At 49.7% G+C, this 55,484-nt stretch carries 55 protein-coding genes, 1 tRNA gene and 1 pseudogene; 15 read left to right on the forward strand and 42 right to left on the reverse strand.

From position 1 onward, the window contains the following. Positions 1-955, forward strand: a 955-nt coding sequence (locus FE784_RS41245; RefSeq protein WP_176706673.1) for a helix-turn-helix domain-containing protein, incomplete at its 5' end; no start/stop codon positions are given. Between the two features lie 6 nt (positions 956-961). On the opposite strand, the gene FE784_RS32485 is transcribed toward FE784_RS41245, so the two are convergent. The 5 genes from FE784_RS32485 to FE784_RS32505 all read right to left on the reverse strand — a co-directional run bounded on the left by FE784_RS32485 (position 962) and on the right by FE784_RS32505 (position 5,163). Further along, positions 962-1,243, reverse strand: a complete 282-nt coding sequence (locus tag FE784_RS32485) for an RNA-dependent RNA polymerase family protein (protein WP_139606415.1) — start codon at positions 1,241-1,243, stop codon at positions 962-964. A gap of 543 nt (positions 1,244-1,786) precedes the next feature. Further along, positions 1,787-2,701, reverse strand: a complete 915-nt coding sequence (locus FE784_RS32490; RefSeq protein ID WP_139606416.1) for an NmrA/HSCARG family protein — start codon at positions 2,699-2,701, stop codon at positions 1,787-1,789. Positions 2,702-2,868: 167 nt separating this feature from the next. Next, positions 2,869-3,432, reverse strand: coding sequence for a TetR/AcrR family transcriptional regulator (locus tag FE784_RS32495; protein ID WP_139606417.1), 564 nt, complete (start codon positions 3,430-3,432; stop codon positions 2,869-2,871). Positions 3,433-3,606: 174 nt separating this feature from the next. After that, the gene (locus FE784_RS32500) at positions 3,607-3,891 is read right to left on the reverse strand and encodes a hypothetical protein (RefSeq protein ID WP_176706674.1); all 285 of its coding nucleotides are present in this window, start codon (positions 3,889-3,891) and stop codon (positions 3,607-3,609) included. A gap of 558 nt (positions 3,892-4,449) precedes the next feature. Then, complete coding sequence (locus FE784_RS32505) at positions 4,450-5,163, reverse strand: NAD(P)/FAD-dependent oxidoreductase (protein ID WP_246132297.1); 714 nt, start codon at positions 5,161-5,163, stop codon at positions 4,450-4,452. 376 nt (positions 5,164-5,539) lie between these two features. Between FE784_RS32505 and FE784_RS32510 the strand changes: the two genes are divergently transcribed. Then, positions 5,540-5,761 (forward strand): hypothetical protein, encoded by a 222-nt coding sequence (locus FE784_RS32510; RefSeq protein ID WP_139606419.1) that lies wholly within the window; start codon positions 5,540-5,542, stop codon positions 5,759-5,761. 230 nt (positions 5,762-5,991) lie between these two features. Here FE784_RS32510 and FE784_RS32515 read toward each other — a convergent pair whose 3' ends face one another. The 5 genes and pseudogenes from FE784_RS32515 to FE784_RS32530 all read right to left on the reverse strand — a co-directional run bounded on the left by FE784_RS32515 (position 5,992) and on the right by FE784_RS32530 (position 10,533). Beyond that, positions 5,992-7,578: a leucine-rich repeat domain-containing protein gene (locus tag FE784_RS32515; protein WP_139606420.1), complete on the reverse strand. Its 1,587-nt coding sequence runs from the start codon at positions 7,576-7,578 to the stop codon at positions 5,992-5,994. Between the two features lie 197 nt (positions 7,579-7,775). Then, positions 7,776-7,952, reverse strand: a pseudogene (locus FE784_RS42995) (hypothetical protein); the annotation flags it as partial. A 630-nt stretch (positions 7,953-8,582) separates the two neighbouring features. Next, entirely contained in the window at positions 8,583-9,062 is a 480-nt protein-coding gene (rlmH, locus tag FE784_RS32525) for a 23S rRNA (pseudouridine(1915)-N(3))-methyltransferase RlmH (RefSeq protein WP_139606422.1), read from the reverse strand. 91 nt (positions 9,063-9,153) lie between these two features. Further along, positions 9,154-9,321, reverse strand: coding sequence for a CxxH/CxxC protein (locus FE784_RS41250; RefSeq protein ID WP_176706675.1), 168 nt, complete (start codon positions 9,319-9,321; stop codon positions 9,154-9,156). Between the two features lie 3 nt (positions 9,322-9,324). Further along, on the reverse strand, positions 9,325-10,533 hold the full coding sequence (locus FE784_RS32530) for a S1C family serine protease (RefSeq protein WP_176706676.1): 1,209 nt from the start codon (positions 10,531-10,533) through the stop codon (positions 9,325-9,327). A 178-nt stretch (positions 10,534-10,711) separates the two neighbouring features. Here FE784_RS32530 and FE784_RS32535 point away from each other — a divergent pair, with 178 nt between their 5' ends. After that, positions 10,712-10,921, forward strand: a complete 210-nt coding sequence (locus tag FE784_RS32535; RefSeq protein ID WP_139606423.1) for a nitrile hydratase subunit beta — start codon at positions 10,712-10,714, stop codon at positions 10,919-10,921. Here FE784_RS32535 and FE784_RS32540 read toward each other — a convergent pair. The 12 genes from FE784_RS32540 to FE784_RS32595 all read right to left on the reverse strand — a co-directional run bounded on the left by FE784_RS32540 (position 10,887) and on the right by FE784_RS32595 (position 25,336). Then, positions 10,887-11,696, reverse strand: a complete 810-nt coding sequence (locus tag FE784_RS32540) for an MBL fold metallo-hydrolase (protein WP_139606424.1) — start codon at positions 11,694-11,696, stop codon at positions 10,887-10,889. The genes FE784_RS32535 and FE784_RS32540 overlap by 35 nt on opposite strands. Before the next feature lie 79 nt (positions 11,697-11,775). After that, complete coding sequence (gene yycI / locus FE784_RS32545; protein WP_139606425.1) at positions 11,776-12,534, reverse strand: two-component system regulatory protein YycI; 759 nt, start codon at positions 12,532-12,534, stop codon at positions 11,776-11,778. Between the two features lie 31 nt (positions 12,535-12,565). Next, entirely contained in the window at positions 12,566-13,840 is a 1,275-nt protein-coding gene (locus FE784_RS32550; RefSeq protein WP_139606426.1) for a YycH family regulatory protein, read from the reverse strand. Further along, positions 13,837-15,678: a cell wall metabolism sensor histidine kinase WalK gene (gene walK / locus FE784_RS32555; RefSeq protein ID WP_139606427.1), complete on the reverse strand. Its 1,842-nt coding sequence runs from the start codon at positions 15,676-15,678 to the stop codon at positions 13,837-13,839. The genes FE784_RS32550 and walK overlap by 4 nt, the downstream gene beginning before the upstream one ends. Before the next feature lies 1 nt (position 15,679). Then, positions 15,680-16,396, reverse strand: coding sequence for a response regulator YycF (yycF, locus tag FE784_RS32560; protein WP_139606428.1), 717 nt, complete (start codon positions 16,394-16,396; stop codon positions 15,680-15,682). Between the two features lie 202 nt (positions 16,397-16,598). Then, positions 16,599-18,140 carry a M23 family metallopeptidase gene (locus FE784_RS32565; protein WP_139606429.1) on the reverse strand — a complete coding sequence of 514 codons (1,542 nt, stop codon included), beginning with the start codon at positions 18,138-18,140 and terminating at the stop codon, positions 16,599-16,601. A gap of 197 nt (positions 18,141-18,337) precedes the next feature. Beyond that, positions 18,338-18,907 carry a hypothetical protein gene (locus FE784_RS32570; RefSeq protein ID WP_139606430.1) on the reverse strand — a complete coding sequence of 190 codons (570 nt, stop codon included), beginning with the start codon at positions 18,905-18,907 and terminating at the stop codon, positions 18,338-18,340. A 185-nt stretch (positions 18,908-19,092) separates the two neighbouring features. Further along, complete coding sequence (locus FE784_RS32575; protein WP_139606431.1) at positions 19,093-20,379, reverse strand: adenylosuccinate synthase; 1,287 nt, start codon at positions 20,377-20,379, stop codon at positions 19,093-19,095. Between the two features lie 204 nt (positions 20,380-20,583). Further along, complete coding sequence (gene dnaB / locus FE784_RS32580) at positions 20,584-21,951, reverse strand: replicative DNA helicase (protein ID WP_139606432.1); 1,368 nt, start codon at positions 21,949-21,951, stop codon at positions 20,584-20,586. Between the two features lie 28 nt (positions 21,952-21,979). Continuing rightward, a complete protein-coding gene (gene rplI / locus FE784_RS32585; protein ID WP_139606433.1) occupies positions 21,980-22,423 on the reverse strand; it encodes a 50S ribosomal protein L9 in 444 nt (147 codons plus the stop codon). After that, complete coding sequence (locus tag FE784_RS32590) at positions 22,420-24,381, reverse strand: DHH family phosphoesterase (protein WP_139606434.1); 1,962 nt, start codon at positions 24,379-24,381, stop codon at positions 22,420-22,422. Before FE784_RS32590 ends, rplI begins: the two co-directional genes overlap by 4 nt. A gap of 19 nt (positions 24,382-24,400) precedes the next feature. After that, the gene (locus tag FE784_RS32595; RefSeq protein ID WP_139606435.1) at positions 24,401-25,336 is read right to left on the reverse strand and encodes a DUF2232 domain-containing protein; all 936 of its coding nucleotides are present in this window, start codon (positions 25,334-25,336) and stop codon (positions 24,401-24,403) included. Between the two features lie 231 nt (positions 25,337-25,567). Between FE784_RS32595 and FE784_RS32600 the strand changes: the two genes are divergently transcribed. Beyond that, the gene (locus tag FE784_RS32600) at positions 25,568-26,800 is read left to right on the forward strand and encodes an SGNH/GDSL hydrolase family protein (RefSeq protein ID WP_139606436.1); all 1,233 of its coding nucleotides are present in this window, start codon (positions 25,568-25,570) and stop codon (positions 26,798-26,800) included. A gap of 52 nt (positions 26,801-26,852) precedes the next feature. Here the strand turns inward: FE784_RS32600 and FE784_RS32605 are convergent, their stop codons facing one another. The 4 genes from FE784_RS32605 to rpsF all read right to left on the reverse strand — a co-directional run bounded on the left by FE784_RS32605 (position 26,853) and on the right by rpsF (position 28,673). After that, entirely contained in the window at positions 26,853-27,350 is a 498-nt protein-coding gene (locus FE784_RS32605) for an RNA polymerase sigma factor (RefSeq protein WP_139606437.1), read from the reverse strand. 185 nt (positions 27,351-27,535) lie between these two features. Then, positions 27,536-27,811, reverse strand: a complete 276-nt coding sequence (gene rpsR / locus FE784_RS32610; protein ID WP_138880904.1) for a 30S ribosomal protein S18 — start codon at positions 27,809-27,811, stop codon at positions 27,536-27,538. 21 nt (positions 27,812-27,832) lie between these two features. Continuing rightward, positions 27,833-28,342: a single-stranded DNA-binding protein gene (gene ssb, locus FE784_RS32615; RefSeq protein ID WP_139606438.1), complete on the reverse strand. Its 510-nt coding sequence runs from the start codon at positions 28,340-28,342 to the stop codon at positions 27,833-27,835. 46 nt (positions 28,343-28,388) lie between these two features. After that, positions 28,389-28,673 carry a 30S ribosomal protein S6 gene (rpsF, locus tag FE784_RS32620; RefSeq protein ID WP_139606439.1) on the reverse strand — a complete coding sequence of 95 codons (285 nt, stop codon included), beginning with the start codon at positions 28,671-28,673 and terminating at the stop codon, positions 28,389-28,391. 246 nt (positions 28,674-28,919) lie between these two features. On the opposite strand from rpsF, the gene FE784_RS32625 reads away from it, so the two are divergent. Together FE784_RS32625 and FE784_RS32630 are read left to right on the forward strand one after the other, a co-directional pair. Next, complete coding sequence (locus FE784_RS32625; RefSeq protein ID WP_139606440.1) at positions 28,920-29,105, forward strand: YjzC family protein; 186 nt, start codon at positions 28,920-28,922, stop codon at positions 29,103-29,105. Positions 29,106-29,599: 494 nt separating this feature from the next. Further along, positions 29,600-29,869 (forward strand): helix-turn-helix domain-containing protein, encoded by a 270-nt coding sequence (locus FE784_RS32630; protein WP_342779154.1) that lies wholly within the window; start codon positions 29,600-29,602, stop codon positions 29,867-29,869. A gap of 1,000 nt (positions 29,870-30,869) precedes the next feature. On the opposite strand, the gene FE784_RS32635 is transcribed toward FE784_RS32630, so the two are convergent. The 4 genes from FE784_RS32635 to FE784_RS32650 all read right to left on the reverse strand — a co-directional run bounded on the left by FE784_RS32635 (position 30,870) and on the right by FE784_RS32650 (position 32,448). Next, positions 30,870-30,960 (reverse strand) — tRNA-Ser (locus FE784_RS32635). A gap of 94 nt (positions 30,961-31,054) precedes the next feature. Next, positions 31,055-31,282, reverse strand: coding sequence for a DUF951 domain-containing protein (locus FE784_RS32640; protein ID WP_139606441.1), 228 nt, complete (start codon positions 31,280-31,282; stop codon positions 31,055-31,057). Positions 31,283-31,310: 28 nt separating this feature from the next. After that, a complete protein-coding gene (locus FE784_RS32645; RefSeq protein ID WP_246132295.1) occupies positions 31,311-32,177 on the reverse strand; it encodes a mechanosensitive ion channel family protein in 867 nt (288 codons plus the stop codon). Positions 32,178-32,196: 19 nt separating this feature from the next. After that, on the reverse strand, positions 32,197-32,448 hold the full coding sequence (locus FE784_RS32650) for a putative Se/S carrier protein (RefSeq protein WP_246132296.1): 252 nt from the start codon (positions 32,446-32,448) through the stop codon (positions 32,197-32,199). Positions 32,449-32,619: 171 nt separating this feature from the next. Here FE784_RS32650 and yyaC point away from each other — a divergent pair, with 171 nt between their 5' ends. Then, complete coding sequence (yyaC, locus tag FE784_RS32655; RefSeq protein ID WP_139606442.1) at positions 32,620-33,228, forward strand: spore protease YyaC; 609 nt, start codon at positions 32,620-32,622, stop codon at positions 33,226-33,228. On the opposite strand, the gene FE784_RS32660 is transcribed toward yyaC, so the two are convergent. The 12 genes from FE784_RS32660 to rpmH all read right to left on the reverse strand — a co-directional run bounded on the left by FE784_RS32660 (position 33,197) and on the right by rpmH (position 44,781). Next, positions 33,197-33,697, reverse strand: coding sequence for a DUF4446 family protein (locus FE784_RS32660; RefSeq protein ID WP_139606443.1), 501 nt, complete (start codon positions 33,695-33,697; stop codon positions 33,197-33,199). The genes yyaC and FE784_RS32660 overlap by 32 nt on opposite strands. Positions 33,698-33,742: 45 nt before the next feature. Then, the gene (locus FE784_RS32665; protein WP_139606444.1) at positions 33,743-34,903 is read right to left on the reverse strand and encodes an aminotransferase class V-fold PLP-dependent enzyme; all 1,161 of its coding nucleotides are present in this window, start codon (positions 34,901-34,903) and stop codon (positions 33,743-33,745) included. A 148-nt stretch (positions 34,904-35,051) separates the two neighbouring features. Then, positions 35,052-35,906, reverse strand: a complete 855-nt coding sequence (locus tag FE784_RS32670; protein ID WP_139606445.1) for a ParB/RepB/Spo0J family partition protein — start codon at positions 35,904-35,906, stop codon at positions 35,052-35,054. Beyond that, complete coding sequence (locus FE784_RS32675) at positions 35,899-36,660, reverse strand: ParA family protein (RefSeq protein WP_139606464.1); 762 nt, start codon at positions 36,658-36,660, stop codon at positions 35,899-35,901. Before FE784_RS32675 ends, FE784_RS32670 begins: the two co-directional genes overlap by 8 nt. 479 nt (positions 36,661-37,139) lie before the next feature. Then, entirely contained in the window at positions 37,140-37,958 is an 819-nt protein-coding gene (gene noc / locus FE784_RS32680) for a nucleoid occlusion protein (RefSeq protein ID WP_139606446.1), read from the reverse strand. Between the two features lie 332 nt (positions 37,959-38,290). Further along, positions 38,291-39,013 carry a 16S rRNA (guanine(527)-N(7))-methyltransferase RsmG gene (gene rsmG, locus FE784_RS32685; RefSeq protein ID WP_139606447.1) on the reverse strand — a complete coding sequence of 241 codons (723 nt, stop codon included), beginning with the start codon at positions 39,011-39,013 and terminating at the stop codon, positions 38,291-38,293. 4 nt (positions 39,014-39,017) lie between these two features. Next, complete coding sequence (mnmG, locus tag FE784_RS32690) at positions 39,018-40,907, reverse strand: tRNA uridine-5-carboxymethylaminomethyl(34) synthesis enzyme MnmG (RefSeq protein ID WP_139606448.1); 1,890 nt, start codon at positions 40,905-40,907, stop codon at positions 39,018-39,020. 52 nt (positions 40,908-40,959) lie between these two features. Continuing rightward, positions 40,960-42,333, reverse strand: coding sequence for a tRNA uridine-5-carboxymethylaminomethyl(34) synthesis GTPase MnmE (gene mnmE / locus FE784_RS32695; protein WP_139606449.1), 1,374 nt, complete (start codon positions 42,331-42,333; stop codon positions 40,960-40,962). Positions 42,334-42,526: 193 nt separating this feature from the next. Continuing rightward, a complete protein-coding gene (jag, locus tag FE784_RS32700; RefSeq protein WP_139606450.1) occupies positions 42,527-43,144 on the reverse strand; it encodes an RNA-binding cell elongation regulator Jag/EloR in 618 nt (205 codons plus the stop codon). Beyond that, positions 43,141-43,887 (reverse strand): membrane protein insertase YidC, encoded by a 747-nt coding sequence (gene yidC, locus FE784_RS32705; RefSeq protein WP_139606451.1) that lies wholly within the window; start codon positions 43,885-43,887, stop codon positions 43,141-43,143. The genes jag and yidC overlap by 4 nt, the downstream gene beginning before the upstream one ends. A 173-nt stretch (positions 43,888-44,060) precedes the next feature. Then, complete coding sequence (rnpA, locus tag FE784_RS32710; RefSeq protein ID WP_139606452.1) at positions 44,061-44,408, reverse strand: ribonuclease P protein component; 348 nt, start codon at positions 44,406-44,408, stop codon at positions 44,061-44,063. 238 nt (positions 44,409-44,646) lie between these two features. Then, the gene (gene rpmH / locus FE784_RS32715) at positions 44,647-44,781 is read right to left on the reverse strand and encodes a 50S ribosomal protein L34 (protein WP_110841751.1); all 135 of its coding nucleotides are present in this window, start codon (positions 44,779-44,781) and stop codon (positions 44,647-44,649) included. A 529-nt stretch (positions 44,782-45,310) separates the two neighbouring features. Between rpmH and dnaA the strand changes: the two genes are divergently transcribed. From dnaA to FE784_RS32755, 8 genes are all read left to right on the forward strand, one after another. Beyond that, positions 45,311-46,678 carry a chromosomal replication initiator protein DnaA gene (gene dnaA, locus FE784_RS32720; protein ID WP_139606453.1) on the forward strand — a complete coding sequence of 456 codons (1,368 nt, stop codon included), beginning with the start codon at positions 45,311-45,313 and terminating at the stop codon, positions 46,676-46,678. A gap of 240 nt (positions 46,679-46,918) precedes the next feature. Continuing rightward, complete coding sequence (gene dnaN / locus FE784_RS32725; RefSeq protein WP_139606454.1) at positions 46,919-48,061, forward strand: DNA polymerase III subunit beta; 1,143 nt, start codon at positions 46,919-46,921, stop codon at positions 48,059-48,061. Between the two features lie 25 nt (positions 48,062-48,086). Beyond that, entirely contained in the window at positions 48,087-48,302 is a 216-nt protein-coding gene (yaaA, locus tag FE784_RS32730) for a S4 domain-containing protein YaaA (RefSeq protein ID WP_139606455.1), read from the forward strand. Positions 48,303-48,317: 15 nt separating this feature from the next. Continuing rightward, entirely contained in the window at positions 48,318-49,433 is a 1,116-nt protein-coding gene (recF, locus tag FE784_RS32735; protein ID WP_139606456.1) for a DNA replication/repair protein RecF, read from the forward strand. Between the two features lie 36 nt (positions 49,434-49,469). Continuing rightward, on the forward strand, positions 49,470-49,751 hold the full coding sequence (gene remB / locus FE784_RS32740) for an extracellular matrix regulator RemB (RefSeq protein ID WP_139606457.1): 282 nt from the start codon (positions 49,470-49,472) through the stop codon (positions 49,749-49,751). 8 nt (positions 49,752-49,759) lie between these two features. After that, positions 49,760-51,670 (forward strand): DNA topoisomerase (ATP-hydrolyzing) subunit B, encoded by a 1,911-nt coding sequence (gyrB, locus tag FE784_RS32745; protein ID WP_139606458.1) that lies wholly within the window; start codon positions 49,760-49,762, stop codon positions 51,668-51,670. A gap of 51 nt (positions 51,671-51,721) precedes the next feature. After that, positions 51,722-54,178 carry a DNA gyrase subunit A gene (gyrA, locus tag FE784_RS32750; protein WP_139606459.1) on the forward strand — a complete coding sequence of 819 codons (2,457 nt, stop codon included), beginning with the start codon at positions 51,722-51,724 and terminating at the stop codon, positions 54,176-54,178. Positions 54,179-54,224: 46 nt separating this feature from the next. Continuing rightward, the gene (locus FE784_RS32755) at positions 54,225-55,283 is read left to right on the forward strand and encodes an HD-GYP domain-containing protein (protein ID WP_139606460.1); all 1,059 of its coding nucleotides are present in this window, start codon (positions 54,225-54,227) and stop codon (positions 55,281-55,283) included. The last annotated feature ends 201 nt before the right edge of the window (positions 55,284-55,484 follow it).

A 55,484-nucleotide genomic window follows, 5' to 3' on the forward strand; every position in this document is an offset into this window, starting at 1 on the left:
CGAGATCATCGGCGTACCTAACCAGTTTTCCAAGATGAGAGCTATTTCTGAACGGGTGCTTCAGGCCATGCAGCCTGCACAGCTAGAGCTGGCTTTGCAGGTAATGGACAAGCTCGTAAACAAAGAGGATCACGCAGACAAAGGATGGAAGCTGCTTCTAGAGCGGACTACATACGAAGCAGATCGCGCCGAACGACAGTACCAGCAGGTTGAGCCAGAGAACAGACTCGTAGCCAGAAGCCTTGAAGCCAAGTGGAACGAAAAGCTACTAGAGCTGGAACGTGTCCAAACCGAATACGCGCAGTACCGTGCGAGACTCAGTTGGAGGCCCTCCGATGAGGATCGTGCTGAAATCTTAGAGTTAGCCAACACTCTGCCTCGAATCTGGAGTGCTGCTACTACGGTTTCCAAAGATCGAAAGCGCATCATCCGTCTGCTGATTGGGGACGTTACTGTCTTTGCTGAAGCCAGAAATCCAGAAGTTCGGTTAGGGCTTCGTTGGCGTAACCATTGCTCTGAAGAGCTGGTAGCAAAGAAACCTTTGCCTAAAGGCATGGAACGAAAACATACGACGGAAACGGCAGACCTTGTTCGTGAGCTTGCCGTAACTCTGACAGATGACCAGATTGCAATGGTTTTCAATGAACAAGGCCGTCGCACACCCGAGGGCAGAGCTTTCACCACGGCTTCAATTAGGTGGCTGCGTTACCTGCATAAGATACCAGCCTATTTTGTGCCGCGGCGCGGGCTAACGGTAAAGGAGGTTGCTGAGAAGCTTGCTGTCTCAGCACATGTTGTCTACTACTGGATAGAACGAAGCATGTTGAAAGCTCATAAGCAAGGTCCAGGCCATCCCTGGGATATCTTGTTGGATGATGAACAAGAAGCAGCACTCCGGCAACGTGTCCTTGAATCTGGACACCACAACCATGGTAAGAAACAAGAACATGTTTAAGTATGATTACAATTCCAAAACCAAACTGGGAGGCGTGCAGTATGAATACACGATGGGTACGCTCAGGAGTCGCTTTTTCCCATCTTTCTTTGGAATTTCTACTCCTTTGACTGCTATTGGCATGTAACTGCCCGATGACATCCTGTCTATTTTATAGAGGTTGTTTTTCAAATCCTTCTCACATGCTATAAAGCCCGTCTTATCCATTCCGGGAGCACCTCGATTCGCTTTGACACGTTTTCTACTTTCCCCCTCGACGTTTTGGCGCTCGGGCTTTTCGATTTCCATTAAGGCTCAGACTTCTCCTGTTCCTTGCTTGAGCCTGTGCCATGCTCCTGTAACCTCTACGCCGATGATCATCTAGCCAGTAATCAGGTTTCCGCTAGACTATATCCCAGTGACCGCTCAAAATCTCTGGTTTCGATCGCACATCATCTTAACGACGTTTCATCCGTTCTTCACTTTCGTTCAGCTTCATGACACGTACCTGACCGATTTTTTTCCGGCCTTTTCCAATTGCGCTCAGCACCACAACTTTTAATTGCAGCACCCAATGGCGGTTTAGAATCTACAAATGAATGTCGATTCTGAGGGGCCTTCCCTCATCTCATGCAAAGCACGAAAAGCTGCTTGTTTCCCTCCTTTCTTTGCCGCTTTTCTTCAGGACACACTAAGCGTCAAATCATTCATCTCTTTGGAAAATTTGATGCTCTGATTTCAGAGCTTGCTACAAAATATTCCATTCAGGATCGTGATTGGGAGGCTGTTATGCTCCACCAGCAAGCGCAAAAAAGAAGCCATAAAATCAGGCCTCTTGAGTTTTTCCCTATTTTAGTTAATTTCAAACCTATGCCTGTTCTCCTCAACCCATTCCGCAAAAGATTTAAGCTCAACGCCATACTCTCTTGTTTCCTGAATATCGAAGCCGTAACCGGGTACTTCTTCTAACCACTCCATAAAATAAACCGTTCCTTCCAACATTCCGCGTTTCCGGGTTTCCTCATCGCTTGCAATTTCGAAGACGACTTTTTTATCGAGAACGCGACTCAGCGTTTGCGCAATCTCCGTCATGGAAAGTTCGTCGCTTGCGACATTAATATCCTTTCCATGAAACTTCTGCGGATTCTCAAAAGCTGCGCGCGCAAATTTGGCCGTATCCTCCCCAGAATTTAATTTTAGAGGAGTATCTCTCTTCAACGTGCCAAACAAAACCCCGTTTTTCAATTCCGGCGCCATAATGGCCGAGTTGGGCTCTACAAAATTTTCCATAAACCAACAAGGATGCAAAATCGTCCAAGCTTGGAAACCTCCATTACGGATGAGTTCTTCGATTTCGTATTTATTCTCCCAAGTCTGAGACAGATACTTGTATTTATCCCACCGTGGAAACACATTGCTGCCGGCGACCGAGGTATGCACGACTTGTTCGATTCCGGCTTTTCTTGCCGCCTCCACCATATTTGCGGCATTTCGCGGTTCAACTGTCTGATCGTAGGGATCGGCGTACTGCACTGAGAAGATTGCCGATACATTGTCCATGGCAGGTTCGAGCGATGCCGCATCGGCCAAGTCTCCCTGGATCAACTCCGCACCTTTAGCCGCTATCGCTTGAGCAGCAGCCGACTCTAGGTTCCGGGTCAGGATCCGTACGCGATGACCGTGCTTCAACAACTCGCGAGCTACGTTGCCGCCTTGTGTTCCTGTACCACCTATAACCAGTATCAATCTTGCTTTGTTGGGCTCCATATCTAACCTCTCCAATCCGAAGGAATAATCGAATTATATTACAAAGGTAAATAAAAGTAAATACCGTGGTAAAGTTTTATTGAACTTAAATTCAAAAATGAAATCAAAATACTAAAAAACGCTCCCTCTTTTGAGCGAAGCGTTACCTTTTACAACCCCTATTCGCCTTACACGACCAGCAAAATTTCAAACTGCTTCCTGGTTTCTTCCAGAATATCGAAACTGCCGCCCATAATGGCCCAATTCAGAATGACTCCATTGGCTATAATACACATCGAGTCAAGCAAATCCTCTGCGCTCGCCGGATTTTTGATTTGTCCCGCGTCTTTGGCCCGTTGAACCAGCGTGGGAATAACGCTGCTCAATAGTGATGACTTGCCTTTATCGAGCGGAAGGGTCTGGTTCCGAAGGTGGACCCTGTAATTTTCCTTCGTCATTTCGACTCCCAAACGAACCATGTGCTTCACGTAAATCTCCATTCCTTTTATCGCCTGATCGGCATAATCGGTGACGGACAGAATGTCCAGTACATCATTGTTGGAGATCATATTGTCAAACGAAAAAACCTCGGAAATCAACTCATCCTTGGATTTAAAATGGTAGTAAAACGCGGTTTTGGTCACATTGATCTCTTTGCAAATTTGATTGATCGTGACTTGATCGAATCCATATTTATTAAATAACTGGATGCTTGCGGTCAAAATAGCTTCTTTGGTTGCCCCTCTACTCATTTCTTCCCCCCAACTCCTTTGCCATTATTATAAATCATTTTACTAAGAATTAATATTACATTACTTCGGTAATGTTCTTTGTTATTTTAGTATTTACTTTGATTTGTCTTGGTAATATCACGATGCGCTCTCCCACGGATGGTCATTTACACAGCTCTAGGCACTTTACCATTCCTATCCGTGAGAACCCTTTCGTTTATTTGCTGATGCAATAAGTTGTACGGATGCTGCTTTACGTAATCTCGAACTTTCTAATGCTTCCTTTGTTTCAGCAGCAGTCAATAATTCTTCAGGGGCAAAACTAATAACTTGTCCATCCATGCTCCAACATTCAATTTCAGACCTGGTTTTACTCATGACACTTAAAGTCTTTGCAGAAGAATTGTCTGATTCGATTTTTCGAATGACAATATCCCCTTTATTGAATTTATTTACATTTAGATTTTCAGGATGTTGCAATTCATAGTTTTCCTTCTTCAAGGCTTTATTTCATTTTAAATTTTGAACTATAACAAGTGCCAGTATTATTAGCAGAGATATTGCACCGATAACCACTGGTAAGTTAAATGTTAATAAAAGGTACAGAAGCGGTTGCTAAACTGATGATTACAGTCTTGACGTTGTCTTTTTAACAAATCCCATACACTTTCTTTGAGCAACTTAACTACATTTTCCATCCGCACCACCCCAACATTTACATATCCTCACCATCAATTTCCGATATATTATATTTGTTCAAAGTTGACATTAAAAATCCCCCTGAACCAATACAGTCCAGAGGGAATTTTGTATAACTATTGGATTCAATATCAGGAAGTCATTCCACACTGTCCTCATTTGTTGGGAACACGAACAAAAGCCCAGACCATTTGAAATTGGGCTTCAACTTGCAGGTAAATGTGGCTCCAATAATCTTTCCCAAATAAGCAATACACAGCACTCAACATGTGTGGGATACGTAAAATGGACAAACCTCATGTAATAGGTTGAGACACGGGAAAGTGAAAAACAAACAAATTAAAATCTGGATAGTCGACAACTTTCTAATTCTTTCATCTGCACGTTGTCTATAATCTCATTTGCAGCCAAGCGGCTAACAATAGGAGCTAGCGTAATAGCTGAATGCATAACTGCTAGATAAAGACCCTTTATCTGATCATGAAATCCAACAATGGGGTAACCGTCTTCAGGCATGGGTCTCATTCCTACCTTGATACTTTCCAGCTCCAAATTCTCCCCTCCTTTTAAATTGTGACGAAGTATTTCAAATGCTCGTTTTCCAATTGCCTCTGGCCCATTTTCTTCAGACTCATCAATATAATCTTCCGCGGCTATTAAAGTATCATTTGTTAGTTGTCTTGCTTCAAATCTTGAATTGGAAATTAAAGTATGGATTAACTTTTCTTTTGATTTCATGCGAATTATAATTGAAGGCGAAGGAGCAACAGGAACATCGAAGCCTACTGGCTTACAGAGCTCGGGTAAAGCTGTACCAGTTGCTAATACAATAACATCTGATTCTATAAAACCATTTGAGGTGTATACACCAACAGCCTCAGAGCCCTCTTTTTTTATTTGCATAACTTTTGTATCAAAAAGTATATTCGCTCCATTTTCTTCTGCTTTTTTCACCAAAAGATTTGTTGTTAAAATAGGATCTACTGCGCCTTCTTCATAAGCAAAAATAGCTTCCTCTGGATATTCCTTCAAATTAGGTTCATTGCGAACCATCAATATTAGACACTCCACATGCATCGAATGTGTGTACTTAAATACCTACATGGATATTTAACATCCACGCCTCTATCCTTAACACGTACCTCTGCTTTACCACTACTTATGGTACGGTTCAGCTTAACGGGGCTATCGGCGAAAAATCCACCGTGGTGCTTAACTGCCACCGTTCTTGACTCATTACATTAGCACTCGTCCCGAGCCAAACAAAATATTGCGATACGATAAGCAAATTAAGTAATCGTCCAATTTTTTAATCGTTACTCCAGCAACGCCTCAAAAAATTCGGGCTTTCCCATTTGGCCAACGTTCCGTATGATTTAGAAACCTCAAGTTGAGACTTCTTAAACTTAAATATACGGAGGCCAAGAAAATGTTGACATGGGAAGATATTCAAAAACAATACGATGTTCTATTCGTTGCCAATCTTAACGAAATGGTATCAAATGGTCGCTCTGCCGGCAGTATTATTGACACATATCAAGAAGGCTTACTTAGCCTCTATGACCGCTGGAACGAAGCTAAGTATCTACATATAGACGAATTTATGTACGAGTTCATATCATTTTCAGTCCGCGTTTACCGCTACGCTTAGTAAAGTGAGGAGAACTTCCCTAGTGGGCTTGTCACCCCCTCAGAATACGTGCCCATAGGTGTAGCCCGTATATAATTGTCGCTAGAGAAGCGTAAATCAAAGAAGGCTTAATCCCAGTGCTAGGAGCAAGCTTCCATAATATACACACAAGGCCGTCGAAGTACTCGGCGGCCGTTCTGATAGTTCAACTATCGTATCCGTTAGTTTAACGTTAGTGTACTGGTACATGCTTACCTTTTGCGGTTCGAGTCATTAAATAACTTCGCCAATCCATCTGGCTGTGTCCAAGACACTACAAATTTTTTGCTCTTAATGATGTCCTCCATACTCTTTCTGGAGATATCTGTCATACCCTCATGCGAGATCGATAAGTATTCTAACTTCGGAAATCCCGATAGCAGGAATCTCCAATCCTCGGTTTGGATGCCGTCGATATATAAATAACGGAGTTTCGGTAGGTGCAGTTCGTGTATATTCTTTACCGGGTTATTTCTCAGGATAACACAGTCTAACTCAGATAATCGGTTGAGAGGAAGGATATCTTCGATTTGGTTGTTTACTACGTCGATCCGCGTTAGCGATGGAATAAAAGTCAACGGTAACAAATCAGTAAGAGAGTTGTCCGAAAAACATATAGAGCTTAAATTTGGAAGTTTGAGGTCATACATGATCTCAATGTTTGTTAACCCGCATTTGATCACGGCCAATGAATGGAGACTATCCGGGAGATGTTTTAGCTCGTTTTCATCGAACTCCGAATTGTTACTGATCATGAATTCGAGCAGATTCTTGGCATACTCCATTCCGCTTAGAGAGGCCACAAGGCCGTCGTCATACTTCGGAAATATATGGCGCAATTTAAGCATATTGATGTCCGTGAGATTATCCTTAAACAACTTAAGGTGTGCGCGGACCATACGCTCTAGGTTCTTATCCTTAAAAATAATGATGTTGCCCTTTGGTCCATTCACTTCATGAGATAACTCCGCAAAATACTCCTGAACAACCAACTCGCTTTCGGAGTTTTCATAAACATACCACTGCCGTTCAAAAAACAATGGTGGAATATACATCGGATCTATCCACCGCACGGTTTCATCATCAAAGATCTCACCTATCACTAGACTTCCATTTTCTTTCTTCAAAATACTGTTACTCTCGCGAACAAATTTACTCAAACTCAATAAGTCCATTGCATTCTGGTAGGAAACCTTGTCGCGGGTTGCAAGGCGTTTGTAGTAAGGATCAAATCGTTTAAGCCGCTCTTTCCGTGCCTCCTCTGAGTTCTCTGTATCCCAAAGCTTGATAAACTGGAATGTCTTCAGTTTATGGGCTTCAACTGCATCTTTAAAATCATCTGTAACGTAAATACGCGTAGTCAAGTGCTGCGGCAAACGGAACATATGGACTTCCGGTTCTATCTTCTCGGCACAAATATGTACGAACTCCGAGAAAAAACCGTAACCAATCTTACGCTCCATTGGATTGGTCATGTCGACAAAGTTTTGCACACGATTAACCTTCACCGCAAATAACTCATGCTCCTCATGAAGCAAGGGAAGGAATTCAACATCGCTGCCTATAAGCGGCGTGAGGACCTTCTTTGCTCTTACCGTAAGGACAGGAAAACCCATCATAAAATCGATGTAGTCGCTCTTATTGCCCTTTCGCTTGGTAACGACTTTTAGCGGCTCCCACAAGTGGCCTTCCTCTTTGTAGTAAGACCTGATCCGGTCACCATCTTGTTCATATGACTCCAGTTCAATACGCATAGACTTTTCTGACGCAACCAGCAACCAAATTTTTATTTTTCTCAACTCCGATCACTCTATTTTCACAAATTCAAATCTTAGTTCATTCTAGGATTTTTGCCGCATGAATCAAAGATAGCGGCACTACCACCATAATAAATAATAATCTAATATTCTCCCATATTGTTGTACTATCCTACCCGTTAGCGCAACGGCTAATAAAGCATAAGAACTTCCATTAATTATATATTTTAGACACATTTCTAACGATACATTTGTACATACCACATTTTGAACCCGTGCCGCTTATAAAAACCGACAATACGTTGCCACTCCAGATTCGATGAACCTACAAGTGCATGAGTTACACCGTTTGATTCAGCTTCGGCAATGATGCGATCGACCAATTGATGACCGACACCATCTGCCCTGGAATCGGGGTGAACATAAACTTCCTAAATTTCCAGAAAATGAGAGTTTGATGGAAATATAGGATATTGGGAAGTTTGAATCACCCCGTGCGTATATCCGATTATCCGACCTTTCTGTTCGGCAACCCAAAAGTAATCCCCTAAACGCTTAGAAATCTTTTCATCATTAGATGCAGGATATGCGAACGTAACAGCCTCATCCGCCCATAACCGAGACAATTCAGCTATTTGGGGAACATCATTCAATGTGCATTTCCTTATCGTTACCATACTTGACCTCCATTGGAGTAACCCAACAAAACCATAGTTTACCTAAATTGGAGATTCTATATTTACCCCAAAATATCCTCTTTGTTATCGAACAATCCTGCCCGTTAGTTCAACAGGCTACGGTATTAATATTTCAAACAAGAATTATGACATTTTAGAGATATTTAAATTTGAAGAGTCCATTAAAGACTTTTTGCTGGCCCCGTCGGAATCCGAAGGAACTTGAGGGGCCAGCAGCTCTGGCACGTCGAAACAGCCCGCACGAGCCCGCCTGCCAAGCGATCTTTCCCCAGGGTGGCATCACCCCCACCCTCCCTCTCCGGGGCGACTTTCCGCGCCCAGCAAGCGATTAATGCCAAAAATTTCGGATCATTTGTGATATGGTTCCCCCCGAATAATCCGAAAAGCCCGATAAACCTGCTCCACCAGCACCAACCGTATCAGCTGATGCGGAAACGTAATCCTGCCAAAAGACAGCTTGGCGTCGGCCCGCTTCAGCACGTCGTCCGACAAGCCGTTCGAGCCGCCGATGAGGAAGGCGATGTGGCTTTTGCCGTACGTGCCGAGGCGGTCGATCTGGTCGGCGAGCTCCTCCGAGGTCCACATGTGGCCGCCGATAGCCATGGCGATGACGTGCGTGTCCGGCTTGAGCGCCGCCAGGATGCGCTCGCCCTCCCTTTGCTTCACCTGCTGCTCCTCGGCTTCGCTCATGCGCTCGGGGGCCTTCTCCTCCGCCACCTCCGTGATGGTGAGCTTGGTGTACGGCGTCAGCCGCTTCGCGTATTCCGCGATGCCGTCCGTCCAATATTTCTCCTTCAGCTTGCCTACCGCGATAATTTGAATGTGCATGCCTCATCCCGCTCCCAATCAAGGTTATATTCGTTCTTATTCTCTCCCATAACGAAAGAAAGGGAGCCCTCGCAGGCCCCCGTGTCCGTATTCATATGACCAAAAATTGCGGCTTGTTCGCGCACCGCTCGCATGTCGCCGGCGGCTCCCAGGCGCTGAAGCGCACTTCCTTCAAATCGTAAATGTCCGGCGCTTCCTCGTATTCGTCGACAAATTGGTCGATCGCGATCTCTATGTGCTCCTTGCATACGACAAACATCGATTAGTCCTCTTTCTCGCCCAATTCGACCGTGGCGGTCGCTTTTTTACCTGCCCGGTAATACGTCACCTTGATGCTGTCGCCGATTTTTTTGGATCCGTACAAATATTGGCGCAGCGTAATATTATCGTAGACCGGCTTGCCGTCGAGCTCGGTAATGACGTCATTGGTCGCGAGTCCCGCGGCCTTCGACGGGCCGATCGCATCGATGACGATAAGACCATTCTTGACCGAATCGGGAAGTTTTAAAACTTCCGTCCCTTTATAAGCCCGAAGCGGCTCGGTAGTCAGCCCCAAGTACGGACGCTTCACCTTGCCGTACTTCAGCAGACTCTCGATCGTCTCTCTGGCCGAATTGATCGGAATGGCGAAGCCCAGCCCTTCCACGCCCTTCTCGGCCACCTTCATGCTGTTAATCCCGATCAGTTTGCCTTCGAGATTGACGAGGGCGCCTCCGCTGTTGCCTTGGTTGATCGCCGCATCCGTCTGGATGACATCCATCTCCCAATCGTAATTCCCGTCTCCGGCAAACGAAATCGGCACCTTCTGGTGCGGCGAGCTGATAACCCCTACGGTCGTCGTCTGCGCGAACCGCAGTCCGAGCGGGCTTCCGATCGCGATCGCCGTCTGACCGGCCTTCAGCTTCTCCGAATCGCCGAATTCGGCGTACGATTGAATGCCGGACGAATCGATCTCGACAACGGCCAAGTCCGTGATCATGTCTCGGCCTTTCAGCTTTCCTTTGCGGTGTTCCCCATTCGCCAATATGACTTCGATCTGCGAAGCCGATTGCACTACGTGGTTGTTGGTCACGATATACGCCTTATCCCCGTCCTTGCGGAACAACACGCCCGAGCCGATGCCCAGACTCTGCGCATTGCCGGCGCCTTCTTCCTTAATGGCGCTCAGAATGCTGACCACCGCGGGCTTCACTTGCTCCACCGCGCGTACGACCTGGTCTTCCATGAACTGATAGCTGTTGCCGGTGGACATCACTGGAACGGCCGCTTGCTTATCCGGATTATCCCGGTGCGATCCAATCCCGATCAGGAGGGTTCCCAGCATAAGCGCAGCAGCGGCTCCCGCGATCGTTACGACCGCGGCCTTGCCGTTCTTGCTCCGTCTGACGGATGGAAACTCCGATCCATCGTGCGTCCAGCGGGTCCTACGGGGCAGCTTCGTCGTGTAGAAATCGTCATCAAACAAGCTCATGCCCGCTTCTCCTCTCGGGTGACTTCACTCTATTTCCACTCGATTTCCAACCGGAAAAAAGAGGAATGTTTTCGCTTCTAGCGGCCTATACTAAGAATACGAGAACCGCTCCCCTTATTTTACTAGATTTGCACGGAAAGTACGAGCCAGTTTCACTGGAAAAGGAGAGAAAAAGTCAATGAATCGTATCCACTCTCATATGCAGGAAGTCAACTGGATCGGCAAGCTCGCCGATCTGAAAGAAGAGCATTACCGCAATACGCTCCTCGTAACCGCTCTTATGGATTTGTTGATCGAGAAAGGCGTCATGACGCGCGGCGAGCTCGAGACGAGAATGACCGAGCTGGATCGGATCATGACTCCCGACCCAACCTATCCCATCTCGTAGGACGGTCGAAATACGTATCCTTGAGCTCTACCTTGCGCCCGTCCGCTTCGATCCCGCGGTCCTCTAATATATTATTCACGGTCAGTTTGGCCAAATCCATCAAGTTATGGTCGCGGCTCAAATGAGCCAAGTATACCGTCTCTGTCTGGCCGGACAAAATGTCGCACAGCGCTTCGCCCGCGGCCTCGTTGGACAGATGGCCCGTATCGCCCAGTATGCGCCTCTTGATATTCCAAGGGTATTTGCCCATCCGGAGCATCTCGATGTCGTGGTTCGACTCCAGAATAACCGCGTCGGAATCGATAATTTTCTCCTTCACTTTGCCGCTGACGTAGCCGAGATCGGTAGCCAGGCTAAGCTTGTGCTCCCCGTCGTAGAAGCAGTAGCCTACCGGCTCGGCCGCGTCATGCGAGATCGGGTAAGATTCGACCTGAAGCGCCCCGAATTCGACGACGCTCCCGGTCTCCATCACCTTGATCTTCTCTTCCGCCAGCTCTCCCAGATGCTTGTTCAACGCTTCCCAAGTTTTCTCGTTGGCGTATACGGGCAAATCGTGCTTTCTCGCCAACGCGCCGACCCCTTTAATATGGTCGGAATGCTCGTGGGTGATCAGGATCGCGTCCAGCTCCGCCCCTTTCACGCCCCGCTCCTCCATCAGCTGCTCGATTTTTTTGGCGCTCAGTCCCGCATCCACGAGCACCCTCGTCTCGTCGTTCTCCACGAGCAGCGAGTTCCCCGTCGAGCCGCTTGCCAAAATCGTGTACCGCATGGTCATCCGAAATCCCCTCTTGTCCCATCTTCTTGTCGCCACAGCCGGATCATCGCAGCCCGCAACTCGGCTCGGCACCAACCGTTTACGGCTTCTTCGTCGTGCGCTCCGCCGTCTCCACGTCTCCCCGGAACCCTTGCACGTAATAAATATCCCCGTTCTCGAGCGCCACGCGCCATGTAGGGAACGTCGGAAGCGTAGACCACTGCTCCGTCTCGAAAAACTGGCCGTGATAGCCGAGCCGGATATCCGTCACGACGGCGCCGTTCTGCAAATATTTTTCCGCCAGCGTCCGGAGCACGGTTTGGGCCGAGATCACCTTCTTCTCTTCCTTGCCCTCCGAACCCGTGTCGACCTCCACGTAGGACTGCCGGTAGCCGGTCACTTCCCCGTTGGTCACGAACAACTCCAGATTGACGTCGAACAATGGATATTCTCCGACGAGCTGATTCATCATAAACGAGCCGTCCTTGCTCGTAACCCGATCATACGCGTACGAATCGATTTTCGGTATGGCCTTGTTCCCCAAATCCTTCAACGAGCCTTTGCTTAAAAACAAGTTATAGCGGATCGGCTCGGCCAGATTGATTCGCTGCCCGTAATTTTCGCCGTCCACCCATTTTACCGTAATTTCCCGCATCTTCGGAGTTTCCTTCGGCACGGCCGCCGTCACCTTGATCCCCCGACTGATCAAGATCCGGTCCAGCTCCTGGGCAATATCCGCCGACGCTTGCTTCGAGTCTCCGATGACGTTCCATTTCCCGATCCACAGCTCGTAGCCGAGCAGCAAATTCAGCCCCAGGAAAGACAGTATGAATATCGATTTCGCTTTGCTCCAGTCCATCGCACCCTCACTCCGCCTTTCCCGGCTTCGGTCATCTCAAAATATCGTACGTCCCGTCGCGGAGCTCTACGGCCCAGACCGGGTTCAGCTCCATAAATTTGTCCCGCACGACCGGCTGATAAGCCGGCGTCACCGATACGATCAAATTTTTGCGCGAATACGCGTTCAACATATCGTCCAGCGTCTTGCCGCCTTCGATCGTTTTAAGCGAACGCTCCACATTCGTGTTGTCCAGCATCATCATCGAACGCTCATAATTGGCTACGACCCGGTTCTGCAACACCGTTCGGATCAAGCCGAAATTATCGCTCCGGTCGCTTATGATCGGAAACGAGTCATAATATTGACGGAACGTAAACTGCTGCCGCCCGATCAGCTGCGACTGCGTGAGCGACTTGGCCATGAAGCTGCCGTTCCAGCCCCCGTTCTGGTTAATGAACTGCACGGCGGCGTTCAGGTTCTCCCTTACGTCATTGCGGCTGTCGACCACCGGAATCGGATCCGTGTAGCTCATCCACAGCTGATCGGGCCTTACCTGCAATCCCCTTTTGCCGTCCGTATATATTTCCGAGCCGTCATTTTTGCGGTAATTGCGCATATTGCGCGGGTCCACGAACAGCGTCTTCTGGAGCTGATCGATCGGCATCGTATTGACCGCGATTTTGTACTTCGCCACCTCGAGCGGCTGATCGGGCAAATAATAGTCGTCCTTCATATGGAACGTGACGAGAAGCTCCCCGAACCCGACCATTTGCTCGATATTTTTGTTGTTCAGATCGGCGCGGGCTTCGTAATTATTGTAATCGGTCTGGAAAAAAGTCCGTACCTCTTCGATGTCCCGGTTCACGTATATCCAGATCCGGTTGACCCCCTCCGTATCGAGCGGGAGATCGCCCCTTAGCTGAAATACGCTCTTCAAAATGCTGAACGGAACGCCTCCGCGCTGGAAGCGCACCTCCACGCCCGCCTGCTTGTTGCGAATTTCCTCCCAGTCCAACCCGGTTTGAAGAGGCCCGGTCCGCCGGAAATTATCGAACGTCCGTCCCTTGAGCATCTTCATAATTTCTTTAAAATGCAGATGGTTCGGATACAGCGCCATATGCGTTTGCTTGCCCGTATGAAGCACGATCTGCTCCGGGAATATGAGCTCCTCGGTTGTCACCTGGGTTCCGATCCGGTCGGTTTGAACGTACTCCGCCTGATTGGTCGGCATTTGGCGCGGCGAGCTGAAGATGAGCATATAGCTTTGCAGCAAGCTGGCCAGTACCAGGAAAGCGAGAATCGCGGATTTGAATTTCTCGATCATACCGCCTCACCTTCCATTCTGTGGACCGGCAGCGCGAACGTGACGCGGGTTCCCTGGTTCAGCTCGGAATCGAGCGAGATCGTTCCGCCGTGAGCCTTTACTATTTCCCGGGCAATGGATAGCCCGAGGCCGGTTCCGCCCATATTGCGGGAACGGGCTTTATCTACCCGGTAAAACCGGTCGAAAATGCGCGCCAAATCTTTTCTCGGAATGCCGATCCCGTTATCCTGCACGACGATTTCCAACCATTCCTTCTCCGTCTTGCGGGCCCGGATCGCAATCGATCCCTCTTCCGGGGTATATTTGATCGCATTCGATACGAGATTGTCCAGCACTTGGTCGATTTGATCGCGGTCCAGCATCACTTCCTGAATGCCGGAAGCGACCTCGATCTCTATCGAGATTTCCTTCTGATCGAGCTGGAACGAGAACCGGTCGGCCACCTCTTCCAGCATATCCGGCACGTGCGTCGGCACTCGGCTGATGAGAGCTTTGCGCGAATCGAGCCTCGACAAATGCAGCAGATCGTTGACGAGACGGATCATCCGCTCCGTTTCGTTGCGCATGACGCCTACAAACCGGTGAGCGAGCGCCGGGTCCTCGATCGCTCCGTCGTCCAACGCCTCCAGGTAGCTCTTCATCGTCGTAAGCGGCGTGCGCAGCTCGTGCGACACATTGGCCACGAATTCGCGCCGGGCATCCTCCAGCTGTTCCTGCTCGGTAATGTCGTGGAGCATGGCGATCGTACCCGAAATCCCTTCCCCTCTTCGGTGAATCGGAGTAAAGACGACTCTTAGCGTTACGAAATCCCCCTCTTCCTCATTGCCCACCTGAATCGTTGCGGTTTGATGCTCGCCCTGCACGTATTGCCCGATTTTCTCCTGCGCGATGCCGAGCGCTTCCGATATGTTGCGGTCCGTTATGTCCTCGTTGCCGATACGGAGCATCTGCTTCGCCTGACGGTTCACCACGATGATCGTGCCTTGATCGTCCGTAGCAATGACGCCGTCGTTCATGTTCGCCAAGACGGAAGCCAGCTTCTCCCTCTCTTCTTCGTTCAGCGACAGCGCTTCCTTCAGCCGGTTCGTCATATGGTTGAACGCGTTGCCGAGCTGTCCGATCTCGTCCGGCCCCTTCACCGAAACCTTCTGATTAAAGTTGCCGTCGGCCATTGCCGTCGCTTGTCTCGTAATCTCCTTGATCGGATTCGTAATCGTATGCGAAATAATGACCCCGAGGAACACGGTCAACGCAAGAGCAATTCCGGTTCCGGACAAAAATATTTTGTTGATCCGGTTCATCGTTCCGTATAACGACTCCATGGACGCCACGATATAAACGGCGCCGAGCACCTTGGCCCCTTCGCTGACCGGCTGCGCCACCACTTTGCGCCGATGGCCGTCGATGTCGATCGTCTCGGACTGGATATCCTTGATCCCTTGCAGCGCGGAGATGACTTCGGCCTGCAAATTTTTTTGTCCGATCAGCGAAGCTTTGTTTTGCGCCGAAGTCGTCAGCACGATACCGTTGGCATCGATAATTTGGATTTCCGCGTCGCTGATATTGAACAGACTGGTAACAATTTCGTTAAGGTCGGCGTAAGACTTCTTCCCTTCCGCCGTCGGACCCGCCTCTTGACTGGCCACCAGAGACAGCTCCGCGAAGCCCGCGAGCAAATACGCCTGCTTGTTCAGCGAATCGGTAAAATTATCGATAAACGACCGCTCCATCGTGCGGACGAAGTATACGCCGATCAATTGCATCGCCATCAAAATAAGCAGCACATAGATGATGACGATTTTGCTTTGAATCGTTTGGAACAGACGCATTTCCTTCAATTCAAGCGCCTCCCGCCTTCGGGTTGCGCATCGTATACCCCAGCCCGCGGCGAGTCATGATATATTCCGGGCGGCTCGGGTCGTCCTCGATCTTCTCCCGCAGCCGGCGGATCGTCACGTCGACCGTGCGGACGTCCCCCAAATATTCGAAGCCCCAAACCGCTTGCAGCAGATGCTCTCGCGTCATCACCCTGCCGCAGTTTTTGGCCATATAGTAGACCAGCTCGTACTCGCGGTGCGTCAAATCTAGCGTCAGACCGTCCTTGTACACCAAATACATATCCGTATCGATCGTGAGCCTGTGAAGGCGCAATCCGGCCGGCTCCGTCGCCTCCTGCTGGTTTTGGGCGGCCTTGCTCTGCCGGCGCAAATGCGCCTTCACCCGCGCGAGCAGCTCTCTCGTCCCGAACGGCTTCGTCACGTAATCGTCGGCGCCCAGCTCCAGCCCCAGCACCTTGTCCACTTCGGAGTCTTTGGCCGTCAGCATGATGATCGGAGTATCCTTCTTGGCGCGCACTTCGCGGCACACGTCCATGCCGTCCTTCACCGGGAGCATAATGTCGAGCAGAATGAGATCCGGATCCTCGGAGAAGGCGAGCTCCACCGCCGCACCGCCGTCAAACGCGCATACGACCTGGTAGCCTTCTTTCTCCAGGTTGAATTTCAATATTTCCGCGATCGGCTGCTCGTCGTCCACGACCAATATTTTTCCGTACATCCGCCTTCACCGCCCCTTTTCGATTCTTTTCTCTATATTACCATACATGGCGTTTCAAATCGCAATGAATCGGTTAATAGTAAAATATCCCTGGAAATTCGTGGAGGTGAATAAAGAGGCATGAAGCCGACTATCGTTCGGCCCCATACCTCTGGGTTGCAATCTTAGGAATAAAGATAAGTTCGTTTTACTTATCTCGATATTACCGGGACAAAAATTTGAGAGGATTCTCGGCTACGCCGTTGCGTTGAATCTCAAAGTGCAGATGTACGCCGGTGGAATCGCCGGTGCTGCCCATGACGCCGATTTTCTCGCCTTTTTCGACGATTTTGCCTTTCGTCGTCTCGATCTTGCTCAGATGCCCGTACACGGTAACGTAGCCGTTCTTATGGTCGACGACAACCTTATTGCCATAGCCGTCGCCTTTGTCGCCCGTATACGTGACTACGCCGTTATCGGCAACGACGATGTTGCGGTTTCCGGTTATATCGACGCCTTTGTGCATTTTGCCCCAGCGCATTCCGAAATAGTCGGAGAGCTTGGCGCCTACGACCGGCCAGATGAACTTGCCGCTGCCTTCGCCGAGAATCACCTTCGTGCCTTTCTTGGCATATTCCGGAACCGGCTGCTCGATGATTTCTTCGTCGACAAGCTCTTGGTCCATCATATAGCCGTTCGCCTTCGTCACGAGAAACGTTACTTTCTTCATGCCGTTCTTGCCGGGCTTGATCGTCTGAATTTGGCCGGCCCGCATCGTATCGTCTTTCTCGTAGATAATTTCGTGCTGCACCTCTTGATTCTCGACGATTTTCTCCACCGTCTTCACGGTGAGCGCAGGCTTTAACATCGTTACATCGAGAACATCGCCTATTTTGATCTTATCGTCTTGAATCCACGGATTTTTCTCATAGATGAGCTGCTTCGAGATGCCCAATTTCTTGGCGATGCATCCGACGCAATCTCCTTTTTCGACCGTATACTTGCTGGGAGCGACGTCGCCGGTCTCCAGCTTGACGATCAAGTCTTCGGGCTTAGCAATGTCCTCGGGCTTGATCTCGGTGATCTTCAAGTCGACCTTCTCCATAAACTCGGCCGATTGGACCACCGTTTCTCCGACTTGCGGCTCTGGAGCCACGGAGAGCACGGAGACGCGTCCGTCTTTTTTCTGATTCTGGGGGACGTACTTCCCTTTGATCCGATTCAATACGTCTTCAGCCATTTCTTTGTCTTTCACGATACCGACCAGCTTATCATTGACGACCAGTTGTACGCCGACCGCGTGAGACTTCAGCAACCCGTCCAGATTCATCAGGGCAGCTTCGTCATCGCTTTGGATTTTGTAAGCCTTTTCAGCTTTATAGGCGACCTCGTCCGAATTCAGCACCATATGTACGTTCGGATTATTCTCTTCCAGCTGCTTCACTTTCCCTATAATGTAGTCTTCCACAATCTTGGGATCACTCACCGTACCCGCGATCTGACTGCCTACATATACATGATACACCTCATAGGTGTGCAGCTGTACGTATTCATTGCCTCCGACCGATATGGAAGCCAATAGTCCCAAGGCGCCAACGCCTTGCAATAAGCGGAGCTTGTAGGTCCGCAGCAACGACTCCGTGCGATGAAGAGGCCGTTGTTCCTTTATTTTTTCAGTCAAGCTTTCGTATTGAGCCTTGGAGAACATGCGCTTCGTTTTGTCCAGCGCAGCCATGACCCAATCTTTACCCTTGAATGACTTCATGAGCTTCTCCTCTTACATTGGTTTTTTACGAAACTTGGCAACATTCGGCAACAAAAGCCGACACCAATGTTTTTACTTTACCACAGACTGTCTATCAGTTTCAACTTTCTGTAGGTAAAGACCTTTGAGAGGATCGTGAAGGCAGGCGGCAACTGCAACGTACGAGACCATCGCTTCTATTGGATAACCTGGCTATTCTAGTATTTGTTCACTATGTCCATCAGTTTGGCAACTTGTTCGGGCTTTAAGTATTGACCCACGATCTTCTCGATCTCCTCCAGCTCCGTAGCGGTGAGTCCGTCCTCGAGTTTTGTCGAAATATGCTGGAGTTCTTGCTCGGGCAGTTGGGAAATAAGCATAGAAAATATGGTTACCTTGTCTTCCTCCGAAAGCATTTCCCGTTTCTTCTGAAACTGTTCGGCGCTGATCACCACTTTTTCTTTGCTCCGGGCCTCCTCTGTACCGGTTTGCGACCAAGCGGCGACGGCGTCGTCCTGCGGCGTCGTGGCGTCCTTGCTTGCATCGGGCTGCGGCGCCCTCTCCTTTCCCTGTTGTGGCGTTCCCCCCTGACCTACTATATTCGACCCGGTCCACAATTTTGCAACAAATTCTGAAAATTCCATCTGCTTTGTCGGCAATACCGCCTCGTAAGGCTTCAACATCTCCTGAACAAACACGTTCATCACATAAAAAGTCGTTGCCGCGGATATCGATGCAACCACAATCGCCGTTACGATCATTTTACCGAGCCAGCCAAAAAATTTCATGCTGCCGTCCCCACCTTTTGACGCTTTTGCGCTGCTTAATCATGCCAGTAGCATCAGTATTGACGGAAACGGGAGGCTTGAAACCGCGTTATCGGGAAAAAAGGGGCTGAAGAAAACGAAAAAGCCGCCTTCCACGACCTATGGCCGTAAAGGGCGGCTTGCTTGTCAGCTAGCGCGATCTATGTTTATGCGTATACCGGGCGGACAAGATTCGTCTGCTCGCGGTTGCGGCCGACGGAGAAGATCGAGATGGGAATGCCGCTCAGCTGGGAGACGCGTTCCACATAATGTCTTGCCGTTTCCGGAAGGTCCTCGAGCGATCTGGCGCCGGATATGTCTTCCTTCCAGCCTGGCAGCTCTTCGTATACGGCCTTGCATTCGGACAGCATTTTCAGGCTGGCCGGGTAGTAGTCGATTTTCTCGCCGTTGTATTCGTAGTGGGTACAAATTTTCACCGTATCCAAGCCGGACAGAACGTCGATGGAATTGAGAGACAGTCCGGTAATCCCGCTCACCCGTCTGGCATGCCGAACGACGACGCTGTCGAACCAGCCTACGCGACGCGGCCGGCCGGTAGTCGTACCGTATTCATTGCCCTTCTCGCGGATCCAATCGCCAGTCTCGTTGTTCAGCTCCGTCGGGAACGGTCCGTCGCCTACGCGCGTCGTATACGCTTTGGCAACGCCGATAATTTGGTGGATCTTGGTCGGCCCTACGCCGGAACCGATACATACGCCGCCCGCAGTCGGGTTGGATGAAGTTACGAACGGATAAGTCCCTTGGTCGATATCGAGCATGACGCCTTGCGCACCCTCGAACAATACCCGCTTGCCTTGGTCGATCACGTCGTTCAGGACGACAGAGGTGTCGGTTACATACCGGCGCAGCACTTCGGCATAGCCCAAATATTCGGTCAGGATCGAATCGGCGTCCAGTCCTTTGCCGCCGTATACTTGCTCGATCAGCGTATTCTTCTCCGCCACGAGGTGGCGCAGCTTGCGCTCGAACTCTTCCGCATCCATCAGGTCGGCGATGCGAATGCCGTTGCGGGCCGCCTTGTCCATATAGCAAGGGCCGATCCCTTTGCGCGTCGTGCCGATCTTGTTGGCGCCTTTCCGGTCCTCGTCCAGCCCGTCGAGCAGCAAATGATATGGCATAATAACGTGAGCGCGATCGCTGAGCTTCAGGTTGTCCGTCGAGAAGCCGTTCTCGTGAATGTAGTTGATTTCTTCGATTAATGCAGCCGGATTGATAACCATTCCGTTGCCGATAACGCAAACTTTATTCGTATAGAAAATTCCGGATGGAATCAGGTGCAGCTTATACTTCTTATCCTTGATCAAAATCGTATGTCCGGCGTTGTTCCCGCCTTGATATCTTGCGACCACTTCGGCCGATTCGGCCAAAAAGTCGGTAATTTTGCCTTTCCCTTCATCGCCCCATTGGGATCCGACTACAACTACGGTTGACATGCGCATACCCCCAGTTAAGGTGTGACGACACACCGAGATCACCGCAATGCAATAGCGAAGGCGGCATTTCCAGTGTAGCAGTCCCACTATGTAAAGTCAATGAAAAACGAACAATTACACGAATGACCGTGTAATTGTTCGGAAATCATACACAATCGACAAAAAAGAAGAAACTTTGGCGGCGTATTCGGAACAGGTTCCCCGTCAGCCAAATCCCGCTGCGGCTTCTTGATGCGCACGGTCAAGACTTACGAACTTGTTGTAGTTTTTCAGAAAGGCGAGCTCCACCGTTCCGACCGGACCGTTCCGCTGCTTGGCGATAATGATCTCGATAATGTTCTTCTTCTCCGACTCTTTATCGTAATAATCGTCGCGGTACAGAAACGCCACGATGTCGGCATCCTGCTCGATCGAGCCCGATTCCCGCAAGTCCGACATCATCGGCCGCTTGTCCTGACGCTGCTCGACGCCCCGGCTGAGCTGGGACAGCGCGATAACCGGAACGTTCAGCTCGCGGGCGATCTGTTTCAGCGTCCGGGATATTTCCGATACTTCCTGCTGTCGGTTCTCGCCGGCTTTGCCCCTGCCTGCAATGAGCTGCAGGTAGTCGATCAAGATCATGCCGAGACTTTTCTCCTGCTTCAGCCTGCGGCACTTGGCCCGAATATCCGCTACGGTAACGGAGGGAGAATCGTCGATATATATATTCGCTTCAGACAGCGTACCGATGGCCATCGTCAGCTTCTCCCAATCGTCTCCTTCCAGATGCCCGGTACGCATCCTCGTCGCATCGACGTTCGCCTCCGCGCAGATCATCCGCTGGACGAGCTGCGCGGCGCCCATTTCGAGACTGAAGATGGCCACCGTCTCCTTCGCCCGTACACCGACATTCTGGGCGATATTCAGCGAGAACGCCGTCTTCCCTACGGACGGACGCGCCGCTACGATAATCAAGTCGGACCTTTGGAAGCCGGACGTCATCTTGTCCAGATCGGGGAAGCCGGACGGAATTCCGCTTGTCCCGCCTTTATTATTGTACAGAAACTCGACCTTCTCGAACACTTCCATCAGCACGTCGCGAATGGATACGAATCCGCTGCCCGATTGGCGCTGCGATATTTCCAGAATGCGCTTCTCCGCATCGCCGAGCAGGCTGCTGACGTCATCTTCGCCGGCGTAGCCGCTCGATACGATTTGCGTCGCCGTGCGGATCAACCGGCGCAGCATCGATTTTTCTTCGACGATCTGCGCATAGTAGTCCACGTTGGCCGCGGTAGGCACCGCATTGGCCAGCTGGCTTAAATAGCTGACCCCGCCGATATCCTCCAGCTGTTGGTTGTCCTGCAGCCGGGCGGTCAGCGTAATCAAATCGATCGGCTCATTCTGCTGGGCCAGCTCGAGCATGGCGCCGAATATATGTTGATGGGACGTCCGGTAGAAGTCGTCGCTGCCGACCCGCTCCATGACCGTGATCAGCGATTCGCTTTCGAGCAGGATCGCTCCGAGTACCGCTTGCTCCGCTTCCAAATTTTGCGGCGGAATGCGGTTTTCGAGAAACTGTTCCCCGTTCATGTCAGACTCCTTTTCGTACGAAAGGCTCTCATTCTTCCGACACTTGAACCCGCAGCTCGGCCGTTACTTCCGGATACAGCTTGACTTTCACGGTCGTCGTTCCGAGGGAACGGATCGCGTCGCTCATCTCGATCTTCCGCTTGTCCAGGTGGATGCCTTTCTTCTCCAGCTCCTCCGCGATCTGCTTGCTCGTGATCGAGCCGAACAACCGGCCGCCTTCGCCGGATTTCGATTTGATCACGACCACCATTTCCCCGAGCTTTGCCGCGAGCTCCTGGGCATCCGCCTTTTCTTTATCTTTGCGCTTCGTTTCCGACTGCTTGTGGTGCTCCAGCTGCTTGACGTTTCCTTCGGAAGCCGCCGCTACGAGCCCTTTCGGCAGCAAAAAGTTGCGAACGTATCCTTCGGACAAATCCTTGACTTCTCCCTTTTTCCCCTGGCCCTTCACATCTTTCAGAAATATCACTTTCATTCGAACAGCCCCTCCTCTTCATTCATTTGCTTCAATACCCGCTTCAGCTTCTCGAGCGCTTCATCCACCGTTCCGTCCAGCTGGGTCGCGGCATTGGTCAAATGTCCGCCGCCCCCGAGCCGCTCCATCACGACCTGGACGTTGATCTGCCCGAGCGACCGGGCGCTAATGCCGATCAAACCGTCGGTTCGCTCGCTGACTACGAAGGAAGCCATAATGTCGGTCATATTTATTAGCGTATCGGCAACTTGCGCAATTAGCAATTGGGAATATTTGCGCCCGGCGGCCGTACAGGCAACCGCAATATGTTCGTACATAATCTCCGCATGCTTGATGACTTCGGCCTTGCGAATGTACTGCTCCAAATCTTCCTTCAGCATGCGCTGGATAAGCCCCGAATCGGCCCCGTTGCGCCGCAGGAACGAAGCCGCCTCGAACGTGCGCGCACCGGTGCGAAGCGAGAAGCTTTTCGTATCCACCACGATGCCCGCAAGCAGGGCGGTCGCTTCCAGCACGTCCATCGACAGCCGATCGTGGAAATATTGCAGCAGCTCGGTTACAAGCTCGCACGTGGAAGACGCGTACGGCTCCATGTAGACGAGCATGGCTTCGTTCAAGAACTCCTCGCTCCGCCGGTGGTGGTCGATCACCATAATGCGGTGCGTTTGCTGCAGCAGCCTCGGCTCGGCGACCATGGACGCCTTATGCGTATCGACGACGACAGCCAAGCTTCGCGGGGTCGTAATCTGCATCGCCTGCTCCGGCGTAATGAACCACTTGTGCAGCTTCTCATCCTCGCGAATCGCTTCCATCAGCTTCAAGATGGACGGGTTCATTCCTTCGAGGACGATATAGCCTTCCTTCTGACTAAGCTGGACAGCCTTCAGCACGCCGACCGCCGCTCCGATCGAATCCATGTCGGGAATCCGGTGGCCCATAATGACCACTTTGTCGCTGTCGCGGATCAAGTCCCGCAATGCATGCGAAATGACTCGCGCCCGTACGCGCGTGCGTTTCTCCACCGCATTGGAGCGGCCTCCATAGAACGACAGCCGCTGGCCGACCTTGACAGCCGCTTGATCGCCGCCGCGGCCGAGCGCCATGTCCAAGCTCGTTTGGGCCAGCTGCCCGAGCTCGATCAAGCTTTCCGAGCCCGCGCCGACCCCGATGCTGAGCGTAAGCGGAAGCTTGTATTCGATTGTCAAATCGCGAACGTCATCCAATATTTCGAATCGGGTCTGTTCCAGCTGCCGCAGCGATTTGTTGTTCATGAATATAAGGAAACGGTCGGATGCCGTCCGCCGAAGATAGACACCGTGCTTCTGGGCCCAACCGGTCAGCTCTCCCGTCACCTTCGCGAGCATGACGCTGCGGCTCTGGTCGTCCATGCCTTGCGTTGCTTCGTCCAGATTGTCCAGCATGACGACACCGATCGCGATTTTTTCTTCCTCGTATTTTTTGGACAGCTGCTTATGAGCCGTTACGTCCTGAAAGTAAAGAAGGCGGTGCTCCGCTTTCACGTGAACCTGGAATATATTCTTCCCGATTGCCAGATCCAGCTTGCTCTCCTTGTCGTCCTTGCCCTTCAGACCCGGAAATATTTCGTGCATCGGTTCCCCGATCAACGAATCGCGATCCAGCATTTTTCCGACAAACCCGTTATGCCACTCGATCGTCCGTTCTTCGTCGTACAAAATGATGCCGATCGGCAGCTCGTTGAACACTTCGTTGCCCGCTTTTTTGATCCGGTGCGACAACGTTCCGACATATTGGTTCAGCCCTTTGCGAAACGCACGCTCGGCGGCCAGCGTGTAATACGCCAGAACTCCCCCTATCACGAGACCCGCAACACCGAGCACCCACTCATAAAAGAAAAGCGCGATCGACAGTAGAAGGATGGCGATCGACGACCAATAAATATGAAGTCCATGCCATCGATTCAACAAAAACTTCGGCATACGGCTCGCTCCTAAACTTCTATGATTTCTTCAATCTGCCTCGGATCGGGAAAGCGACGTCAAACAAGCCGAGCAAAGTGAGCAATTGCATAAATCCCGGCAAAAACGGCATCAGCAGCATCGATACGACGACGATAACGTATGGCACCGCCTTCGCCCACCCCCGCGCGTCCGCAACGAAAAAGAAAAAGCCGAACGCCTGAATCGCGAAGGCGAACATCAGGAGCGGAATTACGTTGAGAAGCACCATCGCAATCATCGATCCATTCGCTTCCGTGAAGATGAAGCTAAGCACCAATGCGATCAAATAATACCAGACGAACGATCTCGGGAGCATCCATTCCTTGGCCGGCTTCATTCCCGGTATGGACTCCCCGTTGCGATTAAGCGCCTTTCTTGCAAGCCAATGCGTGATGACGCTGTAATACAGCGACAAGCCGATCAAATACAACGGCAGCAGTTGAATCATCATCTCGATCACTTGGTCGATCAGGTTGGCCGGCAGCATTTGCTGGAACTCGGCCGGGAACGTATCGAGGCTGCTTCTTACGAACACCCGCATCTCATCCGTGACATGAACCCCGAATAGCGTAAGCAGCAGCAAAAACAATAGCATTTGCGCCAAAAACGCCACGGTCCCGCCCGTGATGACCGAACGCGCCGCCGCCTTCTTTCGGTACAGAACCCCCATCACAATGCTGGGAATAAGCAGAAACAGCGAGAAAATCGCGGCGACCGTTCCCAGAATACCCGCCCCGAATGCCGCAGTAAGGGCATAAACGACCAACAGCGACAATACATAATAAACAACAAATCGTTTCGGTTCCAATTTGACAAACAAATAGACCACCGGGATCATGGCCACGCTGATCGCCACCATGACCAACGGGGTAAAAATGAGCAAGAGCAGCACCACCAGGATGAGGCTCCAAAGCAAGGCTTGCTTGTTTACCAAAACGTCACCTCTTAACGAATCAGGTTGTTCCGATTCCGATTCCACGGTTCCCGGAGAGCGGCTTCCACTAGTCGGCTATGATACAAATTATAGCACAAACGCATGACAGTGTCCCGTTCGGCCCTAGGCCGTAAAAAACACGAATTTCCATTTGCGGCCAGCAGGGGAATTCCCCGGGGAAAGCGAATTGCTTCTATATAAGATCGATACCAATTCGGGAGGGACCTTTTTTTGAAAAGACGTGCATGTTCTCTTTGTTTGGCTTTTTGCCTTATTCTGTCCTTGATCGCGCCTGCCGCATTGGCCGCCGATTCCCGTTCTCCGTCCGCGGAAAAATACGTTGTCTTCGGCGATTCTCTGGCGATCGGATTTGAGCCCGGAATGACGACGACCTCCGTTCCATACGGATACACCGATCGTCTATATGAGCAAGCCCTCCTGCATGGACGTGCAACAATCGCCAATTACGGCATCGGAGGCTTGACCAGTTCGGGCCTGAAGGCGATGCTGCAAGCGGTCGTCGACGGAAGCACCGTAAAAGGCGCGGATATCCAGAAGTCGCTTCCCGATCCCCGGGCCGATCAAGTCGTCGGTGACACGTCCAAAATCAAAGCCGATATTGCCGCTGCCACGCTCATTACGATTACAATAGGCGGCAACGACATCGGAGCCAGCATTTTGTCGGAGCTCACGACGATGGACGACACCCAGTTGGAGGAGTTTTCGACGAAATGGATGAAAACCTATACCGATAATTTGACCTCCGCGCTCCAAAACATATTCACGATCAACAAAAACGTCCGCATCTATGTGGCCGACCAATATTCCCCGATCCCGGCGGTGCTGAAATCCGAATATCCGAAAGCGCAAAAATTAAAAGATCGCTTCACCGCCACGCTGAAGCAGGTCGAGCAGTCGTTCCGCAAAAACAGCTATAACATAACGGCCGTTCCCGTAGCGGAAGCTTTCGTTGGCAATGAAGGACTTTATTCGCACATAGCGATGCGGGACATTCATCCGAACCAAAGCGGCTACGGCAAAATTGCCGAGATCTTCTCGAAATCGATCTGGGGCGAATACCGGACCGATTTGGCCAAAACCGAGCCGATTACAGTCGTTGTAGCCGGCCGTACCGTCCAGACGAACCATTTGCCCGCCCTGATCCAGGACAGTACCTTCGTGCCGCTTCGCGAGTATTCGGAAGGGCTCGGTGCGACTGTAGACTGGGAAGACTCCACCAAAACCGCTACCGTGCGCTACAACGGCAACAGCGTTGCTCTCACGATCGATTCGACTACGATTGCGGTCAACGGCGTCCGGAAGCAGATCGATTTGGCGCCGCCGCACTCCCATGAAAGCGCCGGAGAGACGAAAACGTACATTCCGCTTCGCCTTATGGCCGAAGGGCTCGGCTTCGACGTTCAGTACGTCCAGCAGTCACGTACCGCCTACATCAATCCGTAAACATGCATAAGGCCACCCGAACCGGGTGGCCTTTTAGTTCATATCCAAATTGTCATCTCGCTTCCATCAGCTCGCGCATCCGTTTGCGCGCCCGGTGCACCAGCGTTTTGATCGCATTTTCCGAAACACCGATGTGCTCCGCGATTTCCTTGTAAGAGAGCCCGCGCTGCATCAGCATCAAGAGCACTTGACGGTCTCTCGGCTTCAGCTCGTTGAGCGCTTGATTAATTTCCATGCGCAGCTCCGCCCCTACGGCTGCTCCTTCCGGCGACACGTCCAATACAGGCATATCCGGAATCGACTCCAGCGGAACGTGGATCGATCTCCGTTTCTTCCGCCACTGATCGACGAACAGATGATAACCCGTCTTGAACAGCCAAGCTTTCGCCGTTTCCGGCTGAACGCGCTTCTCGTACATGCGTACGAACGTTTCCTGCGCCAAATCGGCCGCGTCGCTTTCATTTCCGGTTCTACGCGCCAAATAACGGTGCAGCGGTACTTGATATTGTTTATATACATGTTGGAACATTTGTTCTTCAGCTTGTGTCATATCCGGCCCAGCCTCTTTCGTCTTCACTTTTTGGAATACGCCATAATTGTACAGCGCAAACCTTAAGGAGAATGAACCGGAATTCTTAACTTTCTCTTAATTACGTAACCTTTTGCGTTAAGGGGTATGGCGATACAAAAAAAGCAGAGCGTGTCCGCCCTGCTTTCTTGTATTCGATCCGAGCTCTACTCCGTCGTATACGGCAGCAAAGCGATTTGACGAGAGCGCTTGATCGCAATCGTCAGCATCCGCTGATATTTCGCGGAAGTGCCTGTGACACGGCGCGGCAAAATTTTGCCACGCTCGCTGATGAATTTCTTCAGCGTTTCGATGTCTTTATAGTCAATGTGAGTAATTTTGTTTGCTGTGAAGTAACACACTTTACGGCGCTTGTTGCGGCCGCCTTTTTTGGAGAACTTGCGTTCGCCGCGGTCTTCTCCACCCTCACGTCTGTTGTTCATGCGAGATTCATTCCTTTCTGCCTAGAATGGCAAATCATCATCGGAAATATCGATGGGTTTTCCGTCGTCCGAGAACGGATCCTGATTGTTCTGCGCGCCGCCGTATCGGTTGCCGCCGCCGTTTCCTCCACCGCTTCCACCACTGTTGCCGCCGCTATTGTTGCCGCCGCCACTTCCGCCACCGCTGAACTCGTCACGGTTCGCTCCGCTGTTCGCCGATTCCAAGAATCGAACGTTGTCGGCTATCACTTCGGTCACGTATACCCGCTTGCCTTCGTTGTTGTCGTAGTTGCGAACTTGAATCCGGCCTTCCACTGCCGTCAATCGGCCTTTGCGCAAATAATTCGCGCAAGTTTCCGCCAATTGGCGCCATGTGACTACCGGGATAAAGTCGGCTTCACGCTGGTTTTGCTGGTTCGAGAACGGTCGGTCCACCGCAATCGTGAACTGCGTAACGGCTACGCCCGCAGGCGTGTACCGCAGCTCCGGATCGCGCGTAAGCCTGCCGATCAGAATAACACGGTTCAACAATCGAAATCCCTCCCTAACGATCGACTACATCACATTCGTGCAACGATTAAGCTACGTCTTTGACGATCAAGTAACGAACGATTTCGTCAGAAATCTTCATCACGCGGTCAAGCTCCGTAATAACGTCGGTATTTGCGTTGAAATGCACCAACACATAAATCCCGTCGCGGAACTTGTTGATCTCATACGCAAGACGGCGCTTGCCCATTACGTCATGCTTTGTAATTTCGCCACCGTTGTTGATGATGCCTTGGAATTTCTCGATCGTCGCTTGAACAACCTCTTGCTCGATGTCAGAGCGAATGATGTACATCACTTCGTATTTGCGCATGAATATTCACCTCCTTTTGGACTTAGCGGCTTCCGGATCATTCCGGAAGCAAGGAGCGGGCTTTGCAGTCAAAACTCGCACCATATAACTATATCAAAACAAGCTGGGCAACACAAGCGAAACGGCTCGTTTATTTGCAACGAGGCATTTGCAAAAAATGGACTTCAGCTTCGGGCATGTTTTGGTGCCCGCTAATGCACTATAAAGGAAGTATCGCCATAAAACCTTGACCGGGAGGTGACCACAATGGGAGAACAAACCGAGTTTAAGCCAGGCGCGAAGGCGCCGAACAGCGGAACCTACATCGAGATCGGCGAAAACGATTTCCATATGGGCATTACGAATCCGAAGCAAATTCAACTGGAACAAGGCGAGAAATTTCCGGAAACGACGAACAAGGACCGGAAATGGACGAAGAAAGGCAATGACTGAATTATGTATTCGCAAGCCTTACTCTATGGAGAAGGCTTGTTTTCTTTGTTGTTACTCCTCAATCGTACAAGCTATCCTCTCTTGGATTGCGGGTACCGATTATTCCTCCTAATCGGTGACTTAAGGTTAATACTCCTTGCTTATATAAAGAATCCATATTCAAAGACGACTGCTCGTTTTTCTTCTCATCGAGTTCGAATAACAAATATTGCTTTTCCTCTGATGTTATCAGGATTAATTCATTGAAGATGTCTCGAATAGCTGAAGACAACGCTTTGTACTCATTATGATTTCTTACAAGGCTTGTTCCCACTTCATCCGAGCGGTTCATTATAAATCGTTCAAAATAATAAGTAAGATCTTGAATGACCCATCACCTCCAAGTGCTACTCTAAAAGTAATACTATTAAAGCACATAACAATACTCCTGAGGTATTACGTCAATAGCTTCATTGACGTATTTGATTATGAATATTACTTTTAGAGTATGACTTTTGGAAAAAGCAGGCCAATTAATGGGTTCCTTACAATTCAATTTAAAAGAAACGTTGGATCAACTGAAAATAACGCGAAATAAGCTGGCCGTAGAATCCAAAACCCGGCCGGCCACAATTTTGGACCTTGTCAGCGGGGACACTAAAAGACTTGAGCTGTCGACTATCGTTGCCATGCTTGATACTTTAAATCAGTTTGCCAAAGAAAAAGGATATCGCGAATTTACATTCCACGACATTTTGGAGTACATTCCGGATAATAACGAGTAGGCCTTGTATTGTATCCTGCCGCAGCTCAGGAATTGTTTTTTCTACGACATCATACAACCTGAAGTTCTCTTGATGAAGTGGTTGCAATATATTTCCGTAAATAGAGGAACTGTATTCCGTTATAGTCCCGAATTCCGTTACACTCTAGAATTTTACGGAACAGGCTTCCGTTATTTTGATTCTTTCGGATGAAAATGACCGTGAACAGCGGAATAGCGGAACGGTCTTCCTTTATTTTGCCGTCGACACGGGTACTCGGGTCAATAGCATACTCAAGTTCCGCTATTTTATGAATTCGCGGTCCCGGAAGTACCGGCAAAGGCAGCCATCCTTCACCGAATCCGATCCACCGGCTCTCTCTCGACCCCCAGCTCTCTCCAGACCACCAGCTCTAACCGCCAGCTCTCTCCAAACCGCCAGCTCTCTCCAAACCAACATGCGTCATTCACTTCCGACGCGAATTATGCTGTCGTAGTTTTTCTCATGACTTCTCGGACTTATCCACATGTGGATAAGTTTTTTTTGCTTTTCATATTTGCTGCTTTGTCCCCTTCTGGCAAATTCCGACCTGCGGTGTCCCTGAGAACTTATTCACACACTTCACTCCTGTTCTATCACAAAGGTCAACGGATAATTCCGATTGATTATTATTACGCAATAGAGTCCGGCCCAATTTGATTTATGAAATGTGCGACGGCAAGACGAGACGAATCGATCTCGACACGCTGAGTAAATAATTAGCACTCTCGATCGTATGACCGGACACAAACACATGCGATTATGGATGTATTGGAATACAACAACAGCGATGATCGTAATAAATAAAAAAAACGGGATTTTCACGCCATCCCGGTCAACAAGTTTACATATTTACATTCACACAAGTAGTTCGTTCTCCATAGAGGCGGACTACTTTTTTTACTTGGCAATGAACAGTTGAATTCTCACAACAAGACAAACAAAAAAACGGCTCGTTGCTGAGCCGCTTGTTTCGTATGTATGGCGGAAAGGGTGGGATTCGAACCCACGCACGCCTTGCGACGCCTAGCTGATTTCGAGTCAGCCCCCTTGGGCCTCTTGGGTACCTTTCCGTATCGGCCCGCCTCAAAAAATGAGGACAAGAAGAATTATAGCACACTCCCCTATAATTCCGCAAGGGGTCTTGTCCATTCTTTTCGACTACCTTTACCGCGTTTCCGTGTCGCTCTGTTCGTCTCCGGGAGAGGCCGATTTAAGCACTTTTTTCATCTTTTTCTCGAACTCCGCACGCGGGATCAGCACACTATGCTTGCAATGAATGCACTTGATCCGAATATCCATCCCCATCCGGATAATTTCCCATTCGTTTGTTCCGCACGGGTGCGGCTTTTTCATTTGCACTACATCGCCGAGCTCGAACTTCTTCTTCTCCAACCGCTTTCCCTCCGTTCTTCGTACCTCATTAGCTTATTTTCTTAAAGCCAAGCTGGTCGAGCGCTCTCATCAATTCCACATTTAGAACCCTCATCACTTCCGCCTGGGCGTTAGGACGGCATTCTGCCGATATACGCAGCGTCACATCCGTATTCGTGACCGTTTGGACCCCCAGCACGCTCGGCTCCTTCACGATCAGATCACTACCCTCGTACACGCGGCGTACCGTCTCCTTGGTGGCCTGCAGCGCCTTCTCCAGGTCCGCCTCATAGGCTACCGTAACGTCCACTACCGCCAACGAATTATGGCTCGAGAAGTTCGTTACTTGCGTTATAAGCCCATTCGGAATAATGTGAACCTCGCCCGTCCAATTGCGGATACGGGTTACGCGCATGCCGATTTCTTCGACCGTTCCTTTGAAATTCCCGGTCTGTATAACGTCCCCCACGGCAAACTGATCCTCGAAGATGATAAAAAATCCGGTAATTACATCTTTCACCAAGCTTTGCGCTCCGAAACCGATCGCCAATCCGAGCACGCCCGCACCGGCCAATATCGGAGCCAGATTGAAGCCGAACTGGGACAAGACCAGTATAATAACGAAAAAATTAACCGTAGACGAAATCAAGCTGCCGATCAATTTTCCTATCGTCTTCGTCCTTCTCTGATCGAACTTCAGCGGGCTTTTCTCGCGCTCCTGCACCATATGGGCGACGGCACGTCTCGTGACCGCGTTGATAATGCGTCCCACTATATAAATGATTGCCACTTTCAGAAAAATCGTCAGCCATGTCGTCCAGTTCGCCGGATCCACGATATAGTTCCATGTACTTTGTTTAAATTGGACCCAACCGCTCACGTCTTCAATCATTGCGACTACTGTTTCCTTGTCCACAGTTATCCTCCCGATCCATTCAAGCTAACGGTACTTGATCGTATCCTTCTCTAACTTTTCTGAAAATTCCGCGAATTTCAACTTTTTCATCGCGAATGATAATCGCTACCCGATCCAGCTCTTCTGCCGGAAAATCGATCGATAAGGCACATCCTGCCGTTATCTCTTTCGGCGTCGGCCGTATATCAATTTCCACATCGGCATACTCGAGCAGCATCTCCGTTCTCAATGCCTGCTGGGTTGAATCAAATGCTATCAGCATCGTTTCCATCCATATTCCCCCACCCTACATCCTTTACACACTTACGATTACTCTTTATGAAAAGCTCATTTCCAATCGCCACAAATCTTCTCCGATTCTCTCTTTTCCGCACGTATAAATAGGATCTCTTTTTCGTATACTAGTAGAAAATAACAGCAAGCTTTTGGGAGGATGCCGTCCATGAAGTTTTCGCTCGGATTATTCAATAAGAACGATCCCGCCTCTTACCGTTTCAATTATAGCGACCCGGATGTCGTGGACTCCTTGACCCAACGTCTATTTCATTATTTCACCCAAGTTCCTGCCCGTCAACAGATCGTATTCGTATGTATCGGTACGGACAGATCCACCGGCGATTCGCTTGGTCCGTTAATCGGCACTCATCTGCAGAAGCATCATTACAGCGGTCTTCATTTGTTCGGTACATTGGACGAGCCTGTACATGCAATGAATTTGAACGAATCGATCGCTGAAATCGAACGGTTGTATGATTCCCCATTCGTCGTCGCCATTGATGCGTGCCTTGGGCAAATGTCCAGCGTTGGCTGCATCACCGTAGCGGACGGTCCCGTCAAGCCTGGAGCCGGCGTTCAGAAAGAGCTCCCTCCGCTTGGCAATATGCATGTAACGGGTATAGTAAACGTCGGCGGATTCATGGAATATTTCGTGCTGCAAAACACAAGGTTAAGCGTCGTCATGAGAATGTCGGAAATTATATCCCGTTCGATTTTCCGTTCGCTTATGCTGGCAAGACGCATTACTTCGGCTCAGGCTGAACACATTGACTGATCGCTTCCTTCTCCTCCGGCGTCAGCCTGTATTCGGACTGACCTCCGGCAATCGGCTTCGCGTACATATGCGTTTCATCACGATTGTGGATTCCGGTCAGCACGACGCCGTCTTGCTGCTCACTCAATAGTGCGATCGAAAAGCTTAAATTTGAGCTCAGATCGCCGAATGCGTTATATCGTATAATTCCTATTCGCGACTGCATCTTCTTCATTGCCGCTTCTACCGCATTCAACCGGTTTTGTTGAGCTTCGGAATTCTCCGCCGTCGACTCGATCGTCTCCCGAAGCTGGATGAGCACTTGCTCCAGGTTAGTTACGTTCATGCTCTCCATCATTTTCACATACGTCTTCCTCAGCCTGTTCAATTTTACCCACATGGCTATAAGTACAATACCTAGTACAATAATAATAAGCAGCGCGAAAATTAGTAAATAGGAAGGCTGCAGCAATTCCACCCATTCGTTCACGTTCGGTTTTCCTTCTTTCTTAGTAGTTCGTTCAACTGAACCCTTTCACACCATTTGGCGGTAATGCTTGGATATCTCCCGAATCGCACCGATAAAGTCATTGATTTCCGCATCCGTCGTATAATACCCGACACTGGCCCGGACCGCTCCCGTTTCCTTCGTACCGGCCGCTTCATGCGCAAGCGGCGTACAATGATATCCGGACCGCACCGCTATTTGGAAGCTTTGGTCCAAAATAAAGGCCACCTCCGACGAGTCGGCCTTATCAAGTACAAATGCTGCGATTCCAGTCTTGGGTTCACCCAATTCAGGTCCGAGCAGCCGAACGCCTTCGATGGATTGCAGACCCTCCATCAATTGTTGGATTTGACTCCATTCTTTATTATGGATCGACTGCACTCCCTCATTCAGGATAAATTTTACTCCCTCTTTTAATCCGGCCACTCCTACCGTATTTTGCGTTCCCGCCTCATACCGATCCGGCCTTACCGCAGGCTGCACGACGGATTCGGACTGACTCCCCGTACCTCCATGCATCAGCGGCTCCAGCTCCATATCGGAGTCTATGTAGAGTCCCCCTGTCCCTTGTGGACCAAGCAATCCTTTATGTCCTGGGAAAGCAAACATATGAATACCCATATTTTGCACGTGTATCGGAATGATGCCCGCTGTCTGAGCGCCGTCTACAAGTAGCTTGGCGCCTTTCTTTTTGACGACTTCCGCTATTTGTTCGACCGGCAATATCGTACCCAACAAATTCGAGCTATGATTGCAAACAACGAGCGACGTGTTCTGCCGGAAGGCACTTTCTACATCTTCAACTCGAACTTGTCCTTTCGGATCGGCCTCTACATAAGTGATCTGGACATTTTTCTCTATCTTTAAATACTCCAATGGCCTTCTAACGGAATTGTGCTCCACGTTTGTGCAAATGACATGGTCGCCCTTCTTCACAAACCCTTTAATTGCTTGATTCAAAGCCATAGTCGTATTAAGCGCATACGATATATCATTCGGATTTTTTATTCCGAGCAGTTTGCCTAGCGCGCTTCTGGTCTCGAATAAAACCCGGCTTGCTTTGACTGCCATCTGATGGCTGCCCCTTCCGGGATTAGCCCCTATTTGCATGGCAGCCGTCATCGCTTCCAGCACGGCCGGAGGCTTCGGCCACGATGAGGCCGCATTGTCAAAATATTTGATATTCATTGAGCATCTACTCCTCTTGTGCAGCGTCTTAGAGCGTCAAACCCGGGCCAAAGTAAGAACGAGTTAGTTGTAGCGGTTTGAAAAAGCATACCAAAGTTTATCTCACTCCTTACGGAAATGAGCTCTGGTATGCTGCGTTCGTGGCTTGTTAACTTATTTTACCCTGCAAAATTTCAAGCAACCGTTCCAAATCATCCTTTGAATAGTAGAGCAGCTCAATTTTACCTTTGTCATTCTGATGTTTAATTTTCACGGTAGTCCGGTAACGATCTCTCAAAGATTCTTCCAGCTGATCGATATACGGATCTTTTCTCTTATCTTTCGTCTTTTCTTTTTGCGGCTGTTTTTCCTCTTCCTGCTGCTTTATGTAATCCTCCAGGAAGCGGACGCTCCACTCGTTCTTAACCGTTAAATTTGCGAGTTCCTTCTTTATTTTGTCGTCCTTCACTCCAACGATTGCTCTCGCGTGACCCATCGATAATGTTCCACGTGAAACATGTTGCTTCACTTCTTCAGGAAGCTGCAGCAGTCTTAGAAAGTTAGCGATGTGGGAACGACTCTTTCCCACTTTAACGGATAGCTCCTCCTGTGTAAATTGAAACTGTTCAACTAGGCCTTGGTAAGCGTTGGCGATCTCAATCGCATTTAAATCTTCTCGCTGAACATTTTCAATAAGAGCGATTTCCATTACTTGCTGATCGGTGAACTTTCGTACGACAGCCGGTATTTTCTCTAGACCGCATTGTTGTGACGCCCGGAACCGACGCTCACCTGCAATAATTTCGTATCCTCTTAATACGGTCCGAACGATGATCGGCTGAATAACGCCATGTTCTTTAATCGATTGTGCCAGTTCCCCGATTGAATCCTCATTAAACGTCTTCCGGGGTTGATACGGATTAGGACGAAGCTCCTTTAAAGGAATCTCGATAACCTTATCGTCATCGCTTACATTCAGCGACGGGATTAAGGCGTCCAATCCTTTTCCGAGACGTTTACTCATAGGAGATCACTTCCTTCGCCAATTCCAAATATACCTCTGCCCCTTTGGAGCGCGGATCATAAGTAATAATGGATTGCCCGTGACTCGGTGCTTCACTCAAACGAACGTTACGAGGAATGATGGTTTGGTATACCTTTTGTTGGAAGTACTTTTTCACCTCTTCAATGACTTGTATCCCAAGATTGGTTCTGGCATCAAACATCGTCAACAATACACCTTCGATTTGAAGGTTCGTATTCAAATGTTTTTGGACAAGTCTAACGGTGTTCAAAAGTTGGCTTAGTCCTTCCAGTGCGTAATACTCGCATTGAATCGGAATAATTACCGAATCGGCTGCTGTCAAAGAGTTAATGGTTAGAATGCCGAGGGATGGCGGACAATCTATTAATATGTAGTCAAACATATGTTTAACTAGATGCAGCGATTTTTTCAACCGCACTTCGCGCGAAATTGTAGGAACTAGCTCAATCTCCGCACCTGCCAACTGTATCGTAGCCGGTATAATTTTCAAATTCTCGATTGCACTATCCACAATCGCATCTTTAGGATGTACATCGTTAATGATGACATCATAAATACAATAGACTACGTCAGCTTTATTAATGCCGACTCCGCTAGTCGTGTTCCCTTGCGGATCGATATCAACGAGCAGTACTCTTTTGCCGAGAGTGGCTAAACATGCACCCAAATTAACGGATGTTGTCGTCTTTCCCACTCCGCCTTTCTGATTCGCAATCGCTATAATCTTAGTCAACATATTCACCTCAATCGATAATCCATACACAGCATTGCCATGTACACGAATGCATTGAACCCGTAATTGAGGTCCACAAAAAAAGAAAAACATCTACCGATGCACTTCAAGGATCAGCGCCAAGAGATCAAGAAGAAGTGTTTCTTTGCAAGGAAGTTAAATTCTCCTTAGCTTAAGGAAAGGCTTCAAATCGAAGCGTTATCGATGAAGTACATTCTTAGTAAGAGGTTGCCTTTCTTTAGTTCACAATTTGGCAGTCCGCTTATTCGAAGCATTATTTAAAGCAGTGGCGAACCCTTACCTTTAAAATAACTACAATCAATAGTCTATCAGCCGTACTTGAACGCTTGAAATATTCCCAATCTCTTACACTATTTTTGTTTCCAACTTATATATGATACCACGTTACCCGCCATTAAAAAAGCCTAAAAAAGAAAAGAAGCCCCAATAATTGGAGCTGAATGGTCGATTATGAATATTTAATGTTTTTTCGGAATTCGAATAACGATCTCATAATGATCTTCATGATCTTTCTCATCGGTCTTGATTTGGAGACCCGATCCGGCCACCATTTCTACCGATTGACGAATTGTATTTAGAGCAAGACGAATATCTTTGGAGAAAGAAACTCGTTTGCTTTTCTTAATTGCTGCTGCTTCCTTATAATAATTCACTCTTGCTTCGGTTTGCTTAACATTCAATTCTTTCGTAATGATATCATTCAATACTTTAAGTTGAAGCTCCTCGCTATCGAGAGCAAGCAATGCCCTCGCATGGCGCTCTGTTATTTTCCGCTCCAGAAGCGCCTGTTTTACAGGCTCACTTAGATGCAGCAAACGGATTTTATTGGCGATCGTCGACTGGCTTTTCCCTAGTCGCTGAGCTAAACTTTCTTGGGTTAATCCGTGTATTTCCATTAACTGCTGGTATGCAATCGCTTCTTCAAGAGCGGTTAGCCCTTCACGTTGTAAATTCTCAATAAGAGCAATGGAGGCAGCTTGTGCATCGTTAAATTCTCTAACAATCGCCGGAACGGTATCCATACCGAGCTTCTTTACGGCTCTCCATCTTCGTTCGCCTGCTATAATTTCGAATTTATGGTTCCGAACGCGAACAACAATGGGCTGAATGACTCCGTGTGTTTTAATCGTTTGACAAAGCTCATCGATACGATCGTCGTCAAATATCGTTCTCGGCTGATACGGACTTGGCACGACTTCTCGAACGGGAATATTTTTAACTTCATCTTGGTTCGTTCGTTCCGAGAACCCGAATAGTTTGGAGATTTGTTCTTTCATATGGAAACCAATCACCCAATTCCTTTCGTTGCAATGAAAGCCTTGTCCCGAGGGTTCCCCATCCAGATATCGCGGCTCTTCGCAGTCATCCTACCCATCTACTTGAACTGACTCTTAGGAACTGTTACGCAATAACTTTTCTAATTTCACCACAGCTTGTTCTGCCATTTTACAGGGTTAAAACCGCCATCCAAGGAAGATCGATACGTGGCAGTTCTTTACTATATTAATTCTCCAAAAGTCGGCGATATCCTGCCTGACAATTAGAAACATTTAGGAATTGTTCCACGTGAAACAATGAATCTGGTATTAACGAATGAACCGGAAACTAGCTACGCTAACGGCTGCTTTAATGGTAATCCTGCTTTGCGCGGATACTTTGCTGGAGTGGCATTTGTTTTTTTGATCACAATAATATGTCTTGTGGACTGTTCTATAGGAAGCTCGAAACGGAAAGTCGATTTCTTCTCTCCACGAAGCTGCTTCAAGCTGAACTCCGCCTCACGCAATTCTTCTTCCGGATCCGAGCCTTTCATCGCCGCGAACAATCCGGAAGGCTTGACAAAGGGAAGACAAAATTCGTTAAGTACATTCATGCGGGCAACCGCTCTTGCCGTAACGAGATCGAATGAATCTCTCAGCTCCGATTTCCTGGCCAAATCCTCCGCTCTTCCGTGTATGCACTGAACGTGATCCAGCTCAAGCGTTTCCACAAGATGATTCAAAAATTGAATCCGTTTATTCAATGAATCGATGACCGTCACCCTAAGGTGAGGATATACGATTTTCAACGGAATACTTGGAAATCCCGCGCCGGAACCGATATCCGCAATCGAAGCGACACCCGACATAGGCACAAAAAAAGAAAGAGAGAGCGAATCGTAAAAGTGTTTAATGTATACCTGCTCTCTCTCCGTTATTCCGGTCAAATTCATTTTTTCATTCCACGAAACAAGTTCGTGATAATAGGCTTCGAATTGATTCCACTGCTTCTCGTTTAATACGATGTTCTTCTCCGCCAACAATTCGTCAAAAGCTCTTTTCACTTCGTCCATCGTATCAGCCTCTTGCCGCCGCCATTTTATTGTATTGCTCCAAGTAAACGAGAAGGATCGATATGTCGGCCGGAGTAACGCCGGATATACGCGATGCTTGCCCGATCGAGATCGGCCTGATTTGCGACAGCCTTTGTTTGGCTTCATTGGCAAGACCGTGAATTTCTGCATATTTCAAATCTTCCGGCAGCTTCTTCTTCTCCATCTTGCTCAAACGTTCAACGTGAATGAGCTGCTTCTCGATATATCCTTCATACTTGATTTGTATTTCTACTTGCTCCTTCATCTCATCGTCGAGCTCGAACGGGGACGGGGCCAGCTCTACCAGTTCGTTGTAAGTAATTTCGGGACGACGGAGCAGCGTAATCATATCTACCGCATTGTTAAGCGGTACTGTTCCCGCATCGGTGAGCAGCTTCTGCACATTCGGTTCGGGGCGTAGCTTTGTCGATTTCAACCTGTCGATTTCAGCAGCAACCGTTGCCTTTTTGTGCAAAAACTTGTCATACCTTTGCTGCGCGATCAGCCCAATCTCATAGCCGATCGGCGTCAGACGCAAGTCGGCGTTATCGTGCCGAAGGAGCAGCCGGTATTCCGCCCGGGAAGTAAGAAGACGATACGGCTCGCTCGTTCCTTTGGTTACCAGGTCATCAATCAATACCCCAATATACCCTTGCGAACGATCCAAGACGACCGGGTCCTTCCCTTGAACTTTACGTGCGGCATTGATCCCTGCCATAATCCCTTGACCTGCCGCTTCTTCATATCCGGACGTACCATTGATCTGACCGGCCGTAAACAAACCTTGAATCCGTTTCGTTTCCAATGAAGGCCACAGTTGCGTCGGAACGACAGCGTCATATTCGATGGCGTAACCGGTTCTCATCATCTTCACATTCTCAAGACCGGGAATCGACCGTAAAATTTCCAACTGTACCTCTTCCGGCATGCTGGTCGATAAGCCTTGGACGTAATATTCCGAAGTATGACGTCCTTCCGGCTCCAAAAAGATTTGATGCTTCGGCTTATCGCTGAATCTGACAATTTTATCTTCAATAGAAGGACAGTAGCGCGGTCCTGTTCCTTCAATCGCACCCGAGAACATCGGAGCCCGGTGCAGGTTATTGTTAATAATCTCATGCGTATCGCCCGACGTGTATGTTAGCCAGCAAGGAAGCTGCTCTCTTGCAAACGGCTCTGTCTCATAGGAGAAATATTTAGGTTGTTCGTCACCCGGCTGAATTTCCATTTTGGAGAAATCGATCGTTTCCTTTTGTACCCGAGGCGGAGTCCCCGTCTTGAAACGGACGAGATCGAACCCGAGCTGCTTCAAGCTTTCCGACAGCTTCACTGACGGCTGCTGATTGTTCGGTCCGCTTTCATACATCAGATCGCCCATAATGACTTTGCCGCGCAAATAAGTACCGGTAGTCAATACGATCGATTTGCCGAAATATTGGGCGCCGGTCTTCGTCGTTACTCCGACGCACATCCCATCCTCCACGATCAGCTCTTCCACCATACCTTGGCGCAGCGTAAGCTTCTCCTGCTTCTCGATCGTTTCCTTCATCGTATGCTGGTACAAAAATTTATCCGCTTGCGCCCTCAGCGCATGAACGGCAGGACCCTTTCCCGTATTCAGCATCCGCAGCTGAATAAACGTTTTATCGATGTTGCGGCCCATCTCCCCGCCGAGCGCATCGATCTCCCGAACGACATGGCCTTTTGCCGGACCGCCGATAGAGGGGTTGCACGGCATGAAGGCGACCATATCCAAGTTAATGGTCAACAACAAAGTGTCGCAGCCCATTCGGGCGGCAGCCAAAGCCGCCTCGCAGCCGGCATGCCCGGCCCCTATGACAATGACTTCATATTGCCCTGCTGTATAGTTCATGATAAAACCTCCTTTGCATGTAAAATCCAGAAATGGAACATATGTTCCTCATTTACTTTCCAAGACAAAACTGCGAAAAAATTTGATCGATCAGTGACTCTCCCACCGAATCACCCACAAGCTCTCCGAGATTTTCCCAGGCATTGCGGATGTCGATCTGGATCATATCGATAGGCACGAACTGGTCGGCTGCGTTCTGAGCTTCTTCCAGCGCTCGCTTCGCGTTATTCAGCAAATGAATGTGCCGCACATTGCTCACATAAGTGATATCGTTCGTCTCCAGCTGTCCGCCGAAAAACAAGTTCGCAATCGCCTCTCCCAACCGATCCAAGCCTTCGTTTTCCTTCACGGACATCGGAACGATCCGCTCCGGGGGGAAACGCGCTTCCATATAAGAAAGGTCGGCGGCCGTAGGCAGATCGCTTTTATTCAACACTACGATGCTTTGCTTGTCTTTTACTTGCTCCATCAATAACTTCTCGTCCTCATGAAGCGGTTCGTTGCGATTAATAACGAGCAAGATCAAATCCGCATCGGTCAGAGCGTTCCTCGACCGTTCCACGCCGATCCGTTCGACAATATCTTCCGTTTCCCTTAGTCCCGCCGTATCCAGCAGCTTTAGAGGGATACCGTTCAAGTTCACGTATTCCTCGATAACGTCCCGTGTCGTCCCCGGAATGTCCGTCACAATCGCTTTATTGTCCTGGGCGAGCGCATTCAGCAGAGATGATTTCCCGACGTTAGGACGGCCTACGATGGCCGTTACGATCCCTTCGCGAAGAATCTTCCCCTGCTCTGCGGAGAGCAGCAGCCGGTCCAGATCCAGAATCGCATTAGCGCACTTATCCTTGATATAGGCATTCGTCAGCTCTTCTACGTCATGTTCGGGATAATCGATGTTCACTTCAATATGCGCCATCAGTTCGACGAGCCGATGCCTCAGCTCCTTGACCTGCTTCGAGAGATTCCCTTCCACTTGCTTTAAGGCGATTTTAAAAGCGCGATCCGATTTGGCTCGGATCAAGTCGATAACCGCCTCCGCCTGGGTAAGGTCGATCCGGCCGTTCAGAAAAGCCCGCTTCGTAAACTCGCCAGGCTCGGCCAAACGGACTCCTTGCTCCAATACTAAGCCGAGCACTTTTTTGACCGATATAATCCCGCCGTGACAGCTGATCTCCACAACGTCCTCGGTCGTAAACGACCGCGGCCCTCGCATTACTGTCACCAATACTTCCTCGACTCGTTCGCCGTTGGAAGGGTGCACGATATGTCCGTAATGGACCGTGTGGGTTGCAACGTCCGCCAGCTTTCCCTTGAACGAGAATATACGATCCGTCGTTTCGATCGAATCCGCTCCGCTTATTCGTATGACGGCAATCCCCCCTTCCCCCGCCGGGGTCGAGATAGCCGCAATCGTCTCCGTCATTGTTTATCACGCACCACCTTTTACGATCCCGCACCGGTCATGAGTAAGTGCCGGGAAAAACAAAAGCAATGACATCCGCCCCGCGGAGTCATTGCAAGTTTAGCGCTTGTAAGCCGCAATGAAGCGTACCGGGCCGGTCATCCGAAGCAACTGCTTGGCAGCAAACAGTCGAATCCCGCATGGCTCACTTCTCCTATCTGATTGCTATTACGACTCTACGGTTCGGCTCTTCCCCTTTGCTGAACGTCTTCACTTCCGGATGGTTCTGCAACTGGGAGTGGATGACCTTCCGTTCTTGCGGCGACATCGGCTCCAGCACGACTTCCTTGCGGGTTCGAATCACGCGCATAGCCAGGCGGTCGGACAGCTCCTCGAGCGTCTGCCTTCGCCGCAGCCGGAATTTCTCCGCATCCAGCACGATCCGGATATGGGAAGCAGCGTAGCGGTTTGCCACTATATTAACGAGATATTGCAAAGAGTCCAGCGTCTGTCCTCTTCTACCGATCAGTATTCCCATTTCTTTGCCGTTCAAATTAATTTGTACGCCGTCAGCGGTTTGTTCACGATCGATTTTCACTTGGATGTCCATCGTACGAAATACGTCTTCCAAAAAGGCGACGGCTTCTTCCAGCGCATCCGGAATCAGCTCCAGCTCCACCTTTGCGTCTTTGGAGCCGATAAGGCCGAACAGTCCTTTAGACGGCTGTTCCAGTACTTTCGTCTTCACCCGGTCCTCCGGAACGTTCCATTGGTTCAATCCGGATTTAATCGCTTCGTCGATCGTTTTACCCGTGACAACGATTGTTTTCATTTCGATAGGCCACCCTTTTGATTTGATCTACCGTATAGAAAATAAGATTGCACGACTGTGAACAAGTTGCTATATACCCAATATAACGGCAGCGCCGAAGCGAAGTTCATCGACATGACGAAAATCAAAACCGGGAAAATAAACATCAGGCTTTGCATTTGCGGCGTCATTTGATTTGCCATCACTTTTTGCTGCGCCCATGTCGTTATAGCGGCGAGCGTCGGGAGCACATAATACGGATCCGGGGTGCCGAGCTGCATCCACAGGAAATTATGCTGACTGATCTCCCCGTTACGGACGATCGCATTGTACAGTGCAATCAGAATCGGCATTTGCACGATCAAAGGCAGACAGCCGGCCAAAGGATTGACGCCGTTCTTTTGGAACAGCTTCATCGTCTCTTCCTGCTGCTTTTTCGGATCGTCCTTATGCTTTTCTTTAATTTTCTTCATCTCTGGCTGGATCGCCTGCATCGCCTTGGAACTGCGATATTGTTTAAGGGTAAGAGGAAGCACGAGAAAGCGGATCATGATCGTTACGACCAAAATGGACAAGCCGTACTGTCCCCATAGCAAGTCCGCAAACCAGTTTAGCAGCCACGAAAGCGGATGCACGAAATAACGGTCCCAAATCCCGTTCGCGGGATCGATCGGATTCGTTTGCGCCGACATGCTGCTGCAGCCTGACAAGATGACCAGGGCTGCGGTAAACAGCAGGGCTAGTTGTATACGACGACGGGCCAAAATAAGCTTCCTCCCAAATATCTTTGTCTATACGTACATCTATAGTCGACCGAACCCGTTCAAGAAGCATGCCTAACATAAGGACGGGAAACGGCCCTCCTATCCAACATCAACTATACCACATGTTGGACGCCAAAGAAAACTTTTTGTAGGCGCTCCGGGTATGTATGCGGCTAAGACGGATTCCTTAGCAGCTGTGCCCTTTTCAATCCATGGAGCAGGCTCTTCTCCATCTGTTTGTAGTCCATTTCCGCGACCGGCTTTCGGCCGATGACAATGAAATCATAATGGGAACGAATCTTCTCCGCATTCAATCGAACGATTTCCTTCATCATTCGTCTGATCCGGTTTCTGACAACGGCGCTTCCCAGCTTTTTGCTGACCGACACTCCCATCCGGAAACGCTCGATCCGGGGATTCGGCAAACTGTATATGACAACCTGCAAGTTCGCCGCCGACTTGCCGCAACGGTACACTTTATTAAAATCTTCCTTGCGGGTCAACCTCAATTCCTTCTGCATCGGACTCACCATCTATTCGACTTGGGGACACGGCAAACAAATCCGCCACAAAAAAAACCATACGGATCCTATCGTTCACACTTTGTCGGGAATTTAAACGAATCGCCGCCAGACCGTTCCTTCTTTATAATAAAAGATTAGCGACATCGGCCGGAAGCCGATCATCGCTTCGGCGGTTTGGCGAAGTTGAATGTTCTTTGACGATAAAAAGAAAAGACCACCTTGAAGTGGCCTTCCGTTATGCGCTGATAACTTTTCTTCCTTTTTGGCGGCGGGCTTTCAATACTTTGCGGCCGTTTTTCGTGCTCATTCTTTTGCGAAACCCGTGTACCTTTTTGCGCTTGCTTACATTCGGTTTAAATGTAGGACCCATCTATCGCACCTCCTTGCACAGTTCCGTGTTCATCTTCTGAAGACGCCTCTATACATTAAATCATTTCCGCCCGCAAAAGTCAATTCGCCGGCAGCTTGCATTTTTTGCACAGCCAAGCCGTCTCGGCTCCGTCCACTTATCCCGAATCGCGCTTTTTCGATAAATTTTATCCACTTGTGCATAACTTTTTGCGGACCAAAAACGGATTTTGTCGATTTTTGCACAGGGTATAAACAATATGTAGTGCTGTTAACAACTTTTGCGCACAAGGTCTAGATATTGTGGATAATGTTTGAAAACACGCGCCAAGTCTGCTATTATGATATTGTTTTCGGTTGTGAATAGTTTGTGTAATTCTCCGCTTATCAACAGGGTGTGGATAAGTTTGTGAACAATTTCCCCCTACCTACTTTTACAATATTCCCAATCCTATGACCATTGTGGATAATATCCGACATAAATCTTTGCAAGTATTCACATAGCAAGCTCCCCTGTCTGACCGGTATTGAATTGAAGGAGTGAACAAACTGTGGACGGTCATACCCACGATTTATGGCAACAAGTGTTGTCCGTTATCCAAACCAAACTTAGCAAACCGAGCTTCGACACTTGGCTGAAATCGACAAAAGCGTCCGTCTTCACCGAAACGCAGTTGATCGTGTGCGCACCGACGAATTTCGCCCGAGAGTGGCTGGAGAGCCGCTATAAGAAGATGATTGCCAAAACCGTACTCGATTATTTGGGTCGCGAGGTCGAAGTCCAATTCGTGCTGCAGGATACCGAGGCTCCACCCGCGAAGACGGCCCAGTCCATTGCCGTACCGCAGCCCGTCAAACAGTCGCCCATCCAGGAAGACGGCAGCATATACAATACGTTGAACCCTAAATATACGTTCGACACGTTCGTTATCGGCTCAGGCAACCGGTTTGCCCATGCAGCCTCGCTGGCCGTAGCCGAAGCGCCTGCCAAGACGTACAATCCGCTGTTTCTGTATGGCGGCGTAGGACTCGGCAAGACTCACTTGATGCATGCCATCGGAAATTACGTGCTTGAACACAATCCGGACGCTCGCGTCCTTTATATTTCCTCCGAGAAGTTCACTAACGAGTTTATTAATGCCGTCCGTGACAACCGGGGCGAGGATTTCCGCAACAAATACCGGAAAATCGACGTGCTGCTGATCGACGATATCCAGTTTTTGGCCGGCAAGGAAGGCACCCAGGAAGAGTTTTTCCATACGTTCAATGCGCTGCACGAGGAACGCAAGCAAATCATCATCTCGAGCGACCGCCTGCCCAAGGAAATACCGACGCTCGAGGACCGGCTCCGCTCCCGCTTCGAATGGGGTCTCAATACCGATATCCAGCCGCCAGATTTGGAGACGCGTATCGCCATATTACGCAAGAAAGCGAAAGCGGAAAACCTCGATATCCCGAACGAAGCGATGATCTATATAGCCAATCAGATCGATACGAACATCCGTGAGCTCGAGGGCGCGCTGATTCGCGTAGTCGCCTACTCGTCGCTTATTAACCAGGACATCACGACCCATCTGGCTGCGGAAGCGTTGAAGGATATTATTCCGTCGAGTCGGCCGAAAATCATTACGATCCACGACATTCAGCAGCGTGTCGGCGAATTCTACAACCTGAAGCTCGATGATTTCAAGGCTCGCAAGCGGACGAAGGCTGTCGCCTTTCCCCGACAAGTCGCCATGTACTTGTCCCGCGAGCTGACCGACTACTCCCTTCCGAAGATCGGCGAGGCATTCGGGGGACGGGATCATACGACCGTCATCCATGCTCACGAAAAAATCGCTACGGCCCTTCAGCAGGATCAGGACTTATACAAAATCCTTCAATCGATTACCGAGAAAATCAAAGATCCGTCCTCTTAATAGATAAGAGCCTATGCACAAACTATTCACATGTGGATAGGCTTTATTGTTCTAGGGGTTTGCCCACATATCCACATATTCAGGGCCCCTACTACTTCTATCACTTTAAAAGATATATACTTATGCATAATAGAGATGCCAAAATCGCATCGGCACCATTACCGTTTCCGAACGAAAGAAGTTTACGTTTCCCATCTTATGCGGCAATGGGAACCATTTAGAACCGGGAGTTGAATTGTTATGAAATTGAATATTTTGAAAGAACATTTGAACGAATCCATTCAGCACGTAACCAAAGCGATATCCAGCCGGACAACGATTCCGATTTTGACCGGCATCAAAATAGACGTCGATACGGACGGCGTTACGCTCACCGCCTCCGATACCGAGATCTCCATCCAAAGCCATATTCCGATTGAAAAAGAAGGAAACGAAATCGTTCAAATCCTGACGCCGGGAAGCGTTGTTCTGCCGGCCAAATTTTTTACGGAGATCATCAAGAAGCTTCCGTCTTCCGACGTAACGATCGAAGTAAAGGACAATTTCATTACGTGGATCAGCTCAGGCTCGGCCGAGATTCAGATCGTCGGACTGGATCCGGAGGAATATCCGCTTCTTCCCCAATTGGAGGAGAACAACATCGTTTCCGTCTCGAGCGAATTGTTGAAGACGATGATCAGACAGACTACGTTTGCCGTATCCACGAGCGAAACGTCCCCGATCCTTACCGGCGTTCTGTGGAGTTTCAGCCGCGATCGTCTCAAGCTGATCGCTTGCGACCGGTTGCGCATGGCTTCCCGCGAAGCGCAGATCGAAGCCGAGGGCGAAATCGAATTTCACAATATCGTCATTGCGGGCAAAAGCTTGAACGAGCTCAACAAGCTGCTTCCCGACCAGAACATGCCCATCGACATTGTCGTTGCGAACAATCAGGTGCTGTTCAAAATCGATCGAATCCAGTTTTACACGCGCATACTGGACGGCGCCTATCCCGATACGTCCAAGCTGATTCCCCAGTCGTTCCAAACCCATCTGACGATCGATACGAGGAAGCTGGCCGACGCCATCGACCGGGCTTATTTGCTTTCCCGCGAGGAAAAAACGAATATTGTCAAAATGACGTTGAAAGACGAGAAGACGGTCGAAATCTCGTCCAGCTCGAGCGAACTCGGCAAAGTGACCGAGCAGATCGATACCCACAAGCTCGACGGCGATTTGCTGAGCATTTCGTTCAACTCCAAATATATGCTGGATGCCTTGAAGGTCATCGACAGCGACTTCATCCAAATTTGTTTCCGCGGACCGATGCAGCCGATCATCATGAAGCCGGAGGACCATTCCAACATGCTGCATCTGATCATGCCTTACCGGACGACAACCTGATAATCGAATAGATGGAGAATCGGACATGAAGACGATAACGATAACTACGGAATACATTACGCTCGGACAATTTTTGAAATTGGCGGATTGCATATCGACCGGAGGAGAAGTGAAGTTTTTCGTCAAAGAAACGGCGATCCTCGTCAACGACGAGCCGGAAAACCGCAGGGGACGCAAGCTTTATCCCAAAGACCGCATATCGGTACAAGGCTGCGGTACGTTCGTAGTCGAACGGCGTTAACTAGGAGGCTTCTTTTTGTATCTCAAAAAATTGTCGCTGCGCGATTATCGCAACTATGAATCGATCGAGTTCGCCACGGAAGGAGCCGTCAATCTATTCGTCGGCCCGAACGCCCAAGGGAAAACGAACTTGCTGGAAGCGATATTCGTCTTGGCCTTAACGAAATCCCACCGTACGCACCAGGACAAGGAATTGATCCGTTGGGGAGCGGACCGTACGATGCTGCGCGCAGAGCTGGATAAAAAATACGGTCCGTGCACGCTCGACCTGACGTTTACGAATCAGGGCAAGAAGGCAAGTATCAACGGATTGGAGCAAAAAAAACTGAGCGGCTTCATCGGCGCTCTGAACGTCGTGATGTTCGCCCCGGAAGATTTGAGCATCGTCAAAGGAGCTCCCGGCGTACGACGCCGGTTCCTCGATATGGAGATCGGTCAAGTACAGCCCTCCTATTTGCACGATTTGAGCCAATACCAGAAAGTGCTCGTTCAGCGCAACAATATGCTAAAGCAATCGTTCCGGCAATCGCAGGTAAACGGAGCGCTGATGGAGGTTTGGAACGAACAACTCGTAGGGTTGAGTATTAAAATCATGAAAAAGCGTCAAAACTTTATAAATAAGCTGCAAATTTGGGCGGAATCGATCCATCGCGGCATTACAAACGGTCTGGAGACGCTTGCAATCGAGTACAAGCCTTCCTTCGCCTATGACGGTTCGGTAGAAGATTCTGTTTTATTTGAGCAATTTATGATAAAGTTATCACAGGCTAAAGATCAGGAAATACGCCGCAGCACGACTTTATACGGCCCGCACCGGGACGATCTTGCCTTCTTCATTAACGGGAAGGACGTTCAGACGTTCGGTTCGCAGGGGCAGCAGCGGACGACGGCGTTGTCGCTAAAACTTGCGGAAATCGAGTTTATCCAGGAGGAAGTCGGCGAATATCCGATCCTGCTGCTGGATGACGTATTGTCCGAATTGGACACATACCGGCAAACCCAACTTCTCGAGACGTTCCAGACGAAAGTTCAGACGTTCATCACGACGACCGGCGTGGAAAGCCTTCAGATGAACCGACTGGAGAACGCCTCCATTTTTCATGTGCGAAACGGTCAATTGGTTCTTGCCTAACACTCGCCTATCATCGAAAGAGGGAGCTGATTCGTCATGTTCATTCATTTAGGCGGAGAAAAGATCATTCGTGCGTCCGAGTTGATCGCCATATTCGATCTGTCGATCGAGAAGTCTTCGAAAATATCGAAAAGCTTCGTCCAGCACGCCCAGAAAGAAAAAAACGTGGAAGTGATCGGGGAAGAGGAATGCAAATCGATCGTCGTCACGAAGAACAAAGTGTATTATTCCCCGATTTCCTCCACGACCTTGAAAAAACGGACCAGCAGCTTGTTGATGAGCGATATCGAAAATTTTTCAAATCAAAGAAGTAGGTGACCTAGCTAATGACTGTCAACAAACACGCATACGACGAAAGCCAGATCCAGGTGCTCGAGGGGCTTGAAGCGGTACGGAAACGCCCGGGGATGTACATTGGGTCTACCGGCGTCCGGGGACTTCACCACTTGGTTTGGGAAGTAGTAGATAATAGCATCGACGAGGCGTTGGCGGGATATTGCACGACGATCCAGGTAATCGTTCACAAGGATAATAGCGTCACCGTCATCGACAACGGTCGGGGCATACCGGTCGGCGAGAATGCGAAGCTGAAACGTTCCACGCTCGAAGTCGTTCTGACGGTACTGCATGCCGGCGGAAAGTTCGGCGGAGAAGGCTATAAAGTATCCGGCGGCTTGCACGGCGTAGGCGTATCGGTAGTAAACGCCTTATCGGAGCGTTTGATCGTTCAAGTGAAGTTGAACGGCCATATCCATATGCAGGAATATGAGCGCGGCGCCCCGCAATACGACGTCAAAATAGTCGGGGATACCGAGGAGACGGGGACGACGGTGACGTTCAAGCCGGATCCGGAAATTTTTACCGAGACGACCGAATACGATTACGATATATTGCAGTCCCGGATTCGCGAGCTCGCTTTTTTGAATAAAGGGATCGAAATCGTGCTTACCGACGAACGCCACGATCTCTCGAACACGTTTAAATACGAGGGCGGGATCGTCTCGTATGTCGAACATTTGAATCGGACGAAGCAAGCCGTTCACGAGCCACCGATCTATATCGAAGGCGAGAAAGACATGATTCAAGTGGAAGTGGCTCTGCAATACAACGATAGCTATACGGAGAACATTTATTCGTTCGCCAACAATATCAACACCCACGAGGGCGGCACGCACGAATCGGGCTTTAAAAGCGCTTTGACCCGCATATTGAACGATTATGCGCGCAAATCGAATTCGATCAAGGACAATGATTCCAATCTGACCGGAGACGACGTACGGGAAGGATTGACCGCGATCATATCCGTCAAGATTCCCGATCCGCAATTCGAAGGTCAGACGAAGACGAAGCTCGGCAATAGCGAAGTGCGAGGCATCGTGGAATCTTTGTTCGCTGACAAGTTCGAGGAGTTTCTGAACGAAAATCCGACTATCGCCAAAAGAATCATAGAAAAGGGCATCCAAGCGGCTCGGGCACGTGAAGCGGCCAGGAAGGCACGCGAACTGACTCGCCGCAAAAGCGCGCTCGAGGTCAGCTCCCTGCCCGGCAAGCTTGCCGACTGCTCGTCAAGGGACGCCTCGATCAGCGAAGTGTACATCGTCGAAGGGGACTCTGCCGGCGGATCGGCCAAGCAGGGCAGAGACCGTCACTTCCAAGCGATACTGCCGCTGCGGGGCAAAATTTTGAACGTTGAGAAATCGCGATTGGACAAAATATTGTCCAACGCGGAAATTCGCGCGATTATTACGGCGCTTGGTACGGGCATCGGAGACGATTTCGATATCGCCAAAGCGCGCTACCACAAAGTTATTATTATGACCGATGCCGACGTTGACGGAGCGCACATCCGGACGCTGCTGCTCACGTTCTTTTACAGGTATATGCGTCAAATCATCGAGTCCGGCTATATTTATATCGCACAGCCGCCGCTGTTCAAAATAGAACGGAACAAAACGGTCCGCTATGCTTATAACGAGAAGCAGCGGGACGTGATTTTGCAGGAATTCGGCGAAGGCGTCAAAGCGAACATCCAGCGCTATAAAGGACTGGGCGAAATGAATCCGGGGCAGCTGTGGGAGACGACCATGGATCCGGACAGCCGGACGATGCTGCAGGTCAGCATTCAGGACGCCATCGAGGCGGACGCCGTCTTCGATACGCTGATGGGCGACAACGTCGAGCCGCGGAGAGATTTTATACAGCAGCATGCCAAATACGTGAAAAATTTGGACGTATAGCGTTTCGTTCCACACCTGTTTTGTCAGAGTACCAGCTTCTAGGAGGTTTCCATGGCTGAAGAAAACCGTTCGCAAGTGAGAGATATCGATATCGGCACCGAAATGCGCGCGTCGTTTATGGATTATGCGATGAGCATTATCGTCAGCCGCGCGCTTCCGGACGTCCGGGACGGGCTGAAGCCGGTTCACCGCCGCATATTGTACGCGATGTCCGAACTGGGCATGGCTCCGGACAAGCCTTATAAAAAGTCGGCGAGAATCGTCGGCGAAGTCATCGGGAAATATCACCCGCACGGCGATTCTGCCGTATACGAAACGATGGTCGGTTTGGCTCAGGATTTCTCGACCCGTTACATGCTCGTAGACGGTCACGGCAACTTCGGTTCGATCGACGGGGATTTCGCCGCGGCCATGCGGTATACGGAAGCGCGCCTGTCGAAAATATCGATGGAGCTTTTGCGCGACCTGCAAAAAGAAACGATCGATTTCGTGCCGAACTACGATGGCGAAGAGCAGGAGCCGTCCGTTCTCCCTGCCCGTTATCCGAACCTGCTGGTAAACGGTTCGTACGGGATTGCCGTTGGGATGGCCACAAGTATTCCGCCTCATAATTTGGGAGAAGTCATCGACGGCGTGCAGATGCTGATCGACAATCCGGACGTGACTCCTCTCGAGTTGATGCAGACGATCAAAGGCCCTGATTTTCCGACGGGCGCCTATATTTTGGGACGCGAAGGCATCCGGCAAGCTTACACGACCGGACGCGGGCACGCCACCATGCGCGCCAAAGTCAATATCGAGGAAAATAACAATAAGGCGCGCATAATCGTTTATGAGCTGCCATATAAAGTGAATAAAGCGAAGCTGGTCGAGAAAATCGCCGAGCTCGTACGCGACAAGCATATCGACGGGATTACAGACCTTCGGGACGAGTCCGACCGTACGGGAATGCGTATCGTGATCGAATTGCGCCGAGACGTCAATCCGAACGTCGTCCTGAACAATTTGTATAAGCATACGCCGATGCAATCCAATTACGGGATCATCATGCTGGCGCTCGTTAACGGCGAGCCGAAGGTGTTGAACCTGAGGGACATGCTTTATTATTACTTGAAGCACCAGCAGGAAGTCATTCGCCGCCGTACCGAATACGATTTGAGAAAAGCGGAAGCGAGAGCCCACATTCTCGAAGGGCTGCGCATCGCTCTCGACAATTTGGACGAAGTCATCACGCTCATCCGCTCTTCCAGAACGACGGAAGAGGCGCGTGAAGGACTCATGAGCCGGTTCAACTTGAGCCATGAGCAGGCGCAAGCGATTCTGGATATGCGCTTGCAGCGTCTGACCGGCTTGGAACGGGAGAAGATCGAGGCGGAATACGCCGAGCTGATGCAGAAAATCGCCGAGTATAAAGCCATTCTCGCCGACGAGCAGCTGATCCTGGGCATCATCAGCGATGAACTGCGGGAGATCAAGGAGAAGTTTGCCGACGAACGCCGCAGTGAAATTACGATCGGGGAAGAAAGCATCGAAGACGAGGATTTGATTCCGCGCGAGGATGTTATTATTACGATTACCCATACCGGCTATGTCAAACGGTTGCCTGTCACGACGTATCGAAGCCAAAAACGCGGCGGAAGAGGCGTCGTAGGCATGGATACGAAGGATAAAGACTTCCTCGAACATTTGTTTGTATCCAACACGCATCAATATTTGATGTTCTTCACGAACAAAGGGAAGGCGTATCGGTTAAAGGCGTATGAAATTCCCGATTTGAGCCGCACGGCCAGAGGAACGCCGATTATCAATCTGATTCAGATCGAGCAGGGAGAGACCGTTAATGCGGTCATACCGATCGAAAATTTCGATTCCGAGCAATACTTGTTTTTCGCGACGAAAAACGGGATCGTGAAGAAAACGCCGCTTGACGATTATTCCAACATTCGCAAGGCGGGCTTGATCGCGATTCATCTGCGCGAGGATGACGATCTGATCGGCGTGAAGCTGACTGACGGCAAGCAGGAAATCATTATGGGGACGAAGCAAGGCATGTCGATCCGTTTCTCGGAAGACGACGTTCGCCCGATGGGCCGTTCCGCAACAGGCGTCAAAGGCATAACGATTTCCGATGACGATGCCGTAATCGATATGGACGTCGTCGATTTGAATGACGATGTACTCATTGTCACGTCCAAAGGGTACGGCAAACGGACTCCGATGGACGAATACCGGATTCAAACACGGGGCGGCAAAGGGATAAAAACGTTGAACATCACCTCCAAGAACGGTCCCGTCGTCGGCTTGAAAGTCGTCAAAAACGAGGAAGACCTCATGATCATTACCGCTTCGGGCACTATCATCCGCACGAGCATGTCGGGAATCAATACGATGGGCCGCAATACGCAGGGCGTCAAGCTCATCAATACTCGCGACGACGATGAAGTGGCAACCGTTACTCGCGTGGAGAAAAGCGAAGAGGCGGCTGAACTGGAAGAAGAAGAAGAATGAGCCGGGTACGATTCGATAATCGTAAACGTAAGGCAGGGGAAAATTGATGGCGATCGTTTCCGTCTCCCAGTTGAAGATAGGCGATAGAATTGTCGAAGACGTCATTACGAAGATGGGCAACGTCTTATTCAAGAAAGGCTTTAACGTTACCCCGAGGGAATACGAAATATTGAGGGCTTTTCTGATTCCTTCGGTCTCGATCGAGACGAAGGAATCGGATGCCGATTCAACGGATAAAGCGGAGGAGTACAAGGCCGAGGACACCGGGCTTATCCAGTTTTATACCGAATACGACAAGATGATCCAGCTGTTGAAGAAGATGTTCAAGGACTCGATGTCCAGTCCGGCCATCCCGATCTTGGACATCCGCAACGGCATGGAGCATCTGATCTCCAAAATCCAGCATTACAACATTTTGACGTTTACTCCCCGGATGCTTAGTACGGATGAGTATATTTATCACAACAGCATCATGGTCGCCCTCACATCGTTTATTTTGGCGCGGTGGCATGGGTTCCAGAGCAAGGACTGGATGCCGATAGCATTGGGCGGACTGCTTCACGATATCGGAAATGCGAAAGTCGATCCGGCCATTTTGTCCAAACCGTCGAAGCTGACGGTATTGGAAGTGGAGGAAGTACGAAGGCACACGCTATACGGGTACTCGATCCTGAAAAATATTCCGGCGCTTAACGAAGGCTCCAAGCTTTGCGCGCTGCAGCACCATGAGCGCGAAGACGGATCCGGCTATCCGCTTGCCGTCAAAGGAGATAAAATCCACCCGTACGCGAAAGTGATCGCCGTATCCGATATATTTCACGCAATGACGAGCCACCGGACCTATAAGAGGGCACAATCGCCGTATCTCGTTTTGGAGCAGCTGCAGAAGGAGTCGTTCGGCAAGCTCGATCCGATTATCGTATCGACGTTCATCAACAAGGTGACGCAGTTCCATCACGGTACTATCGTGCGGCTTAGCGATAACCGAGTAGGAGAAATCATATTTACGGATCGATCGAATCCGACCCGGCCTATGGTCAATGTGAACGGGACGATTATCAATTTGGCGGTGGATCGGAAGCTATTTATTCAAGAAGTAATATAGATATACTCTATGGGTGCTGATGCGCCCGTTTTTTTATTTAAATGATGTTGACACTGTCGAATGGGCGTGGTATTCTATAACTCGCCCCTTTGATAAGGTTGTTATCAAAAAGCAGCTGAAAAAAAGAAATTCAAAAAAAGCTTGCAAATAGATAGGCAGCTGTGATATATTAAAGAGGTCGCCGCAAAACGGCGAAAAATG

The sequence above is a fragment of the Paenibacillus hemerocallicola genome, from assembly GCF_006265175.1.
Taxonomy (GTDB): domain Bacteria; phylum Bacillota; class Bacilli; order Paenibacillales; family NBRC-103111; genus Paenibacillus_AB; species Paenibacillus_AB hemerocallicola.

Bases quoted from the DNA above. Each gene is read 5' to 3' on its own strand.
- FE784_RS32485 (WP_139606415.1), bottom strand. From the start codon at position 1,243: ATGGAAATCGAAAAGCCCGAGCGCCAAAACGTCGAGGGGGAAAGTAGA.
- FE784_RS32490 (WP_139606416.1), bottom strand. From the start codon at position 2,701: ATGGAGCCCAACAAAGCAAGATTGATACTGGTTATAGGTGGTACAGGA.
- FE784_RS32495 (WP_139606417.1), bottom strand. From the start codon at position 3,432: ATGAGTAGAGGGGCAACCAAAGAAGCTATTTTGACCGCAAGCATCCAG.
- FE784_RS32505 (WP_246132297.1), bottom strand. From the start codon at position 5,163: ATGGTTCGCAATGAACCTAATTTGAAGGAATATCCAGAGGAAGCTATT.
- FE784_RS32510 (WP_139606419.1), top strand. From the start codon at position 5,540: ATGTTGACATGGGAAGATATTCAAAAACAATACGATGTTCTATTCGTT.
- rlmH (WP_139606422.1), bottom strand. From the start codon at position 9,062: ATGCACATTCAAATTATCGCGGTAGGCAAGCTGAAGGAGAAATATTGG.
- FE784_RS41250 (WP_176706675.1), bottom strand. From the start codon at position 9,321: ATGTTTGTCGTATGCAAGGAGCACATAGAGATCGCGATCGACCAATTT.
- FE784_RS32530 (WP_176706676.1), bottom strand. From the start codon at position 10,533: ATGAGCTTGTTTGATGACGATTTCTACACGACGAAGCTGCCCCGTAGG.
- FE784_RS32535 (WP_139606423.1), top strand. From the start codon at position 10,712: ATGAATCGTATCCACTCTCATATGCAGGAAGTCAACTGGATCGGCAAG.
- FE784_RS32540 (WP_139606424.1), bottom strand. From the start codon at position 11,696: ATGACCATGCGGTACACGATTTTGGCAAGCGGCTCGACGGGGAACTCG.
- yycI (WP_139606425.1), bottom strand. From the start codon at position 12,534: ATGGACTGGAGCAAAGCGAAATCGATATTCATACTGTCTTTCCTGGGG.
- FE784_RS32550 (WP_139606426.1), bottom strand. From the start codon at position 13,840: ATGATCGAGAAATTCAAATCCGCGATTCTCGCTTTCCTGGTACTGGCC.
- yycF (WP_139606428.1), bottom strand. From the start codon at position 16,396: ATGTACGGAAAAATATTGGTCGTGGACGACGAGCAGCCGATCGCGGAA.
- FE784_RS32565 (WP_139606429.1), bottom strand. From the start codon at position 18,140: ATGAAGTCATTCAAGGGTAAAGATTGGGTCATGGCTGCGCTGGACAAA.
- FE784_RS32570 (WP_139606430.1), bottom strand. From the start codon at position 18,907: ATGAAATTTTTTGGCTGGCTCGGTAAAATGATCGTAACGGCGATTGTG.
- FE784_RS32575 (WP_139606431.1), bottom strand. From the start codon at position 20,379: ATGTCAACCGTAGTTGTAGTCGGATCCCAATGGGGCGATGAAGGGAAA.
- dnaB (WP_139606432.1), bottom strand. From the start codon at position 21,951: ATGAACGGGGAACAGTTTCTCGAAAACCGCATTCCGCCGCAAAATTTG.
- rplI (WP_139606433.1), bottom strand. From the start codon at position 22,423: ATGAAAGTGATATTTCTGAAAGATGTGAAGGGCCAGGGGAAAAAGGGA.
- FE784_RS32590 (WP_139606434.1), bottom strand. From the start codon at position 24,381: ATGCCGAAGTTTTTGTTGAATCGATGGCATGGACTTCATATTTATTGG.
- FE784_RS32605 (WP_139606437.1), bottom strand. From the start codon at position 27,350: ATGACACAAGCTGAAGAACAAATGTTCCAACATGTATATAAACAATAT.
- rpsR (WP_138880904.1), bottom strand. From the start codon at position 27,811: ATGAACAACAGACGTGAGGGTGGAGAAGACCGCGGCGAACGCAAGTTC.
- rpsF (WP_139606439.1), bottom strand. From the start codon at position 28,673: ATGCGCAAATACGAAGTGATGTACATCATTCGCTCTGACATCGAGCAA.
- FE784_RS32625 (WP_139606440.1), top strand. From the start codon at position 28,920: ATGGGAGAACAAACCGAGTTTAAGCCAGGCGCGAAGGCGCCGAACAGC.
- FE784_RS32650 (WP_246132296.1), bottom strand. From the start codon at position 32,448: ATGGAAACGATGCTGATAGCATTTGATTCAACCCAGCAGGCATTGAGA.
- yyaC (WP_139606442.1), top strand. From the start codon at position 32,620: ATGAAGTTTTCGCTCGGATTATTCAATAAGAACGATCCCGCCTCTTAC.
- FE784_RS32665 (WP_139606444.1), bottom strand. From the start codon at position 34,903: ATGAATATCAAATATTTTGACAATGCGGCCTCATCGTGGCCGAAGCCT.
- FE784_RS32670 (WP_139606445.1), bottom strand. From the start codon at position 35,906: ATGAGTAAACGTCTCGGAAAAGGATTGGACGCCTTAATCCCGTCGCTG.
- noc (WP_139606446.1), bottom strand. From the start codon at position 37,958: ATGAAAGAACAAATCTCCAAACTATTCGGGTTCTCGGAACGAACGAAC.
- rsmG (WP_139606447.1), bottom strand. From the start codon at position 39,013: ATGGACGAAGTGAAAAGAGCTTTTGACGAATTGTTGGCGGAGAAGAAC.
- mnmG (WP_139606448.1), bottom strand. From the start codon at position 40,907: ATGAACTATACAGCAGGGCAATATGAAGTCATTGTCATAGGGGCCGGG.
- mnmE (WP_139606449.1), bottom strand. From the start codon at position 42,333: ATGACGGAGACGATTGCGGCTATCTCGACCCCGGCGGGGGAAGGGGGG.
- jag (WP_139606450.1), bottom strand. From the start codon at position 43,144: ATGAAAACAATCGTTGTCACGGGTAAAACGATCGACGAAGCGATTAAA.
- rnpA (WP_139606452.1), bottom strand. From the start codon at position 44,408: ATGCAGAAGGAATTGAGGTTGACCCGCAAGGAAGATTTTAATAAAGTG.
- rpmH (WP_110841751.1), bottom strand. From the start codon at position 44,781: ATGGGTCCTACATTTAAACCGAATGTAAGCAAGCGCAAAAAGGTACAC.
- dnaN (WP_139606454.1), top strand. From the start codon at position 46,919: ATGAAATTGAATATTTTGAAAGAACATTTGAACGAATCCATTCAGCAC.
- yaaA (WP_139606455.1), top strand. From the start codon at position 48,087: ATGAAGACGATAACGATAACTACGGAATACATTACGCTCGGACAATTT.
- remB (WP_139606457.1), top strand. From the start codon at position 49,470: ATGTTCATTCATTTAGGCGGAGAAAAGATCATTCGTGCGTCCGAGTTG.
- gyrB (WP_139606458.1), top strand. From the start codon at position 49,760: ATGACTGTCAACAAACACGCATACGACGAAAGCCAGATCCAGGTGCTC.
- gyrA (WP_139606459.1), top strand. From the start codon at position 51,722: ATGGCTGAAGAAAACCGTTCGCAAGTGAGAGATATCGATATCGGCACC.
- FE784_RS32755 (WP_139606460.1), top strand. From the start codon at position 54,225: ATGGCGATCGTTTCCGTCTCCCAGTTGAAGATAGGCGATAGAATTGTC.